Source organism: Symbiobacterium sp., assembly GCF_040797425.1.
In the GTDB taxonomy this organism is placed as follows: domain Bacteria; phylum Bacillota; class Sulfobacillia; order Symbiobacteriales; family Symbiobacteriaceae; genus Symbiobacterium.
Window position 1 is genome coordinate 1 of sequence record NZ_JBFNEH010000016.1, and the last position, 56,454, is coordinate 56,454.

General features: G+C 69.0%; 54 protein-coding genes and 1 tRNA gene (1 of these 55 only partly in view). 11 read left to right on the top strand and 44 right to left on the bottom strand.

Annotation, left to right across the window (positions count from 1 at the left end; all coding sequences use genetic code 11):
• Window positions 1-143 precede the first annotated feature (143 nt).
• A complete protein-coding gene (locus tag AB2385_RS06880; protein WP_367654215.1) occupies window positions 144-1,529 on the top strand; it encodes an MATE family efflux transporter in 1,386 nt (461 codons plus the stop codon).
• 62 nt (window positions 1,530-1,591) lie between these two features.
• On the opposite strand, the gene AB2385_RS06885 is transcribed toward AB2385_RS06880, so the two are convergent.
• The 3 genes from AB2385_RS06885 to AB2385_RS06895 all read right to left on the bottom strand — a co-directional run bounded on the left by AB2385_RS06885 (window position 1,592) and on the right by AB2385_RS06895 (window position 3,964).
• Complete coding sequence (locus AB2385_RS06885) at window positions 1,592-2,350, bottom strand: hypothetical protein (RefSeq protein ID WP_367654216.1); 759 nt, start codon at window positions 2,348-2,350, stop codon at window positions 1,592-1,594.
• 99 nt (window positions 2,351-2,449) lie between these two features.
• The gene (locus tag AB2385_RS06890; RefSeq protein WP_367654217.1) at window positions 2,450-3,280 is read right to left on the bottom strand and encodes a divergent polysaccharide deacetylase family protein; all 831 of its coding nucleotides are present in this window, start codon (window positions 3,278-3,280) and stop codon (window positions 2,450-2,452) included.
• 204 nt (window positions 3,281-3,484) lie between these two features.
• Entirely contained in the window at window positions 3,485-3,964 is a 480-nt protein-coding gene (locus AB2385_RS06895) for a flavin reductase family protein (RefSeq protein ID WP_367654218.1), read from the bottom strand.
• Between the two features lie 201 nt (window positions 3,965-4,165).
• On the opposite strand from AB2385_RS06895, the gene AB2385_RS06900 reads away from it, so the two are divergent.
• On the top strand, window positions 4,166-4,912 hold the full coding sequence (locus AB2385_RS06900) for a Dps family protein (RefSeq protein ID WP_367654219.1): 747 nt from the start codon (window positions 4,166-4,168) through the stop codon (window positions 4,910-4,912).
• A 261-nt stretch (window positions 4,913-5,173) separates the two neighbouring features.
• Here the strand turns inward: AB2385_RS06900 and gerQ are convergent, their stop codons facing one another.
• From gerQ to AB2385_RS06920, 4 genes are all read right to left on the bottom strand, one after another.
• On the bottom strand, window positions 5,174-5,539 hold the full coding sequence (gerQ, locus tag AB2385_RS06905; protein WP_367654220.1) for a spore coat protein GerQ: 366 nt from the start codon (window positions 5,537-5,539) through the stop codon (window positions 5,174-5,176).
• A 51-nt stretch (window positions 5,540-5,590) separates the two neighbouring features.
• Window positions 5,591-5,995, bottom strand: a complete 405-nt coding sequence (locus AB2385_RS06910; protein ID WP_367654221.1) for a cell wall hydrolase — start codon at window positions 5,993-5,995, stop codon at window positions 5,591-5,593.
• 124 nt (window positions 5,996-6,119) lie between these two features.
• Window positions 6,120-6,518 carry a class I SAM-dependent methyltransferase gene (locus AB2385_RS06915; protein WP_367654222.1) on the bottom strand — a complete coding sequence of 133 codons (399 nt, stop codon included), beginning with the start codon at window positions 6,516-6,518 and terminating at the stop codon, window positions 6,120-6,122.
• Complete coding sequence (locus AB2385_RS06920; RefSeq protein WP_367654223.1) at window positions 6,519-6,956, bottom strand: class I SAM-dependent methyltransferase; 438 nt, start codon at window positions 6,954-6,956, stop codon at window positions 6,519-6,521.
• A gap of 327 nt (window positions 6,957-7,283) precedes the next feature.
• Here AB2385_RS06920 and AB2385_RS06925 point away from each other — a divergent pair, with 327 nt between their 5' ends.
• Window positions 7,284-9,293, top strand: coding sequence for a thioredoxin domain-containing protein (locus tag AB2385_RS06925; RefSeq protein WP_367654270.1), 2,010 nt, complete (start codon window positions 7,284-7,286; stop codon window positions 9,291-9,293).
• A gap of 266 nt (window positions 9,294-9,559) precedes the next feature.
• Here the strand turns inward: AB2385_RS06925 and AB2385_RS06930 are convergent, their stop codons facing one another.
• From AB2385_RS06930 to AB2385_RS06990, 13 genes are all read right to left on the bottom strand, one after another.
• Window positions 9,560-10,489: an FtsX-like permease family protein gene (locus AB2385_RS06930; RefSeq protein ID WP_367654224.1), complete on the bottom strand. Its 930-nt coding sequence runs from the start codon at window positions 10,487-10,489 to the stop codon at window positions 9,560-9,562.
• Window positions 10,479-11,147 carry an ABC transporter ATP-binding protein gene (locus AB2385_RS06935; RefSeq protein ID WP_367654225.1) on the bottom strand — a complete coding sequence of 223 codons (669 nt, stop codon included), beginning with the start codon at window positions 11,145-11,147 and terminating at the stop codon, window positions 10,479-10,481. The genes AB2385_RS06930 and AB2385_RS06935 overlap by 11 nt, the downstream gene beginning before the upstream one ends.
• Window positions 11,148-11,161: 14 nt before the next feature.
• Window positions 11,162-12,373, bottom strand: a complete 1,212-nt coding sequence (locus AB2385_RS06940) for an FtsX-like permease family protein (RefSeq protein ID WP_367654226.1) — start codon at window positions 12,371-12,373, stop codon at window positions 11,162-11,164.
• Window positions 12,363-12,812 (bottom strand): DUF4418 family protein, encoded by a 450-nt coding sequence (locus AB2385_RS06945; protein ID WP_367654227.1) that lies wholly within the window; start codon window positions 12,810-12,812, stop codon window positions 12,363-12,365. The genes AB2385_RS06940 and AB2385_RS06945 overlap by 11 nt, the downstream gene beginning before the upstream one ends.
• 324 nt (window positions 12,813-13,136) lie before the next feature.
• On the bottom strand, window positions 13,137-13,343 hold the full coding sequence (locus tag AB2385_RS06950; RefSeq protein ID WP_367654228.1) for a hypothetical protein: 207 nt from the start codon (window positions 13,341-13,343) through the stop codon (window positions 13,137-13,139).
• On the bottom strand, window positions 13,324-13,929 hold the full coding sequence (locus AB2385_RS06955) for a lytic transglycosylase domain-containing protein (protein ID WP_367654229.1): 606 nt from the start codon (window positions 13,927-13,929) through the stop codon (window positions 13,324-13,326). The genes AB2385_RS06950 and AB2385_RS06955 overlap by 20 nt, the downstream gene beginning before the upstream one ends.
• Before the next feature lie 5 nt (window positions 13,930-13,934).
• Complete coding sequence (gene coaE / locus AB2385_RS06960; RefSeq protein ID WP_367654230.1) at window positions 13,935-14,579, bottom strand: dephospho-CoA kinase; 645 nt, start codon at window positions 14,577-14,579, stop codon at window positions 13,935-13,937.
• Between the two features lies 1 nt (window position 14,580).
• Window positions 14,581-14,733 (bottom strand): hypothetical protein, encoded by a 153-nt coding sequence (locus AB2385_RS06965; RefSeq protein ID WP_367654231.1) that lies wholly within the window; start codon window positions 14,731-14,733, stop codon window positions 14,581-14,583.
• Window positions 14,734-14,861: 128 nt separating this feature from the next.
• Complete coding sequence (gene mutM, locus AB2385_RS06970; protein WP_367654232.1) at window positions 14,862-15,779, bottom strand: bifunctional DNA-formamidopyrimidine glycosylase/DNA-(apurinic or apyrimidinic site) lyase; 918 nt, start codon at window positions 15,777-15,779, stop codon at window positions 14,862-14,864.
• A gap of 1 nt (window position 15,780) precedes the next feature.
• Window positions 15,781-18,390, bottom strand: a complete 2,610-nt coding sequence (gene polA, locus AB2385_RS06975) for a DNA polymerase I (RefSeq protein ID WP_367654233.1) — start codon at window positions 18,388-18,390, stop codon at window positions 15,781-15,783.
• Window positions 18,391-18,512: 122 nt separating this feature from the next.
• Window positions 18,513-19,208, bottom strand: coding sequence for an SIMPL domain-containing protein (locus tag AB2385_RS06980; RefSeq protein ID WP_367654234.1), 696 nt, complete (start codon window positions 19,206-19,208; stop codon window positions 18,513-18,515).
• Between the two features lie 16 nt (window positions 19,209-19,224).
• Window positions 19,225-20,415 carry a zf-HC2 domain-containing protein gene (locus AB2385_RS06985; RefSeq protein WP_367654235.1) on the bottom strand — a complete coding sequence of 397 codons (1,191 nt, stop codon included), beginning with the start codon at window positions 20,413-20,415 and terminating at the stop codon, window positions 19,225-19,227.
• The gene (locus AB2385_RS06990) at window positions 20,405-21,031 is read right to left on the bottom strand and encodes an RNA polymerase sigma factor (protein ID WP_367654236.1); all 627 of its coding nucleotides are present in this window, start codon (window positions 21,029-21,031) and stop codon (window positions 20,405-20,407) included. Before AB2385_RS06990 ends, AB2385_RS06985 begins: the two co-directional genes overlap by 11 nt.
• 224 nt (window positions 21,032-21,255) lie before the next feature.
• Here AB2385_RS06990 and AB2385_RS06995 point away from each other — a divergent pair.
• The 4 genes from AB2385_RS06995 to AB2385_RS07010 all read left to right on the top strand — a co-directional run bounded on the left by AB2385_RS06995 (window position 21,256) and on the right by AB2385_RS07010 (window position 24,806).
• Window positions 21,256-21,342 (top strand) — tRNA-Leu (locus tag AB2385_RS06995).
• A 220-nt stretch (window positions 21,343-21,562) separates the two neighbouring features.
• Window positions 21,563-21,925: a response regulator gene (locus AB2385_RS07000; RefSeq protein WP_367654237.1), complete on the top strand. Its 363-nt coding sequence runs from the start codon at window positions 21,563-21,565 to the stop codon at window positions 21,923-21,925.
• Window positions 21,922-24,441 carry an ATP-binding protein gene (locus AB2385_RS07005; protein WP_367654238.1) on the top strand — a complete coding sequence of 840 codons (2,520 nt, stop codon included), beginning with the start codon at window positions 21,922-21,924 and terminating at the stop codon, window positions 24,439-24,441. The genes AB2385_RS07000 and AB2385_RS07005 overlap by 4 nt, the downstream gene beginning before the upstream one ends.
• 14 nt (window positions 24,442-24,455) lie before the next feature.
• Complete coding sequence (locus tag AB2385_RS07010; RefSeq protein ID WP_367654239.1) at window positions 24,456-24,806, top strand: hypothetical protein; 351 nt, start codon at window positions 24,456-24,458, stop codon at window positions 24,804-24,806.
• 92 nt (window positions 24,807-24,898) lie between these two features.
• Here AB2385_RS07010 and AB2385_RS07015 read toward each other — a convergent pair whose 3' ends face one another.
• The 4 genes from AB2385_RS07015 to pfkA all read right to left on the bottom strand — a co-directional run bounded on the left by AB2385_RS07015 (window position 24,899) and on the right by pfkA (window position 29,425).
• On the bottom strand, window positions 24,899-26,011 hold the full coding sequence (locus AB2385_RS07015; protein WP_367654240.1) for an Mrp/NBP35 family ATP-binding protein: 1,113 nt from the start codon (window positions 26,009-26,011) through the stop codon (window positions 24,899-24,901).
• Window positions 26,012-26,161: 150 nt separating this feature from the next.
• Window positions 26,162-26,581: an acyl-CoA thioesterase gene (locus AB2385_RS07020; RefSeq protein WP_367654241.1), complete on the bottom strand. Its 420-nt coding sequence runs from the start codon at window positions 26,579-26,581 to the stop codon at window positions 26,162-26,164.
• 106 nt (window positions 26,582-26,687) lie between these two features.
• Complete coding sequence (gene pyk / locus AB2385_RS07025) at window positions 26,688-28,442, bottom strand: pyruvate kinase (protein WP_367654242.1); 1,755 nt, start codon at window positions 28,440-28,442, stop codon at window positions 26,688-26,690.
• Window positions 28,443-28,465: 23 nt separating this feature from the next.
• Complete coding sequence (pfkA, locus tag AB2385_RS07030; protein WP_367654271.1) at window positions 28,466-29,425, bottom strand: 6-phosphofructokinase; 960 nt, start codon at window positions 29,423-29,425, stop codon at window positions 28,466-28,468.
• Window positions 29,426-29,746: 321 nt separating this feature from the next.
• Here pfkA and AB2385_RS07035 point away from each other — a divergent pair, with 321 nt between their 5' ends.
• Complete coding sequence (locus AB2385_RS07035; protein ID WP_367654243.1) at window positions 29,747-30,571, top strand: purine-nucleoside phosphorylase; 825 nt, start codon at window positions 29,747-29,749, stop codon at window positions 30,569-30,571.
• Here the strand turns inward: AB2385_RS07035 and AB2385_RS07040 are convergent.
• Window positions 30,564-30,998, bottom strand: coding sequence for a hypothetical protein (locus AB2385_RS07040; RefSeq protein WP_367654244.1), 435 nt, complete (start codon window positions 30,996-30,998; stop codon window positions 30,564-30,566). The two genes, AB2385_RS07035 and AB2385_RS07040, sit on opposite strands and share 8 nt — an antisense overlap.
• A gap of 85 nt (window positions 30,999-31,083) precedes the next feature.
• On the opposite strand from AB2385_RS07040, the gene AB2385_RS07045 reads away from it, so the two are divergent.
• Window positions 31,084-32,553 carry an RsmB/NOP family class I SAM-dependent RNA methyltransferase gene (locus AB2385_RS07045; RefSeq protein ID WP_367654272.1) on the top strand — a complete coding sequence of 490 codons (1,470 nt, stop codon included), beginning with the start codon at window positions 31,084-31,086 and terminating at the stop codon, window positions 32,551-32,553.
• Window positions 32,554-32,595: 42 nt separating this feature from the next.
• Here the strand turns inward: AB2385_RS07045 and aspA are convergent, their stop codons facing one another.
• From aspA to AB2385_RS07060, 3 genes are all read right to left on the bottom strand, one after another.
• Window positions 32,596-34,011, bottom strand: a complete 1,416-nt coding sequence (gene aspA, locus AB2385_RS07050; protein ID WP_367654245.1) for an aspartate ammonia-lyase — start codon at window positions 34,009-34,011, stop codon at window positions 32,596-32,598.
• A 254-nt stretch (window positions 34,012-34,265) separates the two neighbouring features.
• A complete protein-coding gene (locus AB2385_RS07055) occupies window positions 34,266-34,958 on the bottom strand; it encodes an HD-GYP domain-containing protein (protein ID WP_367654246.1) in 693 nt (230 codons plus the stop codon).
• 35 nt (window positions 34,959-34,993) lie between these two features.
• The gene (locus AB2385_RS07060; RefSeq protein WP_367654247.1) at window positions 34,994-35,134 is read right to left on the bottom strand and encodes a hypothetical protein; all 141 of its coding nucleotides are present in this window, start codon (window positions 35,132-35,134) and stop codon (window positions 34,994-34,996) included.
• Window positions 35,135-35,244: 110 nt separating this feature from the next.
• Between AB2385_RS07060 and AB2385_RS07065 the strand changes: the two genes are divergently transcribed.
• Entirely contained in the window at window positions 35,245-38,613 is a 3,369-nt protein-coding gene (locus tag AB2385_RS07065; RefSeq protein WP_367654248.1) for a BTAD domain-containing putative transcriptional regulator, read from the top strand.
• A gap of 172 nt (window positions 38,614-38,785) precedes the next feature.
• Here the strand turns inward: AB2385_RS07065 and AB2385_RS07070 are convergent, their stop codons facing one another.
• From AB2385_RS07070 to AB2385_RS07080, 3 genes are all read right to left on the bottom strand, one after another.
• Window positions 38,786-38,965 (bottom strand): FmdB family zinc ribbon protein, encoded by a 180-nt coding sequence (locus AB2385_RS07070; RefSeq protein ID WP_367654249.1) that lies wholly within the window; start codon window positions 38,963-38,965, stop codon window positions 38,786-38,788.
• A 346-nt stretch (window positions 38,966-39,311) separates the two neighbouring features.
• Window positions 39,312-39,509 (bottom strand): heavy-metal-associated domain-containing protein, encoded by a 198-nt coding sequence (locus AB2385_RS07075; protein WP_367654250.1) that lies wholly within the window; start codon window positions 39,507-39,509, stop codon window positions 39,312-39,314.
• 227 nt (window positions 39,510-39,736) lie between these two features.
• On the bottom strand, window positions 39,737-40,861 hold the full coding sequence (locus AB2385_RS07080) for a M24 family metallopeptidase (RefSeq protein ID WP_367654251.1): 1,125 nt from the start codon (window positions 40,859-40,861) through the stop codon (window positions 39,737-39,739).
• A gap of 157 nt (window positions 40,862-41,018) precedes the next feature.
• On the opposite strand from AB2385_RS07080, the gene AB2385_RS07085 reads away from it, so the two are divergent.
• Complete coding sequence (locus tag AB2385_RS07085; protein ID WP_367654252.1) at window positions 41,019-41,831, top strand: Cof-type HAD-IIB family hydrolase; 813 nt, start codon at window positions 41,019-41,021, stop codon at window positions 41,829-41,831.
• Between the two features lie 44 nt (window positions 41,832-41,875).
• Here the strand turns inward: AB2385_RS07085 and AB2385_RS07090 are convergent, their stop codons facing one another.
• The 13 genes from AB2385_RS07090 to mqnE form a co-directional block, all read right to left on the bottom strand.
• Window positions 41,876-44,185, bottom strand: coding sequence for a methyl-accepting chemotaxis protein (locus AB2385_RS07090; protein ID WP_367654253.1), 2,310 nt, complete (start codon window positions 44,183-44,185; stop codon window positions 41,876-41,878).
• A gap of 116 nt (window positions 44,186-44,301) precedes the next feature.
• Entirely contained in the window at window positions 44,302-45,396 is a 1,095-nt protein-coding gene (locus AB2385_RS07095) for a DUF871 domain-containing protein (protein ID WP_367654254.1), read from the bottom strand.
• 37 nt (window positions 45,397-45,433) lie between these two features.
• Window positions 45,434-46,795, bottom strand: a complete 1,362-nt coding sequence (locus tag AB2385_RS07100) for a PTS transporter subunit EIIC (protein WP_367654255.1) — start codon at window positions 46,793-46,795, stop codon at window positions 45,434-45,436.
• A gap of 286 nt (window positions 46,796-47,081) precedes the next feature.
• A complete protein-coding gene (locus AB2385_RS07105; protein WP_367654256.1) occupies window positions 47,082-47,801 on the bottom strand; it encodes an ABC transporter ATP-binding protein in 720 nt (239 codons plus the stop codon).
• Window positions 47,798-48,568 carry an ABC transporter ATP-binding protein gene (locus AB2385_RS07110; RefSeq protein ID WP_367654257.1) on the bottom strand — a complete coding sequence of 257 codons (771 nt, stop codon included), beginning with the start codon at window positions 48,566-48,568 and terminating at the stop codon, window positions 47,798-47,800. The genes AB2385_RS07105 and AB2385_RS07110 overlap by 4 nt, the downstream gene beginning before the upstream one ends.
• Window positions 48,555-49,592 carry a branched-chain amino acid ABC transporter permease gene (locus AB2385_RS07115; RefSeq protein WP_367654258.1) on the bottom strand — a complete coding sequence of 346 codons (1,038 nt, stop codon included), beginning with the start codon at window positions 49,590-49,592 and terminating at the stop codon, window positions 48,555-48,557. Before AB2385_RS07115 ends, AB2385_RS07110 begins: the two co-directional genes overlap by 14 nt.
• A 14-nt stretch (window positions 49,593-49,606) precedes the next feature.
• Entirely contained in the window at window positions 49,607-50,494 is an 888-nt protein-coding gene (locus AB2385_RS07120; RefSeq protein ID WP_367654259.1) for a branched-chain amino acid ABC transporter permease, read from the bottom strand.
• Window positions 50,495-50,574: 80 nt separating this feature from the next.
• Complete coding sequence (locus AB2385_RS07125; RefSeq protein ID WP_367654260.1) at window positions 50,575-51,792, bottom strand: ABC transporter substrate-binding protein; 1,218 nt, start codon at window positions 51,790-51,792, stop codon at window positions 50,575-50,577.
• A 179-nt stretch (window positions 51,793-51,971) separates the two neighbouring features.
• Window positions 51,972-52,583, bottom strand: a complete 612-nt coding sequence (locus tag AB2385_RS07130) for a hypothetical protein (RefSeq protein ID WP_367654261.1) — start codon at window positions 52,581-52,583, stop codon at window positions 51,972-51,974.
• Window positions 52,535-54,073: an ATP-binding protein gene (locus tag AB2385_RS07135; RefSeq protein WP_367654262.1), complete on the bottom strand. Its 1,539-nt coding sequence runs from the start codon at window positions 54,071-54,073 to the stop codon at window positions 52,535-52,537. Before AB2385_RS07135 ends, AB2385_RS07130 begins: the two co-directional genes overlap by 49 nt.
• 96 nt (window positions 54,074-54,169) lie before the next feature.
• Window positions 54,170-55,144 (bottom strand): menaquinone biosynthetic enzyme MqnA/MqnD family protein, encoded by a 975-nt coding sequence (locus AB2385_RS07140; RefSeq protein WP_367654263.1) that lies wholly within the window; start codon window positions 55,142-55,144, stop codon window positions 54,170-54,172.
• Between the two features lie 15 nt (window positions 55,145-55,159).
• A complete protein-coding gene (mqnC, locus tag AB2385_RS07145) occupies window positions 55,160-56,344 on the bottom strand; it encodes a cyclic dehypoxanthinyl futalosine synthase (RefSeq protein ID WP_367654273.1) in 1,185 nt (394 codons plus the stop codon).
• 12 nt (window positions 56,345-56,356) lie between these two features.
• Window positions 56,357-56,454, bottom strand: the end of a protein-coding gene (mqnE, locus tag AB2385_RS07150) for an aminofutalosine synthase MqnE (RefSeq protein ID WP_367654264.1). Its footprint extends 1,282 nt past the window's final position; the window shows 98 of its 1,380 coding nt (coding positions 1,283-1,380); the start codon falls outside the window, past its right edge; the stop codon is at window positions 56,357-56,359.

Consider the following 56,454-nt stretch of genomic DNA (forward strand, 5'->3'; position numbering starts at 1 on the left):
CCCGGGCGGCAGCCGCTCAACCCTGAAGGCACAGATTCGGGAACAGAACCGGATCGGTTCGGGCGCTTTCTGCGTCACAAAAGATGGTCGCTCCGCACGGACCGAGTTCGGACACCCTATTTCCGGGGCAAAGGAGGCAACGCATGCGTCCGGGTTCACAGCGCGATTTCACGCGGGGCTCGATCCCGGGGCACATCCTGATGTTCTCGCTCCCGCTGTTCGCGGGCAACCTGCTGCAGATGCTCTACAACGTGGTTGACTCGGTCTGGGTCGGCCAGGTAATCGGCAAGCACGCGCTGGGCGCCGTCACGGTCTCCCAGCCGCTCATTTTCGCCCTGATCTCGCTGGTGGTCGGCCTGACGATGGCCACCACCACCCTCGTGGGCCAGTACCGCGGGGCCGGGCAGGAGGACCTGGTGCGGCGGACCATCGGCACCTCCCTTACCCTCCTCGCCGTGTTGGGGGCCGTCATGGGTCTGGTGGGCGTCGTGTTCCGCTACCCGCTGCTCCGGCTTATCGCCACCCCCGAGGAGATCATCCACGATTCGGCCGCCTACCTGGGCATCTTCATGGGCGGCATCCTGGTCCTCTTTCTTTACAACACCCTCGGGGCGATCCTGAGGGGTCTCGGCGACGCCAACACCCCGCTCATCGCCCTGGCGGTGGCCACGGGGCTCAACATCCTGCTGGACGGCGTCTTCATCCTCGGCCTGGGGCCGGTGCCCCAAATGGGCGTTCCGGGCGTCGCCATCGCTACGGTGATCGCCCAGGGTGTGAGCGCCGTCTGGCTCCTGCGCTGGATGCTCCGAAAGAGCGACCTGATCGCGCTGAGCCGCGACTACTTCCGGGTTGACTGGAACCTGGCCGGCCGGATCTTCCGCATCGGCCTGCCCGCCGGGCTGCAGCAGGCGGTGGTCTCCTTCGGCATGGTCACGGTGACCGCCCTGATCAACAGCTTCGGACCGGACGTGGTGGCCGCCTTCGGCGCGGCGCAGCGGCTGGACCAGGTTGCCTTCCTCCCCTCGATGTCGATGGGCCTCGCCGTCACCTCGGTAGTGGCGCAGAATCTGGGTGCGGGAAAGCTGGACCGGGTCTCTTCCGCGGTCAAATGGTGCGCCGGCCTGGGCGTGCTGATCACCAGCCTCGTCACCGTGGTCGCGGTGGTAAAGCCGACGCTCCTGATCGCCCTGTTCAACCGCGAGCCGGACGTGCTGGCCGCCGGCAGCCTCTACCTGCGCATCAACGGCTGGAGCTACATCTTCTTCGCCCTGATCTTCGTGCTGGGCGGCGTGATGCGGGGCGCCGGCGACACGATGGCCACCCTGGTGATGACCATCATCGGCCTGTGGGTGGTGCGGGTGCCCGCCGCCTACCTGCTGGCGGCACGCATGGGCCCGGCCGGCATCTGGATGGGCATCCTCATCTCGGCGGTGGCCAGTTTCCTGCTCCACCTGGGCTACTACGCCACGGGCCGCTGGAAGCGCAAGGTGGCGCTGCCGCAGTCGGCCCCCGCGGGCGGGGAGACATAAGCAAGGGCCATCGAGCCCCGGGAGCACGGCCCCCGGGGCTCGATGGCCTCCTTGTTTCCGCATCACAGCCGCGGCCGGACCTCCGTCTCGAACCGTTCGCTGAGGAAGTAGTACAGCAGCGGCTGGCCGAGGATGACGACCGCGAGCCAGCCCAGCACGGGAATCCAGCCGATCAGGCCGAAGGCGATGAGGAAGAGTACGAAGATCCCGGCGCCCAGCAGCGCCTCACCGATGTGCGAGCGGATGATCCGGAATCCCGTGCCGATGGCCAGACCCACGGAGTAGTCATCCTGAATGGTCAGGTAGGCGGGGTACAGCATGAGGGTCACCGCGGCGGTGGGCATCCAGACGACCCAGACGAGCCACCCGAGCACCGGAATGAACAAGAGGATAGAGCTCAACGGTATGATGATGACATCGAAAATCAGGCCAATGAGAATCATCCGGCCAAAATACCGGGTGGCATACGACCAGAAGGTGCTCAGGTTCACCCCTTCGCCCCGACGGTAGGCCACGACCGAACCGACCAGTCCGGCGTTGGTCAACCCGTGGACGACGAGTCCAACGATGGCAATCGCCGCGATGAACCCAAACGCCCCGGTCACGGCTGCGGTTTTCGGGAAGACATAGCCGACGGGGTTCAAGCGCATGGGACTCATGGACTCGCGAATCAGATTCGAGATGCTCGGCCCGAGCCCCACCAGCGCCAGAACCATCCCGACGGCGGCACCCACCAGCTGGATGAGCAGCGCCCCGAATCCGGCCCAGGCAAACTGTTGCCAATCACGGAAGAACCGCTGAAATGTCCGTCCCAGGTCCACCTCGTCGCCTCCTCATGCCAGAATCTGAGGATGGGTCACATCCGCCGAAAGCCATTACCCTGAAAAGTTACCCTTTAATGTTTTGTTCGTCCTGGCGTGCTATTCTTCCTGCTGCAACGCCAGAAGTTCCGAGAGCGTGACCAGCCGGATTCCCCGCTCCTCCAGCTCCGGCAGAACCTCCCGCAAGGCTGCTGCCGTGCCCTCTCGCCCGATGCCCACGTGGCCGATGCCAATGGCGGCCCCGTGCTCCTCGGCCCAGTCGGCCAGCTTGCGCAGCTGGGCGATGGCGGCTTCCTTGCCCGCTTCGTGGTCGAGGAAGAGCGACCGCTGCATGCACGGCACGCCCATCGCCACCGCCGTGCGGGGCACGACGGTGTTCTCTGTCGTCATGCTATCCAACACGTATTTGCCGTGACGCTTGGCCACCTCCAGCACCGCCCGCACCACCCGCTCGTCCTGGGTCGCCACGGTGCCCATGTGGTTGTTCATTCCGCGCGCCTCCGGCACGGCCGCCAGCCACTCGGTCACCAGGCGCTGAATCTCCTCGTCGGTCTGGCGTGCTGAAATGGGCCGCCCCGCGTACCAGTCGGGGTTGACCTGCCCGGCGTCCATGGGCAGGTGCAGGATTACCTCGTGCCCGAGCGCGCTCACCCGCCGCGCAAGGGCGCCGGCGTCCGGCCGGTCCGGGAAGACGGCGAACGTCAGCGGCCGGCCCAGGGCCAGCAGGTCATCCAGCCCCGGTGCGCCGGTGGTCAGGTCGTCGATGACGATGGCCAGCAGGGGCGGCTGCCCCGGAACCCGGGCGGCGTTGCAGAAGACCGACCCGTAGCTGTGGGAGGAGCCCATGGCCTCGATGGCAGCCGGCGCGGACCGCAGCGCCAGGGCGGCCATGAACATGAAGAAGATCCAGGCAATCTGGGCCTTGTGCAAGTCCTCCCCCTCCTTCCAAGGGAAGGCTTATGCACGGACGGGCCCTCTATGACAGGCGGGAGGCCCGCCCGATGCGGGCCTCCGCCCCTGCTGCAACGCCGGGGGAGTCCCCCGTGGGAGTATCGCCCCATGCATACAAGAGGGCTGTCCCGACGCAGATCGTCCTGCCGGGACAGCCCGTAGAACCTGGCCGGCCGCAGCCGGTCAACCCCCGTAGAACCAGCCGGTGTCCCACATCTCCAGCACCTTGGCATCCGGATCGTTCAGGTGCACCGCCACGACCTCGAGGACGAAGACCGTGTGGTCACCGCCGGGAACCGACTGCACGACCTTCGCCTCGAACGCCGCCGGCACCCCCTCCAGAAGCGGAGCCCCGGTCTCGCCGGGCTTGAAGGGCACACCGTTCAGCGTGTTCCCTTCCAGCTTGGTCGGCCGGAAGAACGTCTCCGCCAGCCCCTTCTGATCGGCGCCGAGGATGTTCACCGCAACGGTCGCCCCCTGGCTGAGCAGGGCGTGCAGCCCGCTGTCGGCCTTCACGGCCATCATGACCAGCGGGGGCTGGAAGGAGGCCTGGGAGAGCCAGTTGACCGTCGCAGCGGCAGCCTCAGTGTCCTTCAGGGCGGTGGCCACATAGAGACCGTAGGTCAGCTTCCGCAATACCTGCTTCTTCACCTGGGGATCCATATCGAACCAACCTCCCATGATTCCGTGCTCTCTTTAACATAGTCGTTCCCTAACTTAAGCGAGGTACGGAACGACCGTGCCCCCTGTCAACCCGCCCGGGAGATGAGAAGGAAGGCAGCCGCAGGCCGGGTCAGGCACATACCCGCAGACTGAATCACCCAGACTAGCCGTGGAACCCATCACGCCGTAGGAGGATGCACTGTGCCAGAGAAACTGCAGCTTCCCCACACCCCGGCCGGGCAACTCACCGCGACCATGACCAACCTGGCCAACTTCCAGGGGCAGTTCAACATGGACAAGTCCGGCTACAACCCCAACATGCCCGGCCACGGCACGAACCACGACATGGTCACCCGCCAGCAGCCCCGCACCGTCAAGAAGGTGGGTGCCGGCATCGGGCTCCCCTATGAGGTCCGGCTCGAGATGGCCCTGCAGCTCGACGACCACCAGTGCGCGTTGAACGTGGCGCTGCACCAGTACCGCAAGCACCACTGGCTCACCGAGGGCGCCGAGGCCTTCCACAGCCTGCACCACCTGCTGGACGAGCACATTGAGAAGACCTCGAAGCACATCGACGAGATCGGCGAGCGCGTGGCCCGGCTCGGCGGCGTGCCCACGGCCCACCCGGTGACCCAGCACGAGCTCTCGTACATCAAGCACGAGGTCGAGGGCAGGCACTCGATACGCGACTTCCTGCGCAACGACCTGGAACACGAGCTGAAGATCCAGGAGATGCTGCGCAAGACGATCCGCCGCGCACACGAGCTGGGTGACTTCGGCACGGTGGAGGTGCTGGAGGACATCCTGGTCGAGCGGGAGGACCTGGGCTACCATCTCTACAGCGTGCTGGAGGACGACACCCTGGTGCGCGGCATGACCCACCTGCTGGACGGGCAGGGTGACATGGCCGGCGACCGGCCGATGCCCCCCGACAGCAAGCTGCAGTGACCCGCTCTGCACGGGCGACATGACCCGCAGGCCGGCGGCGCCCCATCGTTTCGAGGGGGCCGCCGGCCTTGCGCTGGCGATGTCCGCGTTCAGGGTTGACCATCCGGCCGAATCGTAGTATGATGACCTCAGAATCGTTATGTCCAACCGAGCATAACGAACAGCGAGCGAGCACCCCCTGCCACCCCCGGGGGTGCTCACTCGTTGTTTCCATTTCGCTCGCCAGCGGCCTCTTCCTGGCCCCGCGTGGCTGCGGCGGCGCTACCGGCCGTAGATGTCCGGCGTGTAGCGCAGCGGCTCGTCGAACGTAAGGAAGTCGATGTTCACCATCAGGATCACGTAGCGCTGCCCCGTCTCGGGGTCGCTGAGCACTACGTGATCCCGGGCGGCATTTTCCACCTCGCCCCGGAACACCTTGGCGGCCCATTCCGGGTTGTTGTCGTTGGTGGTGTAAATCGTGGCCATCTTGCCGCGGTTGAGCCGCAGGATGTTCTCGAGGTAGCTCTGCTCCTCCGGAACCGCCACCTGTCCGCCGTAGACCGGGCCCATCAGTGGCTGCGCCGGACCCATCATAAAGGGCATCCCGGGCCAGCCCCACTTGCCATAGGGCGTCGGCATCTGGCCCATCTGCCCCATCCCGCCCATCGGCATCATCCCGCTCAGGGCAATCCACCTCGCCTAGGAAAAGACTCGTGGGCACTGTTGTGCATCCGCCAGGTAGAAGCAGTGGTTCTTGTACTGACCGGCCAGGGGCCTCCCCCACCAGCTGGAAGGGCACTGCTGGCCGGGTGGCCGGTGGAACCAGAGGGCGAAGGTCGCCGGGTGCTGCCGTTCGCCCCGGGCGTTCCGCTCGGCCAGACGGATGTCGCGCTCACGGGCACCCTGCCAGAAGTAGGGCTTGCACACCGCCTCAAAACCGGTTCGGCACTGCGTCGCCAGGTCGCGGTTGATGATGTCCTGGACGGAGCGGAGATCCCGGAACTCCCCACAGTTGGCGTAGACGCGGTTGGTGATCACGTTGCCCACCATGAGCATGCCGAGGTCGCCCTCGCCCTCGGCCTCCGCCCGCATCAGGCGCGCCATCAGTTCCAGGTCCGCCCGATTGGTTCTGATGCGGCCTATGGTGTACCCCTCCTCTGCCTGGGCGTGTGTGTTTTATGGTATGCGGGCAGCGCTGTGCGGGGTGAGTGGCACGGGGCTACGGGACCTATCGAGGCCCACCGTGGCCAGGTGTGGCGACCGGCTTGCGGAACTCCAGACAGTACAGACGCCCCCCGGCCGGATAGGTGACCCTCACCTCCGTCATCCCGGGCGGTATGCAGTCGACTGGAGCATCGATCGGTCCCCGGCGGCCCTTGAAGAACCTCTGCGCGAACGGGAGCTGTTCCCCCAGTGCGGCTACCCGCTCCGTCTCATCGATGACCACGATCTTCGTGCCGGGTTTCGCCACGCGGGCCATCTCCGCCATGGCCTTCGCCTTGTCGTTGAAGAAGTTGATCCCGCCAACGTGAAACACCACATCGAAGGATGCGTCCCTGAATGGCAGGTGTTCCGCCTCGCCCTGGACCAGCCTCACCCTGAACCCGTAGCGCGCCTGATTGGCCACTCACTGCTGCAGCTGCCCCCAGGAGATGTCGAGGCCATAGTATTCGGCATCGCTCCTGAGGAAGCGCAGGTTGCCGCCGGTCCCCACGGAGACTTCGAGTACAGCATCACCCGGGCGAACCAGGATGTTCCTCAGGTATTCGGTTCTGCACCTGGCTTCGCCGCCAAAGAACCAGTACACGAGTCGCTGCACAGGATCATAGAACGGCGCGAATGAGTCATACAGGCGCTGGTATCTCCGATTTGGCCCCTGCACCTGGTTCTCCTGAAGGAAGACGGGAATCCCATTTCGAATGACAAAGCGACTCCCATCACCGCTGCAAAGGAACGGAGTGTTGTCCTCCCCGACCTGGACGGTGAGGGGCGCATGCGTGAACGGATCGCACAGTTTCTCCAGGAACCTGGGGTCTATGCCCTGCGTCCTCGGTGTCGGCTCCATGATCGGCCTCCCTTCGCATGCGAATCTGTCGAAAATTATACTTTGATCGGGAGAGGCGTCATCGTCCCGCAGTGTCTGCCGGACATCGTACCGGGGTACGACCGCCCCCCGCGTCTGCCGCTTCCCATCGCGCCCCGGACCTCATTCCCACGGCACGGGCCACGAATGCCGAAGGCGTGCTCCGGGACCGCAACGCGGGTGACGGATCGATAGCTCGCACGGCGGCACACAATAGAAAGATAACGAGGAGCTGTTCCGCACTCACGGCGGTGCAGCTCAGGCATCGAAAGGAGGTCGATCCCCCTGCCCCCAAAGCCCAACCGCCTCATCCGCGAGGCCTCGCCGTACCTGCAGCAGCATGCCTACAACCCCGTCGACTGGTACCCCTGGGGCGAGGAGGCCCTGCAGAAAGCCAGGGCCGAGGACAAGCCGATCTTCCTCTCCATCGGGTATTCGAGCTGCCACTGGTGCCACGTGATGGAGCGGGAGTCGTTCCGTGACCCGGATATCGCCGCCATCCTGAACGAGCACTTCGTCTGCATCAAGGTCGACCGGGAGGAAAGGCCCGACCTGGACGACATCTACCAGACCATCTGCCAGCTGGTTACCCGTTCCGGCGGTTGGCCCCTTTCCGTCTGGCTCACCCCTGACCGGAAGCCCTTTTACGTGGGCACCTACTTCCCGCCCGCCGAGCGGTACGGCCGGCCGGGTTTCCGGCAGGTGCTGCTGGCCCTGGCGCGCGCATGGCGGGAGAAGCGGGACGAGGTCGAGCAAGTGGCCGCCAACTGGGCAGAGGGGATCGTCCGGAGCGACGCGCTGGAGCCCCCCGCCGGCGACCTCCCGGACCGTCAGCTCATCGCCAGCGCGGTCTGGGCGCTGGCGGCCAGCGTTGACCGGCAGAACGGCGGCTTCCGCGGGGCGCCCAAGTTCCCCAATCCCTGCACCCTCGACCTGATGCTGCGCTACTGGAAGGACACGGGCGAGGCGCTCTGCCTGGACCTCGTCACCCTCACCCTGCGCAGGATGGCCGAGGGCGGCATTTACGACCAGCTGGGCGGCGGCTTCCACCGCTACTCCGTGGACGCGCGCTGGGCGGTTCCGCACTTCGAGAAGATGCTCTACGACAACGCCCTGCTGCCCCCGGTTTACCTCGCCGCGTGGCAGGCCACCGGCGAGCCGCTCTTCCGGCGCGTGGTGGAGGAGACCCTCGACTACGTGCTCCGGGAGATGACCCATCCCGAGGGCGGCTTCTTCGCCACCATCGATGCCGACTCGGAGGGCGAGGAGGGCAAGTTCTACGTGTGGGATCGCGAGGAGATCCTCGCCGTGCTGGGCCCCGACCTGGGCGAGCTGCTCTGCCGGCACTTCGGCGTGACCGCGGAGGGCAACTTCGAACAGACCGGCAAGACGGTTCTCCACATCGCCGAGCCGGCGGAGGCGCTGGCTGCGGCCGTCGGCCTGCCGCCGGAGGAGGTCGGGGCCCGGATCCGCGCGGGGAAGCGCCGACTGCTGGAGGCCCGGCAGCGGCGGGTGCCGCCCTTCCGGGACGAGAAAATCCTCACCGGCTGGAACGGGCTCATGCTCTCCGCCCTGGCGCGGGCCGGGCGTGCCCTGCGCCGCCCGGAGTATACTGAAGCCGCCCGGCGGGCGGCGGACTTCCTCCTCGCGCACCTGTCGGACGGCAGTGGCGGCCTGCTGCGCCGGTTCAAGGACGGAGAGGCCGGCATCCCCGGTTACCTCGAAGACTACGCCTTCCTTACGGCCGGGCTGATCGACCTGTACGAGGCCACCTTTGCCGAGCGCTACCTGAACGAGGCCATGCGGCTAGCGGACGAGACCCTCAGCCGCTTCCACGACGGCGGCTCTTTCTACCTCACGGCGTCCGGCGCCGACCTCATCCACCGGCCCAGGGCCCTCCTGGACGCCTCGGTACCCTCCGGCGCCGCCGTCGCCGTCATGAACCTTCTGCGCCTTCAGCCCTACCGGTCGGACGACCGGTTCCGGTCCGTGGCGGAGGCGGTCTTCCGCGCCCACCGTCACCTCATGAAGCGGTCCCCCGGCGGCATGGCGGCGATGCTGCAGGCCCTGGCCTTCTACCTCAGCGGCCCCACGGAAGTCACGCTGGTGGGCAACGCCCCGGAGGCGTGGCTGGAGGCGCTGGGGCGCCGGTACGAGCCGAACCTGGTGCTCACCCGCATCGACGGGCCGCGGGACGGCGCGCCGATCTGGACGGGGAAGGCCCCCGTGGGCGGGCTTCCTACCGCCTACGTCTGCCGCAACTTCACCTGCTCTCCACCTGCAACCGCGTGGGAGGAAATCGAGCCGCACCTCCGCTGAGATGCGGCTCTCCCGTTCTCGCCTCTCCCGAAGGGCAACGCGTGCCGCCCCGCCCCAGCCGAGGGGCGGCAGCTTATGTCACCCCCGAATCCACGCCGGCATACACTGCCGGTGTGGGGCCGGCGGTCCCACGGGGAGGTGACCCAGCTTGTTCTACGGCTTCGGCTACCCTGCAACCAAGTCGTCTGCCTACTTCAAGGCCGTTCCCGCACTCTGGTCCAAGGTCTTCCCCTGGTGGGGCAAGAGCTGGGGCATCTAGCACAGCCTCAGCGGTGCCGCCGCACGGCGTCCAGCGGGTCGAGCCACGCCGCCTGCAGCGCCGGTGGCAGCGCCGCCAGGGCCCCGGCCGCGGTCGTAGCGGCGCAGGCCAGGGCCAGGAGACCCAGGAGGGGCCCGGCGCCCAGGTGGCGCACCAGCGCCGCCGTGGCGGGCAGCAGGCGGAGAACGACCGTAGCCAGTAGCCCGCCCGCCAGGCCGCCCGGCAGTGCCACCGCCACGGACTCCCCCACCGTGAGGACCAGCAGGTAGCTGCGCGTTGCCCCCATCGCGCGCAGCATCCCCAGTTCGGCGCGCCGCTCCCCCACCCGGATCGCGGCCAGGAGGCCGCTCAAGAGTGCGGCCCCCAGTGCGGCGACGGCCGCGGCGCGCCCCAGGTGGCGCACCAGCGGCTGCAGGTCGGTGAGCACGTGGCGGGTCGCCTGCTCGCCCACCACGGCCACGGCCTCCGGGAGCACCTGCGCCAGCGTCGCGCGGATCATCGGCGCCGACGCCCAGAACTCCAGCCGCATCACCAGCACCGAGGCCCTCTCCCCCGCCGGCTCCCCGGCGCCGCCCCGGGAGAGGTCCACTGCTTCCACGGCCTTCACCCCGAGCAGTTCGGCGCCGGCGATCGCCCGCTGCCACTCCGCCGCGTCGATGGCCGCCGGGACGGGGGCGGCATCGCCCGTGGCCAGCCACCGCATCACCTGCTGCTCGTGCCCGGGCAGGGTGAGCACCATGTCCGCACCCAGGGTCGTCAGCCCCCGCTCCAGCGTCCGACCCATGGCGAGCAGCAGCCCCAGCGCACCCACCAGTGCGGCCGCGGCGAGAGCCGCCGCCAGCAGGCCGGCAGCGGCATGCCCGGGAGAGCGGCGCAGCTGCGCCCAGAGGACGCGGCCCAGTCCCGGAGGACCGGGGGGGCTGGCATCAGCGCGCATGGCTGACCCGCCCCCCGCTCAGCACCAGGTGACGGTGGGCCAGCGGGACCAGTTCGGTGCTGTGGGTCACCATCACCACGGTGGTGCCGGCCCGATTCTCCTCCTGGAAGAGCGACACCACCTCCCGCTCGGTCTCCTCGTCCAGGTCGGCGGTGGGCTCGTCCAAGAGCAGCACCTCGGGCCGGTTGAGCAAGGCCCGCGCCACCGCCACCCGCTTCTGCTGGCCTCCCGAAAGCTGCCAGGGATAGCGGTGGATATGCTCCGCCAGGCCGACCCGCTCCAGGAGCTCCATCGCCCGCTGCCGGTCGCCCCCTTCACCCGGCGGCAGGAAGGAGGCCGGCAGCAGGAGGTTCTCCAGAACGGTGAGCGTGGGGATGAGGCTGGTGAACTGAAAAACAAAGCCAATGTGGCGGGCCCGGAAACGGGCCCGCTCCGCGTCGGAGAGTGACCAGAGGTCCTGCCCCATCACCGACACCGTGCCCTCGTCGGGCCGGGTGAGACCGCCCATCAGCGCGAGCAGGGTCGACTTGCCGGCGCCCGACCGGCCCGTCACCATCACGAACTCCCCGGGCTCGACCCGGCCGCTGAGCGGCGCCAGGGCCACCACCGACTGGCCCCGCGTTCGGTAGGTCTTGCTGACTTCGTAGAGCTGGATCACCGGGTGCTCCTCTCCTAACGTGCGTGGATCGCCTCGTGCGGTTCCAGTCGGGTGAGTCGCAGGGCCGGCCACGCGGCCACCAGTGCACCGCCGGCGGCTGCGAGCACCACCACGGCGGCGGCCAGCAGCGCCTGCTCCCCGGCGGGCGGGTAGAGGAACGGCAGGGTGTAGGAGACCATGATCGCCTCTTTGAACAGGCCGTACACGGCCCCGCCGCCGGTCACGCCGGCGAGGCCCCCGAGCCCGCCCAGCAGGGTGGCCTCCAGCACCAGGGCGCGCACCGACTGCCCGGCCGTCGCCCCCATTGCCCGCAGGAGTCCAATCTCCCGCCGCCGCTCCCGGGCGATGGCGAAGAACAGGACGACGAAGAGCAGGAGGGCGATCAGGAGCACCGACAGGGTCACCGGCACGAGGCCGGACATCAGGAGGGCCAGGTCCTCTGCGACGCTGAGGGCCACGTCGCCCGCCGTAATCACCGCCACGCCGCCCACCCGCCGGCCGATCTCGGCGGCCACCGCGGCCGCGTCGGCGCCTTCATCCAGGGCCACCAGGATGGCCGACACGTGGCCCTGCGGGACTTCCAGCGGCTGCTCTGCCAGTTCGTGCGAGCGCTCGGCCATCTTCCAGACGGCCTCCTGGGGCAGGAAGACGGTCTCGTCCATGCCCATGCCCGTCGGGTCGAGCCGTGCGCCGAGCCGGAAGGTCGTGCCGTAGAAGGTGAGGGGGTCGCCCGTCACGCCGAGGATGTGGTTCCCCACCAGTACCTCGTCGGGGGCGAGCTCGCGGCCGAGTTCCCGCCGGAGCCAGGGGGTGACGGTGAAGTCGGTGGACGGGTCGTAGCCCACCAGCATGAGGTGCCCGGTGCAACAGGCCGACGAGGCCAGCGTCGCCACGAAGATCTGGGGCGAGGCCGCCTTCACGCCCTCGATGGAGCGGATCTCGGCCAGGGCCCGCTCACCCTCCATGTAGAAGGCCGTGGGCAGGCCCATCACCAGGGCCGTGTGCAGCTCCCCGGCGGCCCCTGCGGGCACGACCATCAGGTCGGCACCGAGCCGGTCCAGCCCGCGGGCCACCGCATGGTCCACGCCGCGGCCGATCAGGCCGCCGGCGAAGGCGGTGCCGGCGACCACCATCACGCCCACCAGAACGGCCAGCGTCCGGCCGGGGTTGCGGAGAAGGTTCCGGAGCGCCAGCCCCAGGAGCCCGAGGACCGGGTTACCCCACACGGCGCTCCACCCCCGCCGCATCCAGCCGACGCAGCTGCAGCACCCCCACGAGGCCCGCCATTACGGTGATGCCGCCGGCAAGCAACGCCCCGGGCTTGAAGCTGAGGTTACAGGGCATGCCGGCCATGGCACAGGTGGGCACCAGCCACAGCGGGATGAGGATCATGAGGAGGCCGGCGCCCGTGACGGCGAGGGAGACGCCGCGCCCCGAGTCAGGAAAGAGGAAGGCCGCCAGGCCGGCGAACGCCACCAGCGCGGCGACGCCCTGGAAGGCGCGCTCGGACCAGTAACAGCGCATGGGCATCACACCGCCGCTGGCCGTCTCGACCATGTGGCCGTGGTCGATGCAGGTGTGCAGCAGAAAATGAGATGCCGCCAGTGCCCCGATGCCAAGCAGAACGAACAGCAGCGGACGCCAGTCGCGACTCCGGGTACGCACAGCACAACCAACCTCCCACCATATAGCTGACAATTCGGGCTACTATGACGGTATCCCTAGCACCGAATAAGCGCAATACGCTGTCAGCCGTACACCTGCGGGAGCCCTTCTAGGGTAAGGACTCTATCCTCGCCGCCCGGGCGGAAACCCGAGCCAGAAGGCGGGCCCGGGCGCGGGTACGCTGCTCCGGAACGCGGCGGGACAGCCCCGGCGGGCCTGACCGGGTCGGGCGCCCGCGCAGCCCGGGTCGCGAAGGTGTCCGGGGCGGCGCCCAATATAACACCCCCGGCCGCACGGACCGGGGGTGGCGCATGTCGTGACCATCTACCGGAAGAGCAGGCGGAACAGGAGATAGACCAGCAGCATCACGCCGATCATGGCCAGGACGACGGGCAGGAGCACCTGGTAGGCCGCGATGATCATCGCCAGCGTGTCGGCCCAGGTGAACCGCGGCTCGCCCTTCTCGCCCGCCTCCCGGGCGGTGCGGGCCGCGCGGCGCCTGGCCAGTTCGTCATGTTCCGGGTTCCGCATGTCCGTCCCCTCCCTCTGCCTTCCAGCGCCATTCTCCGTACAGGAAGCGGTACCGCTGCTGATCGCGCAGCACCGCAGCCACGTAGTGCCGCGTCTCCGCAAAGGGAACCTGCGTGAGCGTGTGGCGCTCGCCCGTCCACCGCTCCTGCTCCAGCCAGTCCTTCACGTTGCCGAGCCCGCCATTGTACGCCGCCAGGGCCAGCACCGGGTCGCCCGCGAACTCCTGCAGAAGCGCCGCCAGGTACCAGCAGCCCACCCGGATGTTGTACGCAGGCTCGTAGAGGCTGTCCGGGCTGAACGGCAGCCCCATCTGCTCCGCAACCCAGCGGCCGGTCTCGGGCATGATCTGCATCAGCCCCCGGGCCCCCTGCGGGGAGGTCGCTGCGGGGCGGAAACGGGACTCCGCGCGGATGAGGGCGACCACCAGGTAGGGATCGAGGCCGTGCTCTGCCGCGCACCGGCTGATCTCGGCGTGATAGGCGAGCGGATACAGCCGCCCCAGCGCCAGCCGTGCGGCCAGCACGAGGGCAAACACCAGGATCGCAAGGGCCAGCCACCGCCGGCGTCGTCTCCTGCGCCGCGCCACCGGGGCTACCCGCCTTCCCCGGAGTGCGCCTCGTCCGACGGGCGGGCTCCTTCGGCCCCGCCCGCCACGGCCTGCCAGGCGGCCAGCACCTGGGCCCGGGTTCGAGCCAGGTCGCCCCGGTTGTCGATCACCCGGTCGGCGCGCCGCATCTTCTCCTCCAGGCTCATCTGCGCTGCGATGCGGGCCTCCGCCTCCGCCGGGGAAAGGCCGTCGCGACCCATGAGGCGGGCCCGCTGCGTGGTCTCGTCCACGTAGACCACCCACACCTCGTCCACCCGCTTGTCCCACCCGGTCTCGAAGAGCAGCGGGATGTCCAGCACGACGGCGGCGCGGCCCTCCCGGCGCAGGGCCTCGACTTGCCGTTCGATCTCGGCGCGCACCGCCGGGTGGACGATCGCCTCGAGGGCGCGGCGGCGCGCAGGGTCAGAGAAGACGATGCGCCCCAGGGCGGCCCGGTCCAGCGACCCGTCGGGTCGCAGCACCGCCGGCCCGAACTCGCGGGCAATGGCTTCCGTCACGGGCGTTCCCGGCCGCTGCAGATCGTGGACGATGGCGTCCGCGTCGATCACGGGCGCGCCGAGCTCCCGCAGGATGGCGGAGACCGTGGACTTACCGCTGGCGATGGAGCCCGTCAGGCCGACGATCCGCATGCTAGTCGCCCTCGATGCGGTACTCGGCGAACTTCTGCAGGGTCGACTCCCGCAGGTCCTTCTCGGCGTGGATCTCGACCCGCCACTTGCCGCCGGCGAGGGGGCGGATGGACATCTCCCCGGAGACGTTGTGGTGGTCCCACAGCTTCTTCACGGTCTCACGCATCTCTTTCTCGGAAGGGAATTCAAATACGAGATACTGCACAAAGCTCACCTTCCATATGCATTCAATACAGGCGGAACCCGCCGGCCGGAATGCGCCGGCGGCGGCTCTGGAAAGCTTCAGGCGTACGGCTCGGGCGGCTCGGCGGCGACCCGGACGCTCAGGCCCCGGCGCCCGGGCCGCGCCCGGCGGGGCTTCAGGGCCACGCCCTCGGGCACCGGCTGGCAGCGGGGGCAGAAGTGGGTGCCGCGCTGCGCCACGGTCACCTTCTCGATGGGGGTGCCGCACACCGGACAGGGCTGGCCCGCCCGGTCAAAGACCTGCAGCTCGTCGTACATGTCGCCCTCGTTTCCCTCGCCGTCCCGGTAGAGCGAGAAGGTCGTCCCCCGCTTTGCCACCGCCCGCTCCAGAACCCGGCGGATACAGCCGTGCAGCCGCTCCACCTCGGCGGCGGTGAGGGAGCCGGCCGGCCGCGCGGGGTGGATGCGGGCGCAGAAGAGCGCCTCGTCGGCGTAGATGTTCCCCAGGCCCGCCACCAGTTCCTGGTTGAGGAGGGCGGCCTTCACGGGTGTGCGCCTCCCGGAGAGTGCGGCAGCCAGCCGCTCCACGGTGAACTCGTCCGACAGCGGCTCCGGCCCCAGGTGCATGAGCCCGGGCGGCAGGCCCCGCCCGTCCGGCCCCACCAGGTGGAAGCCGCCGAACTTGCGCTGGTCGGCGTAGCGAAGCTCGCTGCCGTCGTCCAGGTGGAAGACCACGTGCAGGTGCTTCTCCCGGGGCCGCTCCGGAGCCGAGATATACAGGTGGCCGCTCATGCGCAGGTGGGCCACCAGCAGCGCGGGCCCCAGGCGGAACAACAGGTACTTGCCCCGCCGCTCGATGTCGGTGAAGCGGGCCCCTTCCAGTTCGGCCTTGAAGGTGTCCGGGTCCGGGTAGTAGATCTGGCGGGGCGTGAGGATCTCCACCCGCCGGATCTCACGCCCGACCACGTGGGGATACAGGGTGCGGCGGACCGTCTCGACTTCTGGCAGTTCCGGCATGCTACCGGACCTCGTAGGGCCTGACCGAGTACCAGTCGGGCCCGGCCTTGATCTCGACCTTCAGGGGCACGTCGAGCTTCATCGCACCCTCCATCTCCCGCTTCACCAGCCGGGCCAGGCGGTCCAGCTCGCCCTCGGGGCATTCGAAGACCAGTTCGTCGTGCACCTGCAGGATCATCCGGGCGGAGAGCCCCTCCTCCCGCATGGCGCGCCGCACGGCGATCATCGCCCGCTTCATCAGGTCCGCCGCGGTGCCCTGGATGGGCGTGTTGATGGCCATGCGCTCGGCGTTCTGCCGGATGCTGAAGACGCGGTGGTGGATCTCGGGGAGCGGCCGGCGCCGGCCGTCGAGGGTGGTGACGTAGCCCTTCTCCCGCGCCTCGGCCTTCTTCTCCTCCATGTATCGCTTCACGCCTGCGAACTTGGCAAAGTAAGTTTCGATGAAGGCCCTGGCCTCCGCCCGGCTGATGCCCACCGACCGTGCGAGGCCGAAGTCCGTCTGGCCATAGATCAGGCCGAAGTTGACCGCCTTCGCCTGCCGCCGCATCTCGGGCGTCACCTGCTCCATCGGCACGCCGAAGACCTCGGCGGCGGTGCGGGCGTGGATGTCCTGGTCGTGCAGGAACGCCTCCCGCAGGGCCGGGTCGCCGGAGAAGTGGGCGACGACCCTGAGCTCGATCTGCGAGTAGTCGGCCGAGAGCAACACGTGACCGGGCCGGGCGATGAAGGCCTTGCGGATGCGCCGCCCCTCCTCGATGCGGATGGGAATGTTCTGCAGGTTGGGATCCTTGCTGGAGAGGCGGCCCGTCTCGGCCACGGTCTGGGTGAAGGTGGTGTGAATCCGTCCGTCCCGGGCGACGAGCTGGCCCAGGGCGTCGACGTAGGTGCCCTTCAGCTTGGTGAGCGTGCGGTAGTCGAGGACGAGCTGGGCGATGGGGTAGAGCGGCGCCAGCTCCTCCAGCACCTCGGCGTCGGTGGAGTAACCCCCCGTGCGGGTCTTCTTGCCGTGGGGCAGGCCGAGCTTGCCGAACAGCACGTCGCCCAGCTGCTTGGGCGAGGAGATGTTGAACTGCATCCCCGCCAGCTCGTAGATCTCCTGGCTCAGGTGCAGGATGCGCCGCTCCAGCTCGCCGGACATCTCGTGGAGTGCGGCCGGGTCGATGCCGACGCCGGTGGCCTCCATCTCGGCCAGGATCGGCATGAGCGGCAGCTCCACCTCCCAGTAGAGGCGCGCCATGCCCTGCTGATCGAGCTCAGCCTCCATGCGCCGGCGCAGCTCGGGGAGGAGCCCGGCCCGGGTGGCCCAGGCGTCCGGATGGTCGTCCGGCGGCAGCTCGCCCAGGCCGTGCTGGCGGCAGAGGTCAGCGAGGTCGTACGTGCTGCGCCCGGGGTCCAGCAGATAGGCGGCCAGGGCCGTGTCGAACGCCGGCTCGGGCGGGGTGACGCCCCGGCCGTAGAACCAGTTGTAGAGCGGCTTGAGGTCGTGGCCGACGAGCCGCGCACCGGGCTCCGCCAGCCCGGCCGGGTCGGCCAGCGCCTCGCCCTCCAGCCACGCCGGGGGCTCGGCCAGGGCGAGACCCACGGGCCGCGGGCGGCCGGGGTTGCCCGGGTCCACCGTCATCCGCGCCAACACCCCCGCCTCGCCGGAGAGGCGCAGGACGCCGGGCTCGCTCACGCGCCGGGCGGTGACGACCTCCACCGCTCCGGCCTGCCCGGCCATCGCCTCCGCGGCATCGCCGGCCTCGGGCGGGGTGACGCGGGAGAGGAGCGACCGGAACTCCAGCCGCCGGAAGAGGGCGTAGGCCTCCGGGTAGTTGGGCTCCCGCACGCGCAGTTCCTCCAGGTTCAGCTCTACGGGGGCCTTCACGTTGATGGTGGCCAGGGTGCGGGAAAGCTCCGCCTTGTCCCGGTTCTCCCGGAGCTTCGTCTGCAGCGCCCCCTTGATCTCGTCCAGGTGGGCGTAAACGCCCTCCACCGTGCCGTACTCGGCGAGGAGCTTGAGGGCGGTCTTCTCGCCGACTCCCGGCACGCCGGGGATGTTGTCGGAGGCGTCGCCCATCAGCGCCTTCAGCTCGATGATCTGCGCCGGGGTGAGGCCGTACTCCGCCTTCAGGGTGGCGGGGTCGTACCGCACGACGTCGGTGATGCCCTTTCGGGTCATCATCACGGTGACCTTGTCGCTCACCAGCTGCAGCGCGTCCCGGTCGCCGGTGACGATCAGCGTCTGCAGCCCCTGCTCCGTCGCCTGGCGGGCCAGGGTGCCCAGCAGGTCGTCCGCCTCGTAGTTCTCCACCCGGAACCAGGGGATGTTCAGGGCGGTGAGCACCTCCCGCAGGAGGTCCAGCTGCGGCCGGAACTCCTCCGGAGGCGCCTTGCGGGTGCCCTTGTACTCCGCATACATGGCGGTGCGGAAGGTCTGCCGCCCCATGTCGAAGGCGACCGCCACGTAGTCGGGCTTCTCCTCGTCGAGAAGCTTGAAGAGCATGGTGAGGAAGCCGTACACGGCGTTGGTGTAGACGCCGTCGCTGGTGGAGAAGAGCTTCAGGGCGTAGAAGGCCCGGTTGGCCAGGCTGTTCCCGTCGAGCAGGAGCAGTTTCGCTGCGTTCGGCATGAGGGTCACCTCTCTGCTGCACCCTTGTAGCTTCACCGGGCGCGTCTCCCCTTATTTCAAGGCGGGGTGGGCTCAGTCCTGCAAACCAAAAGGGCCGCCCGCGGCGGCCCCGTGCGACCCGCTCAGTAGGTGAACGTCGCCCGCACCTGCGCTCTGTAGACGAGGGCGGTGGGCGAGCTGCGCGACGTTTCGGTGGGGGCCTCCTCGGCCACCACCTCCACGGAGACCAGGTCACCCAGCGTACGGCCCTGGCTCTGCGCCAGCGCCGCGGCCCGGGCCCGGGCGTCGGTCACGGCGGCCTGCAGGGCGCGCTGCCGCACGTCGGCGGAATTGCGGAGGCCGTACTCGGTCCCCGCCATCTCCGTGGCGCCCGCAGCCAGGGCGGCGTCCACCAACGCATCTGCGCGCTGCAGGTTGCCCAGCGTTACCGCCACTCCGGCGCTGGCCTCGTAACCCATCGGGCCGGCTTTCCCGCCGGCGTCCTGTGCGGTCAGGGGGCGCACCTCCGGAGCGTGCACGTCCACGGCCGATGCGTCGGCGCCCGCATTCACGAGCGCCTCCCGCAACCGGGCGACAGACGCGGCAATAAGGGCCTCCGCTTCGGCAGCGGAAGCCCCCTCTGTCCAGGCGGTTACGGTGAAGAAGAGGGTAACCTGATCGGGCTTGGCGCGGACCTCTCCCTGCCCCAGGGCCGTGATCGTGCGGACCGCGGGCGCCGCAGCCGGGCTATCGCCCGGGTCGGCATGACCCGGCAGCAGCAGGAGGACGGCCAGGAGCCCAAGGCCGATCACCAGCGCTGCGAACGACTGAGGCTTCACAGGTACCGGTCATCTCCTACTGCAAGGGCTGCGCCTTGAGGACGATCTGGATCTCGGCGTTCTCCAGCGCGGTCAGCAGGTTCTGCCGCGTGGCCTGCAGCTCCTCGATTTCCTTCACCAGGGTCGCCAGCGCCTTCGGATCGGCCTCGCCTTGCGGGCGCTGCTCCAGACTCGCCCGCTGATTCTCAAGGGCGACGAGCCGCTCCCGCACCGACTCCAGCTGTGCGCTCAGATCCACCGAATCCCGCACAACGCTGGCGTTCTGCCCCCGGAACTGTGTCTCCACCTGCGCCACGGCCTCCTCGAAATCAGCCGCAGCCACGGTCACCTGCAGTTCCACAGCGGAGACCCGCCGTTCCATGCGAATCGCACGCGCTAGGCTGAGCCGCTCCTGCAGTTCCCGGGCAGCCTGCTCCGGATCTGCCACCGCCACCTCCAGCGAGGCCCGCAGGTGCTGCTGCGGCGGCAGCGCCGCCATTGTGCCGGGCTCGTTCCCTTGCGTGGCGGTGCTCACGCCGCCTCCCGGGTTCGTCGGGCCCAGGGGCGAACCTTTCGGGCCGGAGTCAGCCTCACCGGGCTCGCTCTCCGGAACGTTGGCCTCACCGGGAAGGCCGCTCTGAGATGGCGACTCCGCGGGTTGCGCCACGGGTTCGGTGATGTCGTTCGAATCCACAGGTCCCTCGGCGCCAGACGGCGTCTCATCTCCTGGCACGTTCACCGAACCAGGCTCACCCACGCCGCCCTGCGAAACAGGCGGTTCGACGGTGCCTGTGGAGCCGGGCTGCGGCTCCTGCCCGGTCGGCAACAGCACGACGTTCTCCTGCTGCTGCGGTGGCTGGGCCGCCGGCCCGGGCAGCACCAGACGGTTCAGGCCTGACACGCCGATGACCAGCGCCGCGGCTGCGGCAGCCGGAATCGCCCACCGCCCGAGCGCAGCGCGCCGGGTCAGACGGCGGTTCGCCTTCCGGGCCGCCACCAGGGGCGGGTCGGCGGCCAGCAGGCGCTGATGAAGCTCGGCATGGAACGTGTCGGGAGGTTCTACCTCATCCAGGGATGTGACGAGTGCAATAGTCTGGCGGAGGGCGTCCACTTCGGCCGCGCACCAATGGCAGCGCCGGAGGTGCTGCTGAACCCGCAGCAACTCGCCGCCTGAAAGCTCGCCATCGATGTACGCGGACAGGAGCGGACGAACTCCGTCACAGTTCATGGGCTTTTCCCCTCCTAGGGCTACAGACGACTCTCGGCGACAAAAGTTCCAGGCTCGCAAACTTTTCTTTGAGTGCGTGGCGGGCCCGGTTCAGCCGGGACTTCACTGTGCCGAGGTTGAGCCCCAACGCCTCTGCGATCTCGTTGTAAGAGTACCCCTGGAGTTCGCGCATCACGAGCACGACCCGGTACTCCTCGTCCAGCTGGCAGATACTCTCCTGCACGGCCCGCCGGATCTCCACCCGCTCCAGGGCCTGCTCGGGACCATCCGAGGGGTCGGCGATCTGGCGGGACACTTCGCCGTCCTCCATTTCGACGCTCTGGTCGAGGTAGGTGACGCGCTGCCGCTTGCGCTTACGCAGTTCATCCAGGCAGGCGTTGTTCACAATGCGGTACAACCAGGTCGCGAAGGAGGAGTCACCGCGGAAATCCGCCAACGAACTGTAAGCACGGATGAATGCTTCCTGGGCCACGTCTGAGGCGTCCTCGTGGTTGCCGGTCAGCCGGTAGGCGATGTTGTAGACCGTCTTCTCGTGCTCGCCGATCAGCTGCTCGAACGCCTCGACGTCTCCTTGCTTTGCCCTCTCCACGAGGAGTTCGTCGAGCGATTTGGACACCAACTTCACTCCTCCCACGGTGCGGGGCAATGTTCCTGACGGAATCGAGAGGCACATTGTTCCGGAAATCGGTTCCGGGAATCAGCCGCACGGCCCCACGGTTCCTAGGATACTTCGGTAGACGGGGCTGGTTTCCCTGCGGCGAGCGGCGGTGGAACGACTGGGTACGGGCCGCGGCGCCTTGTCAGCGCCAGGAGCTTGTGCTATCATAACTAAGCGATCAAGCCGAAGTGGTGGAATGGCAGACGCGCTCGACTCAAAATCGAGTGGGGTAACCCCCCGTGCGGGTTCGAGTCCCGCCTTCGGCACCAGGTGGCAGGTGGGCTGCAGGGTTAGACTCCTGCAGCCTGTTTCGCGTTTCACCGGCGATTGGGCCGAGCAGATCAATCAAACCCTATCCTGACAGGCCGATCGGGTCCGTACAGTAGGGCAAAACCTATCCTTACAACCACGTCTAATACTGCTACACTAAAGGAGTAGCACGAACACCGCACAGGGACCAAGGGGTCAACCAGATGGAGGGATTCCGGCATGCCGCATATCCTGGTCGCCGATGACGACCTTGACATCGCACGACTCGTCGCCTTCCAGCTGCAGTACACCGGGTACGAGGTGACGCTGGCCCACGACGGCCCCACCGCGCTGGCCCGCGCCCGCGACTCGGCGCCGGACCTGATTCTGCTGGACTGGATGATGCCCGGGCTCGACGGCCTGCAGTGCCTGACCGCCCTCAAGGCTGATCCGTCCCTGCGCCACATCCCCGTCGTCCTGATGACCGCGCGCGCCCAGCAGGCTGACGTGCAGGCCGGTATCGCCGCCGGAGCGGCCGCGTACCTGGTGAAGCCCTTCGAGCTGAGTCAGCTGATCGCCACGGTGAAGGAGGCGGTCGGATGACCCACGTGCCGTACCGCTGGGACACCGGCCTGCGGGTGCGGGTCTTCGGCCTCCTCCTCTTCCTGCTGTCGCTGCTGGTGGGCCTGGGGTTCATTCTCACCTTCACCTTTAACCAGATGAACTCCATGCGCGAGCGCGCCGAGTTCAGCCAGCAGAACATCCTGCGCATGGAGCAGGTCGCCACCCTGTACGCCGAACTGACGGCGGCCGTAAACGGGTACCTGCTGACCGGGGACGAGGCGATGCTCGCCTCCTACGAGCCCGACATGGCCCGCCTGAAGGAACTGCTGGAGCAGCTGGAGCGGGACGTGACCGACTCCCCGGAACAGGTGGACCGGGTGCGGCGGGTGTGGAGCCTGATCGAGACCTGGCGCACCGAGGTGGCCGAACCGGCGATCGCCTTCGCGCAGCAGGGCTCGCCGGAGGCCGGCAGCCTGCTGCTCCGCCAGGGCCTGGGTCACGCCGCACAGATCAGCGAGTACCGCGACGCCTTCCGCACGGAGGAGTCCAAGCGACTCGGCCAGGACCTGAGCAGCGCCAACCTGGCATCTGACCACGTGGTGCGCATCACCTGGCTGGCCATCTCCCTGGCCGCGGTGCTGGCCCTGGGCGGCTTCCTGGTCTTCGCCCGGGGGGTCACCCGCTCCACCGAGGCTCTGGCCGAGGCGGCCAACCGCATCGCCCGCGGCGAGCGCGGCGTGGTGCTGGACACGCCGCTCGACGGCGAGTTGCAGGTGGTGGCCAACGCCTTCGCCGCCATGTCGGTGACCCTGGCCGAGCAGGAGAAGAAGCTGCAGGCGCAGCAGGAGCAGCTGATCGCCCAGAACGAGGAGCTGGTCGCCCAGCAGGAGTCGGTGAAGCAGCACGCGGCCGAGCTGGAGCGCCAGGAGCGCCATCTCAAGCGGCTCCACAGCCTCTCCAGCAAGATGGTCGGCTCCATCGAAATCGACCAGCTCTCCACCCTGATCCTGGACGAGTATCTGGACCTTTACGGCGGGGTCGCCGGCGCCCTGCTGATCGCAGACGAGTACAGCGACAAGCTGCGGGTGCTGGCCGAGCGCTGGCTCTCGCCCGACCTGAAGGGGCAGTCCATCCCCCGCTCGGGGCCGCTCGCCCGGTGCGTCGAGCTGCGGGAGGTCGTGGTGGCCCGCTACCCCGAGACGAAGACCCGCTTCTCCGTCTGGGCCCACGAGGTGCCGGTGACGCAGGAGGTCTACGTGCCTCTGGTCCACACCGGCCGGGCCATCGGCGTGGTGGTCATCGCCTTCACCGAGCCGACCGAGATCAACGACGAGGCGCGGGCGCTCTGGCATGCGGTGGCGGGACAGGCCTCCGTGGCGCTGGCCGCCGCCCAGAACCACCTGGAAGTGAAGCGGGCGCTCGCCGTGCAGGAGCAGGCGGCGCAGATCCAGATGCTGAATGCCCAGCTGGAGGAAGAGCGTGACCGCACCTCGGCCCAGCTGGACATCTACCTCTCCATCGTCTCCACCATGCCGGCGGGCGCCTGGCTGTGCGACACCGGCGGCAACCTGCTGGTCTCCAACTCCATGTTCCAGGAGTTTTTCGGCGAGACGGAGCCCGACGAGCCCCTGGAGCAGGTGCTGGCGCAAATCGCGGCAGTGCTGCCCCAGGACGATCCGTTCCCGGAGACGGTGCGCCGGCTGGTCCACGACCCCGCCGAAGTCGCCGGCGGCCGGCTGCGCCTCACCACCGGCTACACCCTGCAGTGGTCCTCCGCACCCGTGGGTTCCGGGTCCAGCCGGGTGGGCCGCCTCTTCACCTTCCAGGACGTCACCGAGCTGGCCGAACTGGACCGGCTGAAGTCGGAGTTCGTCAACATCGTGTCGCACGAGCTGCGCACGCCCCTCACTTCCATCATGGGCTATCTCGGGCTCGTGCTGGCCGGCACGGCGGGCCCGCTGCAGGACCAGCAGCGGGAGTTCCTGCAGGTGGTCTCCCGCAACACCACCCGGCTGGCGAACCTGATCAACGACCTGCTGGACATCCAGCGCATCGAGTCAGGCCGCATGCCCCTCACCCTCAAGCCCACCTCGCTCCCCCAGGTGGTCACCCAGGTGGCCGAGACCTTCCGGGTGCAGGCCGAGCAGAAGGGGCTCTCCTTCACGGTGAACGTGCCGGAGGAGGGCGTGCCGGCGATCCAGGCCGACCCGGACCGGCTGACGCAGGTGGTCTCCAACCTGGTCTCCAACGCGGTGAAGTACACCAAGGAGGGCGGGGTGACCATCACGGTCTCCGCCCGGGAGGGCCGCGTGGAGCTGGCGGTGGCCGACACGGGCATCGGCATCTCGCCCTCGGATCAGAAGCGGATCTTCGAGAAGTTCTACCGCGCCGAGCACCCGTACGTCCGGGAGGTGGGCGGCACAGGCCTCGGCCTGCCCATCGTGCGCACAATCGTCGAGGAGCACGGCGGCGATCTGCGGGTGGAGAGCGAGCTGGGCAAGGGCTCGTGCTTTACGGTCAGCTTCCCGGCCCTGCCCGCCGAGAAGGCTGAATAGAGGGGGTTCCGCCCATGGCGGAGGAACTGGAGGCGCTCCTGCTGCACGCCTTCATCGACATCATCGAGGAGCGGAAGGCGGCGGGCCGCCCCGGTCTGCTGGCCACGCACGAGACCATCGCCCGGTGGCTCTCCGACCGCACCGGCCTGAACGTCACGCCGCGCCACGTGCAGTACCTGACGCTCGCCCTGCGCGACGGGCAGATCATCGACGTGGGGGGCGGCGGCATCGGGCGGCCCAACCTGTACGACACGCGCGAGGCGGCCATGGGCACCGACGCCTTCTGGAACCAGGTGGAGGCATTCCTGGCGGTGTGGCGCATGCCGAACCGGGAGTCGCTGCGGAAGGGCGATCATCGTGGATGACGAAGATTCGTCACGCGTAAGCACCGCCTCCCCATGGCGGTGCCGGTGCACGAAACGAGGGGGGCGACTGCCCCCCTCCGGTTTTTCCTGCTTTACAGCACTCGCAGTTCCTCGCTCCACACCTTCGGCGGCGCCATCTCGGCGATCTTGCGGGCCGCCTGCAGGTAGGCCTGCGCCGCCGGGTGATCCTCCTTGTCGGCCACGATCGGGTCGCCCACGTCGGAGCCCAGGCGCACGTCGGGCGTGAGCGGAATCTCGGCGATCACCTCGCAGCCCAGGTTGGCGGCGAGCGCCTGCGCACCGCCCTTGCCGAAGATGAAGTGCTTCTTCCCGCACTCGTCGCAGAGGAAGTAGGCCATGTTCTCGATGACGCCGATGATGCGCTGGTTCACGCGGGCGGCCATCGAACCCACCCGGGAGGCCACCTGCGCCGCCGCCGCCTGCGGGGTGGTCACCAGCACCAGGTCGGTGCCCGGGAGCATCTGGGCCACGGAGAGCGCCACGTCGCCAGTGCCCGGCGGCAGGTCGATCAGCAGGTAGTCCAGCTTGCCCCACTGCACGTTGAGCAGGAACTGCTCCAGCATCTTGCCCAGCATCGGGCCGCGCCAGATGATGGCCTGATCTTCGTTTACGAGGCTGCCGGCCGAGATGAACGGGATGTCGTGCGCCCAGACAGGCAGCAGCGTCTGGTCATCCAGGGCCTCCGGCCGGGACATATTGCCCATCATACGGGGAATCGAGAAACCGTAGATGTCGGCGTCGATGATGCCCACGCTGTAGCCCAGCTTCTTCAGGGCAACAGCCAGGTTGACGGTGGTGGTGGACTTGCCCACGCCGCCCTTGCCCGAGGCCACCCCGATGATGGTGGTGCGGGTCGCCAGGGCCATGGTGGACTGCCTCACGTCGCCGTGGGGCTCCCGACCCCGCACCTTGGCGGCAACGGCCGCGCGCTCGGCGTCGTTCATCGCGCCGAACCGCACAGCCACCTGCTCGACGCCGGGCACCTTCCCCAGGGCCTCGGCGACGTCCTTCTCGAACCGGTGCTTCAGGGGGCAGCCCGGCACCGTCAGGTTCACCGTCACCGTGACCTTCCCGCCCTCGATCTGGATATCCTTCACCATGTCGAGTTCGACAATGGACCTGTGCAACTCAGGATCATACACGCCCTTCAGGGCGTCCAGGATCTGCTCGCGCGTGATGGCCATTCTCGTCTGATCTCCTCCCGGGCCCGCGCGGGGCCATTCGTCGACGCACTACCTGACAGCATGATAACCGGAATCATCCGCTCGGAGGGTGACGCCGGTCACATTCCGCCGCAACCTTTTGACGTGCCTGCGCCCGGTGCGAGTACGGACCTATTCCTTCTCGCCCGTGCGCTCCCGAAAGAGCGCCCAGAGCTCGGGGGCCAGCTTGGGCAGGGCGCCCGGCCGGCCGCCGGGGCCCAGGAAGGCGTGTGTCGTCGTCCCCTCGCAGCAGAGGCGCCCGTCCTCCGCCCGGCTGATGCGATAGCCGAAGGTGATGCGGGCGGGCGTGAGCCGCTCCACCCGGGTCTCCACCTCCAGCAGGTCATCGTACCGGGCGGGATGGAGCCAGCGCACCCGGGCCTCGGTCACCGGCACCAGGATGCCCCGGCGCTCGAAATCGACATACGGGGCGCCCCAGGCCCGCATGAGCTCGTTCCGCCCCACCTCGAACCAGACGAGGTAGTGGGCGTGGTACACGACGCCCATCGCGTCGGTCTCCGCGTAACGTACCCGCACCTGCGTCCTGACCATTCGCTCTCCCCTCCGACAGGGTCACGTCCACGCCAACAGTCTTACCTGTTTTTCTCCAAATGGTCAAGGACTTGAAGAGGGAGGGGATTCGCCCCTCCCTCTCTGGCTATCGCACCGTGGCCTCGCCACGCAGGATGAGGCCGTGCGCCACGTCCAGCGTGACGAGCGACCCGTCGGGGATGCGTCTGGTCGCCCCGGCAGCGCCCACGATCACCGGCTTGCCCAGCGAGATGCCGGCCACCGCGGCGTGAGACGTGAGGCCGCCCTCCTCCGTGACGATGCCGGCCGCCCGCTCCATCGCCGGGATGTAAGCAGCGTCGGTGAGGCGGGTGACGAGGATGTCGCCCTCCTCCACCTGGTCGAGGTCCGCCTCCGAAAGCACCACGCGGGCCCGCCCCGTGACCGGGCGGCGGCCGACGCCGGTTCCCTGGGCCAACACGTCGGCCACGGTGTGCACCTTGATCAGGTTGGTGGTGCCCCGCACGCCGAGGGGAACGCCGGCCGTGATGACGATCAGGTCGCCGTTCTTGACCAGGCCGGTGGTGAGCGCCGCATCCACGACCTCGCGGGTCAGGTCGTCCGTCGTCATCGCCTCCGACCGCACCACCGGGAAGACGCCCCAGACCAGCCGGAGCTGGCGCGCCACGTGCGCGTAGGGCGTGACGGCGATGACGGGGCAGGACGGGCGGTACTTGGAGACCATGCGCGCCGTGAAGCCCGAAGTGGTGGCCGAGATGATGGCCGCGGCGCCCAGCTCGTGGGCGGTGGTCACCGTCGCGTGGGAGATGGCCTCGGTCACGCTGTCCATCCGGCCGAACCGGCCCCGCCGCTTCAGGATGTCGGAGTGGTCCAGAGCCGCCTCGGTGCGCCGGGCGATGGAGGCCATCACCCGCACGGCCTCCACCGGGTACTGGCCGGCGGCCGACTCGGCCGACAGCATGACCGCGTCGGTGCCGTCCATGATGGCGTTGGCCACGTCGGAGGCCTCGGCCCGGGTCGGACGCGGCTTGGTGACCATCGACTCCAGCATCTGCGTAGCCGTGATCACCGGCTTGCCCATGGCGTTGGCCCGCTCGATCATGCGCTTCTGCATGAGCGGGACCTCCTCCGTGGGCACCTCCACGCCCAGGTCTCCCCGCGCCACCATCAGCCCGTCAGAGACCTGCAGGATGTCCTCCAGGTTGTCGAAGCCCTCCTGGGACTCCACCTTGGAGATGATCTGCTGGTGGCCGCCTGCCTCCTCGATGACCCGCCGGATCTCCAGCACGTCCTGCGCCTTGCGGATGAAGGAGCCGGCGACGAAGTCGACGCCCATCTCCACGCCGAAGCGGATGTCGGCCACGTCCTTCTCGGACAGTGCGGGCAGCGAGACCTTCGTGCCCGGCAGGTTGATCTTCTTGCGGTCGGAGAGCACACCGCCGACGATGACGCGGCAGCGGATCTCCTTGGGCCGTACCTCCACCGCCTGGATGGTAATGTTGCCGTCGTCCAGCAGCAGGTACCCGCCCTCGGGGACGTCGTTGACGATCCCGTCGTACTGCACCCAGACCCGCTCCTGGTTGCCCACCACCGGCTCGGTGGTCAGGGTGAAGTCGTCCCCCTCGCGCAGGAGTACCTTGCCGTTCTCGAAGGTGCCGATGCGAATCTCCGGCCCCTTGAGGTCGATCATGATGCCCACGTCTTTGCCCACGCGGCGCCCCGCCTCGCGGATGTTCTCAATCCGCCGGCGATGCTCCTCCTGGGTGCCGTGGCTGAAGTTGAGCCGGCAGACGTCGACGCCGGCATCGAGGAGCCGGACCAGCACGTCCAGCTGCTCGCTGGCAGGCCCGATCGTGGCCACGATCTTCGTCTTCCGCAGCATCCCCAAACTCTCACCTCATCGGATTAGGTCGCCAGGATCTCCGCCAGGTCCAGTAACTCGGCCGGGATCCCCTTGCGCTTGCCGAGTACGTTCTCCAGGGGCTGTGCGACCAGCTCGTTGTTCACCTCGCCCACGAAGAGGCCGCCCTTCCCTTCCAGCAGGAGTTCAGCCGCCTTCGCCCCCATGCGGGAGGCCAGCATCGCATCGGCAGCAGTGGGCGCACCGCCCCGCTGGATGTGGCCGAGCACGGTCACGCGGGTATCATAGCCGGTCCGCTTCTGGATCTCGCGGCCCACGTCAAACCCCGACCCGACGCCCTCGGCCACGATGATGAGCGAGTGGCGCTTGCCCCGCTCCATGCCCCGCTTCACCCGCAGGGCCACCTCCTCGATGGTGAGCGGGCGCTCGGGCAGCATGATCGACTCCGCCCCGCCGGCAAGGCCGGCGGCGAGGGCGATCCAGCCCGAACTGCGGCCCATGACCTCGAGCACGAACACCCGATCGTGTGACGAGGCGGTGTCGCGGATCTTGCGGATGGCGTCGAGGCAAGTGTTGACCGCCGTGTCGAACCCGATGGTGCGGTCGGTGCCCCAGATGTCGTTGTCGATGGTGCCGGGCACACCGATGCACGGCAGCCCCAGTTCGGTCAGGCGGATGGCCCCGCGGAACGAGCCGTCGCCGCCGATGACCACCAGCCCGTCGAGGCCGGCGGCCCGGGCCTTTTCGAAGCCCTCCCGCTGCCCCTCCGGGGTCTTGAACCGCTCGCTGCGTGCGGACTGCAGGAAGGTGCCACCGCGCTGGATAATGTCGCCGACGGAAGCCGTTTCCAGAGGAACGAAGTCACCAGCGATGAGGCCAGCGTATCCGTGGCGCACCCCCAGGACCTCGGCGCCCAGCGTGATTCCCCGCCGGACCACCGCGCGGATGGCCGCGTTCATCCCAGGGGCGTCGCCACCGCTGGTCAGGACGCCAATCTTGCGGATCTTGGGCAATTTGTTCACCGTCCCTGCGCCTGCCTGCGCGTTTTCATGCGAACCTGCTCCACATCCGAACCGGCCGCCCTCCGTGCGCCACGCCGCCCGCGAACAGGTGGCCATAGTATGCCCGACGGCCCGCCGCACTGCGGCCTTTCGCCACTGGCGGGTCCGCATGTACTTGCAGGTATTCGGCAGGTCGGTGCGGAATTTCCTTCATCGTCGCGGCATCTTTGTTAGGTTGGGCTACAAAGTTTGCCGCCGTTTGGCGCGCGGCCGTATCGGCGGCATCGTTGTCAGTTATGCTACAGACGAGAGAGGTGCATGCCCATGTCAGACCTGCTGAAGCGCATGGAAGAAGCCCGGGCAGCCGTGGCCGCGCGGGGCGGCGTGACCCCGAAGATCGGCCTCATCCTCGGCTCCGGGCTGGGCGACCTGGCCGACCAGGTGGAAGACGCCGTGCGGATTCCCTACAAGGAGATTCCCCACTTCCCGATCTCCACGGTGCCCGGTCATGCCGGTCAGCTGGTGATCGGCCGCCTGGAGGGGCAGCCGGTGGTGGCCATGCAGGGCCGGGTTCATTTCTACGAAGGATACACGATGGAACAGGTCACCTTCCCCGTGCGGGTGATGCACGCCCTCGGGGTCGAGACGCTGATCGTCACCTGCGCCGCCGGCGGGCTCAACCCCTCCTTCTCGGCCGGCGACCTCATGCTGATCGTCGACCACATCAACATGATGGGTCAGGACCCGCTCAGGGGGCCCAACGCTGACGAGCTCGGCCCGCGGTTCCCGGCCATGGTCGACGCCTACACGCCCGAACTCCGGCAGGTGGCGCTCGCGGTGGCCGCGGAGATGGGCATCAGCCTCAGGCAGGGCGTCTACTCACCCATCTCCGGGCCCTGCTACAACACCAGTGCGGAGCTGCGCATGCTCCAGCGGCTCGGCAGCGACGCGGTGGGCATGTCCACTGTTCCGGAAGTCGTGGTGGCCCGGCACATGGGCATGCGGGTCCTGGGAATCGCCTGCATCACCGACATGGCCCTGCCGGACCAGCCCGTCCACCTCACCCACGAGCAGGTGATGGAGGTGGCCAACCGCACCAAGCCGCTGTTCCAGAACCTGGTGCGGGGCGTCCTGCGCCGCCTCAGCTAGGGTCGGCCAGGAGGTGCAGCACCCACTGGCTGCCCCTGATCACGTGCTGCGCTTCCTCGTACTCGGCCTCCAGCTGCCGGAGCTGCCCGTGCACTTCCGCGAGCCACCGGAGCAGCTCGGCGTAGTGGACCGAGTCGGTGGCGGTTGATGTAAGCCGTTGAGACAGGTCAGCCGCCCGGGCGCGGGCACTGGCCAGCCGGGGCTCCAGCTCCTTCACCCGGGCGATCGCCTGGATGCGCTGGGCAATCAGCTCGGCGGTGGAGCCGAACCCCGTCAGGGCCGGTGCCCTGCTCGTCTGCCCGTTCTCGGTCGGCCGGGCAAGCGCCTGGGCCTGAACCTGCAGGTTCGCCGCCTCGTTGTCGCGCAAGGCGCGGCGCGCCCGCTCCGCCACACTCTCGAGCGCCTCGTGAGCCTGTGCCATCTCCATCTGCCTCTCCTTCCCTCCTGTTCCCTGTGCTGCTATTATATGGTTATTTGAATCTCCTGACAAGGGGGCGAGTGGTCTGGCGCCGATCCGGCTCCCCGCAGAGTTTACCGACCGCATGCACCGGCTCCTGGGCGAGGAGTACAACGCCTTCGCCGCGTCGTATGAGGAGCCGCGCACTTTCGGACTCCGGGTCAACCGGCTGAAGACCGACCCGCAGGTGATCGCAGCCCGCCTGGGCATCCCGTATGAGCCCGTGCCATGGAACCCCGACGGCCTGTACTACCCCGCATCGGTGCGCCCGGGGCTCCACCCCTACTACCACGCGGGGGTCTACTACATCCAGGAACCCAGCGCCATGGCGCCCGCGCCGGTGCTCGCACCCCGGCCCGGCGACCGGGTGCTGGATCTCGCCGCCGCGCCCGGCGGCAAGACCACGAACCTGGGCGCGCTCATGGAGAACCGGGGGCTCCTGGTGGCGAACGACATCCGCGTGGACCGGGCCGGCACGCTGGTGGAGAACCTGGAGCGGAACGGCGTCACCTGCGCGGTGGTGCTCGCCGAGAAGCCGGAGCGTCTTGCGGAGCGGTTCCCCTCGTTCTTCGACCGCATCCTGGTCGACGCGCCCTGCTCCGGCGAGGGCATGTTCCGCAAGATGCCGGAAATGTGCAAGGTGTGGCGGCCCGGTATGCCCGACACCTGCGCCCGGGTGCAGGTGCGCCTGCTGGAGTGCGCCGTCACCATGCTCCGCCCCGGCGGCCGGCTGCTCTACTCCACCTGCACCTTCGCGCCCCAGGAAAACGAGGAGGTGCTGCTCCAGCTGCTCATCCGCAACCCGTCCATGCGCCTGGTCCCCATCACCGCGCTGCCGGGCGCGCAGCCGGCGCGGCCCGACTGGACCAGCGAGCCCGACCGGGCCGCCAGCTTGGGAATCGACCGGGCCGTGCGCCTCTGGCCCCACCGCCTGCGGGGCGAGGGGCATTTTGTGGCGCTCCTGGAAAAGGAGGAAGGCGCCGCGGAAGACGCCCCTCCCGCCGGGCCGGGCCCCGGCCGGCGGCGGGCAGGCGGGCCGAAACCGCAGGGCTGGGCTCCTGCCGACCGGGACTCGCTGAAGGCCATGGCCGAGTTCTGCCGCACCTACCTCACGGGCGAGGCGGCAGACCGGCTGCTCTCCGGCGAGACGGCCCAGTACGGCGAGTGGCTCTACCGGCCCCCGGAGGGCAGCGGGACGCTGGCGGGACTGCGGGTCCTCCGGTCCGGGCTGCAGCTGGGCCGGGCGCGGAAGGCACGTTTCGAGCCGGCGCACGCCCTGGCCCTCGCACTGCGGCGGGAGGACGTGCGGCAGGTGCGCGACCTGCGCTCGGATTCGCCCGAGGTACTCAGCTACCTGCAGGGCGAGCCCCTGCCCGCGGCGGGCGAGCAGGGCTGGACGCTCATCGCAGTCGACGGCTTCCCGCTGGGGTGGGCCAAGGCGGCCGGCGGCGTGCTCAAGAACCATTACCCTCGGGGCCTGCTCTGGCGCGGGGCCACCCCGCCGACGCTGGGGGAGGAAAACTGAAGACCGCCAGAGCCGCGTGGCTCTGGCGGTCTTCTGCCTCTCTTACTTGGTCTTGGAGAGTCGCTTGGCGATGCCCATCGAGGTGAGCTGCTTGGGCGAGAGGATGTGGTCGATCTCCTCCTTGGTGAGGAGCCCCTTCTCGAGGACGATCTCCCGCACCGGGCGCCCGGTAAGCGTGGCCTCGCGGGCCACCATGGAGGCGTTCTTGTAGCCGACGATGGGGTTGATGGCGGTGACGATGCCGACGGAGTTGTTCACCATCTCCTCGCACCGCTCCTTGTTGGCCGTGATGCCCCGCACGCAGCGCTCGGTGAAGAGGCCCACGGCGTTGGCCAGCGAGTCGATGCTGGTGAAGAGGGCATGGCCGAGCACCGGCTCCATCACGTTCAGCTCCAGCTGGCCCGCCTCGGCCGCGAGCGTGACGGTGAGATCAAGGCCGATCACCAGGAAGCAGGTCTGGTTGAGCACCTCGGCCATCACCGGATTCACCTTGCCCGGCATGATGGAGGAGCCCGGCTGCATCTCGGGCAGGTTGATCTCCTTCAGGCCGCAGCGGGGGCCGGAGGCCATCAGTCTGAGGTCGTTGGCGATCTTGCAGAGCGCCACCGCCAGCGCCTTCAGGCTGCCGCTCACAGCGACGAAGGGGTCGAGGCTGTGGGTCGCGTCCACCAGGTTCTCCGGCTGCCGCAGGTTGCGGCCGGTGTTCTCGTTCAGGAACTTGATCACCAGCGGCGGGTAGGCCGGGTCGGCGTTCAGGCCGGTGCCGACCGCCGTGGCGCCCATGTTGACCTCGTGGAGCCCCTCGACGGACTGCATCAGCCGGCGGCGGCAGCGCTCCACGGCCGTGGCGTAGGCCTTGAACTCCTGGCCCAGCCGGATGGGCACCGCGTCCTGCAGGTGGGTGCGGCCCATCTTGACGACGTCGTCGAACTCCTCGGCCTTCGCGTTGAACGCCTCAACCAGCGCGGTCAGGCGCTCGTTCAGCACATCGGCCCGCTCCATCACGGCGAGGCGCAGCGCGGTGGGGAAGGCGTCGTTGGTGGACTGGGCGAAGTTCACGTGGTCGTTGGGGGAGACGATCGTGTAGTCACCCTTCTGGCCGCCCAGGATCTCAATCGCGCGGTTGGCGATGACCTCGTTCGCGTTCATGTTGGCCGATGTACCGGCGCCGCCCTGAACCGGGTCGACCAGGAACTGGTCCATGAGTCGGCCGGCGAGGATCTCATCGCAGGCCTCGACGATGGCGTCGGCGATCTCCTTCGGCAGGTAACCCAGCTGGTGGTTGGCCTGAGCGGCCGCCTTCTTGACCTGAGCCAGGCCCTTCACCAGCGCGGGGTGGATGCGCAGGCCGGTGATGCGGAAGTTCTCGAGGGCGCGGGCCGTCTGCACGCCGTAATACACGTCGGCAGGAACTTGCTTTTCTCCCAGCAGGTCTCGTTCGGTACGGGTGCTCGGCATGAGGCTACTTCTCCTTCCTGGAAGATCTTTCTGTGAACGTTGTTGCGTGTAAGCTTGTTCCATCGTTCACTTGGATATTACATCGTGCAAACGCGTCTGACAACCGCAATTCGCCCCAAGGTGCGCGTAGTACCTTTGGACCGACTTCAGAGGCACCCTACGCCCACTCTTGCCGAAAACCTCCAGAGAGACAGGAGAAGAGCAACGGTTCGTTGCTCTTCCTAGTACATTATAAATAGGGTACACTTTTAACCTCACGTACGCCCCCGCGCCCGAACCGCCAGCGGCCGGGGGCGCTGTTCCGGGTCCGTCCACTCCGTAGGATACCGCGGATGGACGACCAGTACGCGGCGGTGGCGCTCCAGAAACTGCCGGGCGAGTTCGGGGTCGAACTGGGTCCCGGTCCCGCGCCGGATCTCGTCCAGCGCCTGCTCCACAGAGAGCGGCGGCGCGTAAGGGCGCGGGGTCGTCATACAGTCGAAGGCGTCACAGATGGCGATCAACCGGGAAAGCCAGGGGATCTCTTCCCCCTTGAGGCCATCCGGGTACCCGCGTCCGTCGAACCACTCGTGGTGGTGACGCACGACCACGGCCAGATGGGCCAGGGCCGGGTACCGCGCCAGGATCGCCGCCCCGCGGGCGGGGTGCTCGCAGACGAGTTCGACCTCCTCGGGCGTGAGCGGCCCCGCCTTGGTCAGGACGGCGCCGGGAATCTCCAGCTTGCCAATATCGTGCAGCAGCGCGGAGAGCGACACCATCCTGACCTCACGCCGGGACAGCCTGAGATCGGTCGCAAAGGCTTCCGCAATCCGCGAAACCCTGCCCTGATGCTGGTAGGTGGGCGCATGCCTGGCGGCCATCCGCGCCAGCAGGGGCCTCGCCACCACCGGATACCTGGAAATCGGGTCGCTCCGGCCCCCGCCGCTGGATGACGGTTGTGCCGCCATAGACGCCCTCCTCAAAGTTGTTTAGTGTTAAGATGTTAACGGAGTTCGACGTCCGTCACCGACCAGGTGCCGTAACAGCCGATGATGCACGGGAACGTGGTGTTCGCGAGGGCAGACGAGGCCAGGGTCGCAACCAGGGCGGCCGTTACCACGAAGATACTGAGGATCCTGCGCATCTTCTGGTCCCTCCTATGCATGATCGGCCCCTCCTCCGGGGCATGTAGCGCCTTCATAGTAGAATGCTTGACGTTACAGCATCGTTACCAACGAAGGGACGGGCCTGCACATGGAGAGGGAAGTTCCACTGACTGCGAAAATCCTCCGGCCCAGCAACGCACGGTTCTACCTCCCGCGCCCGCACCTGGCAGAACTGCTCCGGGAAGGCCTGACGCGCCGGCTGACGGTGCTCCTGGCCAGCGCCGGCTACGGCAAAACCGCGACGCTCGCCAGCTTCGCCGCCGAGGCCGGCGTGCCGGTGCTCTGGATTCAGCTGGACCCCGGCGACAGCCAGCTCTATACCTTCCTCCGCTGCCTGGCGCGGGGGATTCAGCGGGAACTGGGCGGCGGCAGCGAGCTCCTGCGAGCCCTCGAGGGCGGCGCTGCACTGACCGATCCCCTGCCGCTCATCCTCGGCGACCTTGCGGCCTGCCCCGGACACCACATGATCGTCTTGGACGACTTCCACCTGATCGACCGGGAGTCGCCGGTGGTGGGGCTGGTGCACCGGCTGGTTCAGTACGCGGGTGAGCAGACGCACCTGTACATCTGTTCCCGCACCGCGCTGCCGTTTCCCACCGCGCGCCTGAAGGTGATCCAGGAAGCCGCGGAGGTCACCGAAGACGACCTCCGCTTCTCCCGGGAGGAGACCGCGTCCTTCCTCACGGGGATAACCGGTGAGACCCCGTCCCCGGAGGAGCTGGAGCAGGTACAGAACCTCACCGAGGGCTGGTCGGCGGCGCTGGTACTGCTGACCTCGGCCGCCCGGCGGCGCGGCGGGCTGGGCCCCCTGCTCTCCGGCGGCCTGCCCGGCGACCTCTTCGCCTACCTGGCCGATGAGGTGCTGAGCGGACTCGGGCCCCACCTGCAGGCCTTCATGGAGCAAAGCTCCATCCTCGATGTGCTCAGTCCCACCGTCTGCGACGAGGTGCTGGAGCGGCAGGACTCCGCCGCCCTGCTCTGCGAGCTCTCCGCTTCGAGCCTGCTGGTGATCCAGGTGGGGCCGGACACCTACCGCTACCACCACCTGCTGCAGCGGTTCCTGCAGGACCGGCTGCGGGCGAGAAGTTCAGGCGACTTCGCCCGGCTCTGCAAGCAGGCCGGCGACTGGTACCTCCAGCGAGACGAGCCGGAGGAGGCGGTGAAGCACTACCTGCGGGGCGGGTGGCTCCAGGAGGCGGCCGGCCTGGCCGAGAGCCTGGCCCCCGAGTGGCTCCGCACCCACAAGCTGGAGCGGCTGCGCACCCTGCTGTCCGAGCTGCCGCAGACCATTAAGGAGCAGTACCCGTGGATCACGCTCTGCGAGGCCCGCTACCTGATGCACACGGGCCGGAGCGACCACGCCGTGGGCATGGCGCGCCTGGCGCTCCGGGCGTTCAGCGAGTACGGCGACCGCCGCGGCGTGGTGCAGGCCCACATCCTCCTCGGCGACTGCTACGCCATCCGCCAGGAACTGGCGGCCAGCGAGGCCGAGTTCGCCCGGGCCGCGGAGGCGCTGGAGCCCGAGTTCCGCCAGGAGGAGGCCTTCCTCCTGCTCCGGCGGGCCGGTCTGGCTTACATGACCGGCAAGTGCCCCTCCGAGGTGGAGGCGGACCTGCGCCGGGCGCTGTCGCTCTACGTGGAGCTGGGCGACCTGCCCGGCGAGGGCGCCGTTTCCGACCTCCTGGGCGTCGTGCGGGCGCAGCAGAGCGACTACGCCAGCGCCATTCAGCTCCTGGAGCGAGCCGTGGCCATCGCCCGCTCCATGGGGGAGCCTGCGCATGAGGTGGGCATCAACCTGGCGTGGGTCTACCTGGAGGTGGGCCGCTTCCAGGACGTGGTGACGCTGTGTGAACCTGTGGCGACGGCTTCCACCAACCAGATGCGCCGGCTCTACGCCGGCATCTACCTGATCAGCGCCTACACGCACCTGGGCGAGTACGCGAAGGCCACCGCCCTGGCGCCGGCGGTGAACGCGCTGGTGGAAGAGGTCGGCACCCTGGAGGTAAAAATGGCCCTGATTGCCACCCTGGCCTGCCTGTACCGGCTGGCCGGTCACAGCCAGGCCTCCGTCCCCTTCGCCAACGAGGCGCTGCAGCTGGCCCGGGCAGGCGATCTCTCGCACCTCAGTGTTCCGGCCCGGATGCAGGCCGTCATGTTGCACCTGTTCTACACGGGGAACGCCGGCAAGGCCGCCCAGATCGCGGAGCGCACCCTTGCCCGCATGGACAAGAAGACCACCGTGCTTCACCGCGTGATGTTCACCCTGGCCCTGGCCGTGGCTCGGTTCCGGCTCACCCGTACCGAATCGCGGCCGGCGGCAGTGCGGGTGTTGGAAGAGGGCCTCGCCGAGTGCCAGCGATGGGGGGCCGAGTTCTTCGTGCTGCACGAGTGGCAGCTGGGCCTGGCCGCGGTGATCTACGGCCTGGCCTATGACGTGCAGGCGAACTTCTGCCTGCGGCTGGTCCGCACTATGGCGGAGAAGCTGCCCCAGACGGTGCGGGAGCCAGGCATCCCCCTGGCCGAGCCCGAGTCCCGGATGCTGCCGGCGGCCTGGCAGGCCCTCCCCGACGAGGACAGCCGCTCGACCTTCGCCTCGCTGCTCACCGCCGCCGACCGCAGGCGGGTGGTCACCCTGGCCAGGGGGCCCTCGCCGCTCACGATTCAGGTCCTGGGGCCGCTGGTCGTCACCGTGGGCGAGACCCCCGTGGACGTGCGGGCGCTGAAACGGCGGAAGAGCGGCCAGCTGCTCACCCTGCTCGTGGCCAGCGAGGGGCCGCTGCCCCGGGAGCAGGTGGTCGAACGGCTCTGGCCCGACCTGGACCCCAGCGCCGCGGACACCTCGCTCAGGGTGTCGCTCCACCACCTCCGCCGCCTGCTGGAGCCGCACCTGGGGGGCAAGGCCAGGTCGCGCTACATCCACGCGGAGGCCGGACTGGTCTGGTTCAGCCGCCACCCCGAGGTGCAGGTGGACCTGGACCGCTTCCGGGAGGAACTGCGTCGGGCGGAGGAGGCCCGGGACTCCGGCCATCTGCGGGAGGCCGCCGGCCTGCTGGAGCAGGCCTGCCGCCTCTACCGCGGCGACCTGCTGGCCGACGATCCCTACGAGCTGGGCGACCTGCGGGAGCAGTGGCGCGCCCGCTACGCAGCGGCCCTGGACTGGCTGGGCGAGTACTACTGGCACGAACTGGGGAGCCCCAACCGGGCCATCGTGGCCTTCCAGCGGCGCCTCGCCCTCGACGAAAGCCACGAACCCACCCACCAGTCCCTGATTCGCATCTACCTGGAAACGGGCCAGGTTGACCGGGCCCGGCGGCAGTACCTGGCCTGCCGCGAGGCGCTGGCGAGCCAGCTGGGTGTGGAGCCGTCGCCGGCCACCGAGTCGCTCTACCAGCTCATCGTGCAGATGGAAAGCGAGGCACAGTCGACTTTGGAGCCGCCGCTTCCGCCCCGCCGGTAAGCCTCCCCCCGATTGGAGCCACGGCCCGCATCCGCCGTGGCTCATTTCGTTGCCGGTTGATGGCCGGGTCATGCGGCGGCGGCACAAACGAAAAGGTGGCTGTGCCCGCACATGCGGGACAGCCACGTTCCTCAGTTCGACCGGGGCGCACGGCCCCTTACTCACAACCTGCTCAGGTGAAGCGTGCGGCCGGTGCGGCGGTGCCGCCGTTCACCTGCGCCGCGCAGGGCGAGACCAGAACCCGGGTGCTGCCCTTGCACTTCGGGCAGGTCACCTCGTCGCGCCGGCTGTAGGCCACCAGCTCCTCGAAGCGGTGGCCGCATTCCTTGCACTCGAAGCGATAGAACGGCACTCCTCCTCACCTCCGCTGACTACCGCTGCAGGATCGCCTGGATCAGCCACAGGGCCCCTACCAGGAGCCACACGAGCACCCCGGGTCAGACCGGAGGCAGGCCACGCCTGCCCTTCCGGGGGGCACCTCAGGTGCCACGGCTGCAGGTCTCCCCAGGCCTTGTCACCGCTGCATCCACCCCTTCGCTCCACTTATACCCCGTACGGTATTAGCGTAGCGGCTCTGCAGCGCCGTGTCAAGTTCCCGGGCCCAGGGCTCCCCCGCCGCTTCGGACGCGCCGGCGCAGCCGGGTGCAGAAACGGCCCGGCGGGTTGCCGCCGGGCCATATGCCGGATTGCTCCGGGCTCTACCGCGTCACCTCGACGACCTCGTACCCCTCTTCCTCGATGGCCGCCTTGACCGCGTCCAGGTTCACGTCGCCCTCGAACTTGGCCTCGCCGATCTTCACCTCGAGGTTCCGGATGCCCGGGACGGCCTCGAGGGCCTTCCGCACCGCCATGGCGCAGTGGTTGCAGCTCATGCCCGCAATCTTCACCGTCGTCATCGTTCACACGCTCCCCTCAAGCCTCTCTATAGTGCCCTTGCGCCACGCTCATCAACCCCGCGTGGGAGCTGACGGGACCAAGGGGGAAACCCCGGCCCCCGCAGGGCGCACCCGTGCCCTCCTTTGGAAACCCGGGCTGCAGGCACACCTTCGGATCGGCCGGATTACCCTAGTACCCCTACGGGGTATCGGTTCTGCGACCATCGTATACCCGGAAAACTCCGGCGTCAAGAGCCGCTTACCGAGAGCCTCTCCTTCGTCCAGCTGGTGAGCACCCGGCAGCCCGTCTCCGTGACCACCACGTCGTCCTCGATGCGCACCCCGCCGATTCCGGGCAGGTAGACGCCGGGTTCGATGGTCACGACATGGCCCGGCCGCAGGAGCTTCGGGTTCCCCGCCACCACGTAGGGCTCCTCGTGGATCTCGAGCCCCAGACCGTGGCCGGTGCGGTGGATGAAGTACTGGCCGTAGCCGGCCTCCTCGATCACCCGGCGGGCGGCGCGGTCGACCTCGCCCAGCGCCACCCCGGGCCGCACGGCCGCGATGGCGGCCTCGTTGGCGGCCCGCACCACGTCGTAGACCCGGGCCAGCTCCGCCGGCCACTCGCCGCAGCAGACGGTGCGGGTGATATCAGAGCGGTAGCCCCGGTAGAGCGCGCCGAAGTCCATGAGCACCACCTGCCCCGGCTCCAGCGCCCGGGCGCCGGTGGCGCCGTGGGGCAGCGCGGATGCGGGGCCGAAGAGCACATGCGTCTCGAAGGCCACCCCCTCGGCGCCGGCGGCGGCCATGGCGTCCTCCAGCACACGGGCGATCTCGCGCTCGGTCGCGCCGGGGCGGATGGCCTCCAGCGCCGCATCGAGGGCGGGGTTCAGCATGTCCGCCGCCCGCTGCAGCCGCGCGACTTCGGCCTCGTCCTTGCACTCGCGCAGGTCCGAGATTACGGGGCTCAGGTCCGGCATCCCGGGCAGCAGCGCCCCCGGCTCGACTGCGAGCGCACGGGCCAGCTGCGCCAGCTGCACCAGCGAGAACGTCTCGTGCTCCACTGCGAGGGCCCGCTCTGCGCCGGTCTGCCGCAGGAGCGCACCCAGGCGGGCATAGGGATCCTCGCCGTCAGCCCAGGTCACCAGCCGCACCCCGGTCGCCGCCCGGGCCCCTTCCGCCTCCAGCGCCGGCAGGAGCAGCACCGGCTCGCCCTCCACCGGGACGAGGAGCCCTGCAAACCGCTTGCTCGGGTTGGACCAGCCCGTCAGGTAGCGCAGGCTTGTGGGGGCCGTTACCAGCCCGACCGCGGCGCCCTGCTGCCGCAGGGCGGCCCGCACCGCTTCGAATCGCCGCGCGTCGCCACCGTTCACGATGATTGCCCTCCTTCGCACACATTCGCCCTGAGGGTTCTCCCCCGGCCGGCGCAGTTCCTCTCCGCCGAATGCGGCCCCGGCGCCGGAACCCGTTCCGGTTGACCACGGGTGGCAAACGTGGTTAGACTGAGGGGACGAGGGGGAGACAAAGCCCATGCGAAATTGTCGTATTCGTTTGCTGGCTCTGGATATGGACGGTACACTGCTGCGGTCGGATGGGTCGGTCTCACCGCGCAACCAGGCGGCCGTCGCAGCCTGCCTGGAACGGGACATCGTGGTGGTGCTCGCCTCAGGGCGGTTCTACCCGGCCATCGTCCCGTTTCTGGCCTACTGGCCCGGCCAGCCCCTCTGGGTGGCCGCCTGCAACGGTGCGCTGGTCTACGCACCCGGGCAGGCCTCCCCGTTCCTCGCCAGAACCGTAGACCTGGAAGTTGCGCGCGAGGTGGTCACCTGGGCGAGCGCGGAGGGCGTCTACGTAAAGACGTTCGTCGACGACGTGGCCCTGGTGAACTGGGAGACGGACGAGACCCGCGTTTTCCGGCAGCGCTTCCCCGGCCGCATCCGGGTTGAGCCCGACCTGGCCGCGGCAATCACCAACGGACCCGCAAAGATTATCCTGTTCGACGATCCGGCGGCCATACCGGCCCTGGAGCGGGAGGTGCACGCCCGGTGGGGCGGCCGGCTCGAGGTCACCGGCTCGGAGCCCGAGCTGCTGGAACTGACGGCGCCCGGCGCCACGAAGGGCGACGCGGTCCGGGAACTGGCGGCCCGGCTGGGCATTGACCGGAGCCAGGTGGCGGCCATCGGCAACGAGCGCAACGACCTGTCGATGATCACATGGGCGGGCCTCGGGGCCACGGTCGCCAGCGCCAATCCGGCGGTGTTGTCGGTGGTGCGCCGGGTAGTCGCCCACCACAATGCCGACGGCGTGGCCGAGTTCATCGAGAGCTTCCTCGCCTCTGCGTGAGGCCGAAAATCCAGCGGCGCAGCCGTTCTGGCTGCGCCGCATCGCTATTGCCCGCTCCGTCCGATGGACGATATGGCCTCGGCCAGGCTCGCCGAGACCTGCCCCAGGCGCGCGGCCATCTGCCGCAAGGCGTTCTCCGCGGTGACCACCTGTTCCATCTGGTCCCGGATGGAGGCGGACATCGCCGACACCTCGTGGATGCCGCGCGAGATCGACTCCACCGAGGCAAGGGCCCGCTCTGTGGAGGCCGCCATCTCCTCCGCGGCCGCTGTGTTCTCCTCCACCACGGCGGCCACCTGCTGCATGGCGCCGGCGATGCTGCTCACCCGCTCGACGTTGGCCTCGATGGCCTCGCGCACGATGCGGTCCACCGCGTCCGCCGCGGCCTGGCTGCTGGCCAGGATCTCGTCCAGGCTCTCCCGGGCCCGGCTTCCCGACGTTGCCCCTTCCTGCGCCAGTGCGCGGGTCTCGCGCATGGCCGCCACCGTCTGGTCGATGAGGCTGAGGGTGGTGCCGATGAGCTGCCCGATCTCCTGCGTGGAGTGCGCAGAGCGCTCCGCCAGGCGCCGCACCTCCTCGGCCACCACGGCGAACCCGCGGCCCCGGTCGCCGGCCCGGGCCGCCTCGATGGCGGCGTTCAGGGCCAGCAGATTCGTCTGGGCCGCGATCTCGCCGATGGTGGACGAGATCTCGCTGATCGACCGGGAGTGCTGGCCCAGCCGCTCCACCAGGACCACGGTGCGCTCCGCGTTCTCGGCGATCCGCTGGACGCCGTCCAGCGTGGCCCGCAGGGCCTCATCCCCCTCGCGCACCAGGCGGAACGTGCGCTCCGCCGCCTCCCGCGCCACCTCTCCCTGGCGCAGGCTCTCGGACTGGCTGCGGTTGATCTCGTCGGCCATCGTCGTCACGCGTCCGACGTGGTGGGACTGCTCTTCCGCGCCCTTGGCGATCTCCTCCGCCGCCTGGCTCAGGTCCGCCATGCCCTGCGCCACCTGGGTGGATTCGGCCTGGAGGTCAGAGGCCACGGCGGCGCTCTTCTCCGTGGTGGCGGCCACCTGCGCCGCGAGCTGCCCGGTCTCCTCCGCCGAGACCAGGAGCGCCGCACTCAGCTGAGCCACCTCCCGGGCCGCATCCACCACCTGCGCCGTGGCCTGCCGCACCCGTCCGAGCAACCCGTTCAGGCTCTCGGCCATGCGGCCCACCTCGTCGCGCACGGGCGCGGCGAAGGTGGTGGTGAGGTCGCCCGCGTCCAGCATGGCGGCGAAGTGCAGGAGCGGCCGGCTGATCGTGCGCCGGGCCAGCCCCCACGGCAGCAACGCGCCCAGGGGCAGCGCGGCAATCCCCAGGGAAATGCCGATGGCGGTCGTCCGCCGGAAGACCCCCGCCACCTGCGCGAAGTGCGCCTCGGGGATGCCCACGTACGGGGCGGCGATCACCTGCCCGCGGTAGTCGGTGAGGGGCGTGTAGATGGTCTTCTGCCACTCGTTCACCACCTGCGCCCGGCCCTCGTACGCCTCACCGCGGCGGATGTGCGCCATGACCGCGTCGGAGTAGATGGTGCCCACCGCCCGCTCTTCCGAGCCGGGGAGGCGGACGTTGGTGGTGACGCGGATGCCATCCAGCGCGATGGTGGCGGTGAGCGGCGTGCCGTCCGGCGAGCGCGCCTGCACCTCGTCCACGATGGCGGGATCATTGTTCAGAATGTCGGCCAGCAGCACGACCCCCACGACGCGGCCGTCCGGCGCGTGGATCGGTGCTGCGGCCGCCAGGGCGAGCGCGTCTGCAAGCTCGGTGCCCGCCAGGTCATGGGTGGCTCCCTGCGTCTCCAGGACGGCGATCGCCACCTGCTGCCGCACCTCGTCCCGCTCCCGGGCGAGGTCCCGGGCGTCCACCCGTACGGCCGAGGCCCGGGCGGCGCCGTCCCCGAGCACCGCCTCCACCAGCCCGCCGTACGACACCCGGTCGCCGGCGGAGGCGCCGAAGCGGTACCGGGTCTGCCCGCTCTCGTCCACGACCAGGATGACGTCCGCCTGTCCCTGCATCGACCGGCCGAGCTGCTCCAGGGTACCGGCCGCGGCGCTCGCTCCGGAGGCGACGTCCGCAACGTCTCCGCTTGCGGCCAGCGCCAGCGCCGCCGCCCGGAGGGCCTGAAGGCGGGACTCGATCACGGCGTGGTGGACCTCGATCGCAAGCTGCAGTGTGGTGCGCGCCTGGCGCTCGATGTCGCGCGTCACGGCTTCCCGAAGGTACGTGCTGGTGACCAGAAGACCGGCCGCCGGCAGGGCCACCGCCAGCAGGGTGCTCAAGACCACCCGGCGGGTAAGGGAGGCATGGCCAACGCGTTTCGCCTTCATGACGCACGTCAGTCCTTTCCCGCACAGCGTTTAAGTATTGGTCTTTATCTTACGACGACCTCATACATCACTCCTCTATAATCCTGTAATAGTAACATTCGTACTTCGATTGGGAGCTAGACCGACGTGCGAAACACAAACGACTGGCCCGGGCCGATGAGGGGCAGCAGGGGAATGTCCTCGGGGACGACGTGGGCCACCACGTTGACCCTGGGGTCGGCGGGCAGGTCCACCAGCGCCACCTGCAGTTCGCCGGAGTAGCGCAGGTAGCCCTGGTTGTCGATGGTGACGGCCCCGACGGGGCGGGCGACCGTGTTGAAAGGGGCGATGGCCGGACCCTGCGCCGCGTAGGCGCGGGAGGCGGTGGAGCGCAGGACCGCCGCGGCGGCGTCCGGCCGGTTCTGATGGGGCCGGTCCAGCAGGATCGAACGCTGGAAGTCGTCAAGCCCCGGGACCAGCCGTACCCGCAGCAGCCGGCCCTCGGCCGCCACCACCTCGCCGACGCGCGCCAGCTCCTCCGGCGTCGCCCAGGGGTCGCCGAAGAGCACGGCGTCGACCACTCCCGTGCCCAGCAGTTCGGCAGCGGCGCGCCCCGGCTCGGCATATCGGTGCTCCTCCAGCGTGGGCAGCCCGGCGCCGATCGGGCCGCGCTTCGCGCGGGTCCCCGCAATGAAGGCGGCCACCCGCAGCCCGTACTGCTTGAAGTAGCGAGAGGAGCGGAGCAGCGACTCCCGGGAGAGGCCGGTCTCGGGGCGGGGGTAGTAGTTGTGACAGGCCTCCAGCCGCTCGGGGTTGGCCCCGGCGGCCATTACCCGCGCCAGGAACTCGGGGTCGGCCGTCGAGGCGTTGAGCACGATCCGCAGCCCCTCCGGGTTCCGGGTGAACGCCGCGATGGTCTCGGGCTCGAAGCCGTAGTCCAGCCGGAGGCCGGCCAGCCCCAGCCGCCTGAGGGGGGAGAGATCCTCCGGCCTGGCACCCAGCTCCGCCAGGGCACGGGGGGCGATGTCGGCCACCACCGCCAGCCCCCGCCGCCCGGCCTCCGCCGTCAGGTCGCCCAGCTGGGCCGCGGCCTCCCTCAGCGGCACCTCGGGGATGTGCAGCGACGTGAACACCTCCCGGGCGCCGCGGGCCGCCGCCTCGTCCAGGTAGCCGGGAAGGCGCGCCGGAACGTCCGGTCCGCCCAGGTAGACGGAAACACCCCAGTCAGCCATAGGACCGCTCCTCTCACTGAACCTCGCCGGGGGCGGGTCAGTCCCCGAAGTTGAACGCCTCGGCCTCCGACATGCGCGACTCGTCGAACCCCAGCAGCCACGTGGCGATGAAGCCGGCGATGTACGAGACGATGATGCCGAGGAAGTACATGCCCACCTTGTCCACCAGCAGCGCCAGCAGCACGCCCGAGACGCCCATCGCCAGCGCACCCACGCCCGCCGTGGCGATCACGGCACCGCCGAACGCCGCCCCGATGCAGGCACCGATGAAGGGGCGGAAGAGCGGCAGGGTAACGCCGTAGATCAGCGGCTCGCCGATGCCCAGGATGCCCACGGGCAAGGCGGCGAGGATGACCCGCTTCAGGTCGGCATCCCGAGTTTTGAAATACACCGCCAGTGCGGCGCCCACCTGCCCCGCACCGGCCATGGCCAGGATCGGCAGGAGCGGAGTCTTGCCGAGGCTCTCGATCAGCTGCACGTGGATCGGGGTGAGCCCCTGGTGGATGCCCAGCATCACCAGCGGCAGGAACGTGCCGGCCAGCAGGAAGCCGGCCACCGGTCCGCCCACGTTGATGAGCCAGGTGGCGGCGTTGGTAATCCAGGTGGAGAGCGCGCCGCCCACGGGCTGGAGGACGAAGACGACGATCAGGCCGCCGACGAGCAGCGTGAGGAAGGGCGTGACGATGATATTGATGGTCTCGGGCATCACCCGCTGGATCTGCCGGTAGAGCCAGCCCAGGAAGGCGCCGGCAATCAGGGCGCCGATCAGGCCGCCTCGGCCGGGCACCATGTTCAGGGCCGTCAGGGCTGCGCCGCTGCCGCCACCCAGGAGGATGGCCCCGCCCACGGCACCGATGACCGGCGGGCCGCCCCACTCGCGGGCGGCGTTCTGCCCCACCAGGATGGACAGGAGCCCGAGGAAGGTGCCGCCCAGCAAGTTGAGGATCGCGATGACGCTGTAGCCTGCGATGGTGGTCTCGGCCGTAATGATGTTGGCCTTCTGGAGCACGTTGTTCAGCGCGGTCATCATGCCTACGGCGATGATGCCGGGAATCAGGGGCACGAACACGTTGGCGATCTTGCGCAGCAAGTCCTTGGAGCCCATGCGCGCCGACTCGACCGGCACGGGAGGGGCGGCGCGCACCGCCATGCCGGTGGCTCCGGCGGCGGCCTCGGCCACCTTCTGGGCGAGCCCGGGCCCCAGGATGATCTGGATCTGGCCGCCGGTCTGCACCACGCCCTTCACCCCCTCCACCTTCTTCAAGGCCTTCTGATCGGCCTTGGAGAGGTCGCGGGGATCGACCCGCAGGCGGGTCATGCAGCACTCCATGGCGGCGATGTTCTCCCGGCCGCCCAGCTTCTCCACCAGTTCCCTCGCGATTTTCTCTTCGCGGCTCACAGTTTCTCCTCCTGTGCAGGAAATGAGAACGGGACGAGCCAGTGGCTCGTCCCGCTAGTTTCTCCAATCTGCGGCCAGACCTGACATCTTCTTGGCCGGGGCAGGGCGGCTCGCCGCCGCTGGCGCAGACCGGCGGTATGCTCCTCGTCGGCCGGGCGTGCTCGCTCCGCTGCGCTCGCCCCGGCCTTCTGCGGACGCGCCTTCCTCTCCGCTGCCCCGGGCCGCTCACCGATAGCGTCGGCGCCCCGTCCAGCCGGAATCGGAACTCCTGGTGCACCAGCGGTGTTCAGCCGGCCTGGACCGAGCCGCCCAAGTAGGCCTCCCGCACGGCCGGATGCGACTGCAATTCCGCCGCCGGCCCGGAGAGGACGACACGCCCCGTCTCCAGCACGTAGGCCCGGTGGGCGATGGAGAGCGCCATTGCGGCGTTCTGCTCCACCAGCAGGATGGTCGTGCCCCGCTGGTTCAACTCCGCGATGATGCGGAAGATCTCCTGCACCAGCCGCGGCGCCAGTCCCATGGAGGGTTCGTCCAGGAGCAGCAGCTTCGGCCGCAGCATGAGCGCCCGGCCCAGGGCCAGCATCTGCTGCTCGCCGCCCGAGAGGGTCGACGCCCGCTGGTTCTCCCGCTCTTTCAGGCGGGGGAACCGCTCGTAGACCTCGGCCAGACTCTTCCGGAAGTCGGCGGGGCTCACCAGGTAAGCCCCCAGCTCCAGGTTCTCCCGGACCGACATGTCGGCGAAGACCCGCCGCCCTTCCGGCACGTGACCGATGCCCATGGCGACGATCTTGTGAGCGGGGGTCCGGGTGATGTCGGTGCCCTGAAAGCGGATGGTGCCGCTCCGGGGACGCACGAGCCCCGAGATCGCCCGCAGCGTGGTCGACTTGCCGGCGCCGTTGGCGCCGATCAGGGTGACGATCTCGCCCTCGTTCACCTCGAGGGAGACGCCGTGCAGGGCCTGAATATTGCCGTAGGAGACCTGAAGATCCTCCACCTGCAGGATCATGCGCCCACCGCCTTTCCGAGGTAGGCCTCCAGCACCCGGGGGTTGCGCTGGATCTCCGCCGGCGTCCCCGTGGCGATGATCTGGCCGAAGTCGAGCACCACCAGCCGCTCGCAGAGGTTCATCACGAGGCCCATCTGGTGCTCGATGAGCAGCACCGTGAGGTCGAAATCCTGCTTCACCGAGCGGATCAGTTCCACCAGCTGGCCCACTTCGGAGGGGTTCATGCCCGCGGCGGGCTCGTCCAGAAGAAGCAGCTTCGGCCGGGTGGCCAGCGCCCGGGCGATCTCCAGCCGGCGCTGGGCACCGTAGGGCAGCGAGCCTGCCTTCTCGTTGCGCCGGTCGGCGAGGTTCATCCGCTCTAGCAGCCCCTCGGCCTCCTCCTGCATGGCCCGCTCCTGCCGCACAAACCGGGGCGTGCGAAGGAACGCATCCAGCAGGCCGTAGCCACAGCGGGGATGCATCACCGCCATGACGTTCTCGAGCACGGTCATTTCCTTGAAGAGCCGGATGTTCTGGAAGGTGCGGGCGATGCCCATCTGCGTGATCTGGTAGGGCTTGTACGCGTTCAGCACGCGCCCCTCCAGCACCACGTCGCCGTGGGTGGGCGGGAAGACGCCGGTGATCACGTTGAACACGGTGGTCTTTCCGGCGCCGTTGGGGCCGATCAGCCCCACCAGCTCGCCCTTCTCCAGGGTCAGGTCGAAGTCCACCAGGGCCCGGAGGCCGCCGAAGTGGCGGGAGACGTTACGACATTCAAGCAGCGCCACGGGCGCTCCCTCCTTTCGGACGGCGCTGGAGGAGCCGGTCAATGCTGAACTCCCAGCCGCCCATCAGCCCCTGCGGGCGCAAGATCATGAGTACGATGAGGGCGAGAGCGTAAACCACGCCGCGCCACTCCAGGAACTGCTGGCCCAGCACGCCCCGCAGCGCCTCCTGCAGGAAGACCACGCCGATGCCGGCCACCACCGTGCCCGTCAGGCTGCCGAGGCCGCCCAGCACCACGATGAGCAGCACGTCAAACGACTTAAGGAACTCGAAGCTGCTGGGATGGAGGAAGGTGTAGAGGTGGGCGTAGAGGCCGCCCCCCAGCCCCGCCATGCCGCAGCCCAGGGTGAACGCCAGCATCTTGTACCGGGTGGTGTCGATGCCCATGATGTCTGCGGCGATCTCGTCCTCCCGCACGGTAATGCAGGCCCGCCCGTGGCTGGAGTTCACCAGGTTCCGGGCGATGAGGAGCACCGCGACCGCGAGCCAGAAGACCCAGGCGAAGGTGGTGAGCCGGGGGATGCCCAGCATGCCCATGGAGCCGCCCAGCGTCTTGGAAAGCTTGTCGCTGTTGTCCAGCAGCACCTTCACGATCACGCCGAAGCCCAGCGTCGCGATGCCCAGGTAGTCTGACCGCAGGCGGAGGATGGGCAGGCCCACCAGGAAGCCGATCACCGCGGCCGCCAGGGCGCCGGCGGCCAGCCCGAGGGCGAAGTTGACCGTGGTGGCGCCGTAGGTCTTGGTGATGAAGGCGGCCACGTAGGCGCCGATGCCGTAGAACGCGGCGTGGCCCAGCGAGAACTGGCCGGCGAAGCCGTAGATCAGGCTGAGGCCGGTGGCGGAGATCGTGGTGATCAGGGCCAGGTCCATGATGAGGCCCCAGTAGGGCGTGATCACACCCTGCTGCCTGAGCAGGGAGAGCACCACGTAGAGGCCGACGATCACGAGGGCGGAGATGACGGCATTCCGTGGAATGGTGACGGTGAACTTCTTCTCCGGAACGGTGACGGTGTACTTCTTCTCCACGGGCTCCACCCCCCCTACACCTTCTCCGGACCGGCCTTGCCCAACAGGCCGGCCGGACGCACCAGCAGCACGAGGATCAGCAAGGCGAAGGCGACGGCGTCCTTGAAGTCGGTGGTGAGGTAGGCCGCAGTCAGCACCTCAGCCTGTCCCATCAGCACCGCCCCGAGCAGGGCACCGGGGATGGAACCGATGCCCCCGAGCACCGCCGCGGTAAAGGCCTTCAGACCCGGCATGATGCCCATGTAAGGCCAGATCTGCGGGTAGGCCGCCGCCAGCAGGGCGCCGGCTGCAGCCGCCAGGGCCGAGCCGACGGCGAAGGTGAAGGCGATCACCTGGTTCACGTTGATTCCCATCAGCCGTGCGGCATCCATGTCCAGCGACACGGCCCGCATCGCCTTGCCGATCTTCGTGCGGTAGACCACCAGCTGCAGGATCGCCACCAGCAGGAGCGTGCTCACGATGATCAGCACCTGGATGCTGGTGACGGTCACCCCGGCCAGTTTCCACTGGATGTGCGGGATCACCTCCGGGAACTGGCGATGGTCCGGGCCGAATGCGATGTGCAGGCTGGCGAAGTTCTCGAGAAACAAGGAGACGCCGATCGCGGTGATGAGGGCCGCGATGCGGGGCGCCCCCTTCTCGCGCAGGGGCCGGTAGGCCAGCCGCTCGATGATCACGCCCAGCACCGCACAGGCGACCATAGCGGCCAGGATGGCGACGGGCCAGGGGATGCCCCGGACCAGCCCGAAGAAGGTGACAAAGGCGCCCACCATGATGACGTCTCCGTGGGCGAAGTTGATCAACTTGATGATGCCGTAGACCATGGTGTAGCCCACTGCGATCAGGGCGTAGACAAAGCCGAGTTGGAGGCCATTGACCACCTGCTCAAGTAACTGGCCCATCAGGCCCGCCTCCTTATGAATGCGGATGAGCCAGGGCCAGGCCGACCACGGCCAGGCCCTGGCGCCATATCGTTTACCTACTACGGGTTGACGATCGTAACGAACTCGTAGGTCCCGTCGGCCCGGACCTTCAGGATCGTCGCAGGCTTGATCGGGTTGCCGTTCTCGTCGAAGGAGAGCGAGCCGCCGACCGCCTGGAAGTCCTTGATGTCCTGAATGGCCTGCCGGATCTGGTCGGTGTCGTCGGTGTTGGCCACGCGGATGGCCTCGAGGAGGATGTTGGTGGCGTCGTAGGTCAGCGCGGCGAAGGAGTCAGGCCTGTGGCCGAACTTGGCCTCGAACTCCTGCACGAACTTCTGCACCGCCGGGCTGGGATCGTCAGAGGAGTAGTGGGCGGTGAAGTAGTTGCCCTCCAGCGTGGCGAAGTCCAGTTCCGTGGAGTCCCAGCCGTCGCCGCCGAGCATCGGCACGTTCAGGCCCTTCTCCTTGGCGGCACGGGCCAGCAGGGAGACCTTGTTGTAGTAGTCGGGCAGGTAGAGCATCTCGGGCTGCTGCGCCGCAACGTTGGTCATGACGGCCGAGAAGTCCGTGTCGCCCTCGGCGTATGCCTGCTCGGCGACGATCTGGCCGCCGCCGGCCTGAAACTCGGCCTTGAACGCCTCGGTGAGGCCCACGGTGTACGGATTGCCCCGGTCATAGAAGACCGCCGCCGTCTTCACGCCCAGGTTCTCCAGGGCGAACCGGGCCGCGACCTTCCCCTGGAACGGGTCGATGAAGCAGGCCCGGAAGATGAAGGGCTTCCGCGTGCCGTCGTCGTTCACGGTGACACCTGCGGCCGTCGCCGTGCCGGTGATCATCGGGATCTTGTTGTCATTGGCCACCTGGCTCACGGGGATGGTGACGTTCGAGGTGACGGAGCCGATGATGGCCTTCACGCCGTCCTGGGTGACCATGCGGGTGGCGATGTTGATGCCCTCGGTGGCGTCGCCTTTGTCATCGCCCGAGACGTACTCGATCCGGTAGTCCCCGGCCTTGTAGCCGGCCTGCTCCAGGGCGAGTTCGAAGCCCTTCTGGCTCGATTCGCCGAAGGTCTTCACGTCGCCGGTCAGCGGGGCGATCAGGCCAATCTTGATGACCTTCTCACCCGAACCGCCGCCGGAACCGGGGTCGGAACCGGCGCTGGAGTTCGGGGCCGGGCTGGTGCTCGGACCGGTGTTGGTGTTCTGCGTACTCGTCCCACCACACGCGGCGAGCACGAACACGGAAGCTGCCAGGAGCCCTGCCAATACGCGCTTCATGTTGACCCCCCTCATGTTCCTGAATACCCCTTTGTCTGGTATGTTCGGGGTATCCCCGATATTGGGTAGTGTATATTCTCTGAGAGATCAAAAAGTCCTCTTGGCGCGCCCAAGGGATTTTTTGGTTAGCAGCGAGTTGCTGCATGAACGCGCTAGAGCGGTGCAGGGTGTGGCGCTCCTCAGTCAGGTGCCGCCCGCAACAGCTCCTGCGCCAGCCGGTGGACCGCCAGGCGCAGGTGGCGGTAATACGTCGGAACGGAGAGGTGCAGTTGCTCCGCCGTCCGCTCGTGGCTGCCCCGCTTCTCCAGGAAGGCGAGGCGCAGGATCTGCCCGTCGCGGCGTTCCGCCTCGCTGCCGGCCTCCAGGCGCTCCACCACCCGGCGGATCCGTTCCTGCACCTGCGCGGTGAGGGCGCCGGCCTCCTGCTCCCCTCCCTCCCCCACGAGGAAGCGGAGCGGCTCCACCAGATCGGGGCGGGCGTAGAGGCGGTCGAAGTGGCGCAGGGCCTTGCGGAGACTCCGGACCAGCGTCTCCGGCACCTGCCCTGGCCCCGGGCTCGCCCGCGGCTCCACCGGCCGTTCCGTCGCCGGCCCGGTGCCTCGGGACGGCGGCGACCCGGCCCCGCGCAGCAGGCGGAGGACCTTGGCGTGGAGGGGCTCCGTTTGCAGGTCCAGCACGTAGCCGCGGTAGACGGTCCCGTCTGCACACGGTGCGTCCAGCCAGGGCGCCCGCTCGAACCCGATCAGCCGGAAGAACCCGTCCCAGCGCGTCTCCTCCACCTGGCCCAGCACGAGGCCCCCCTGGGGAGCAGGCGCAGGAGGTCCCGGGCCATCAGGGACTCCAGCCCGCCGGCCGTGCGCGGGTCGTAGCCGGCCACCCCCAGGTAGTACTGCTCCTTCCCGGGTGCGTAGCACTGCGCCGCCCGTGCGGCGACCGGGTGGCAGGCCAGCACCGGCACCGTCCGGTCCGTCAGCGGAACCACCGCGCAGAAGGCCATGAGCCGGCCTCCCTTCCGCAGGGCGCCGAACGACTCCGGCGTCAGCGCCAGAAGGGGCCGGATCAGGCCGAGCATGCCCCCTCTGTCCGCCGGCCGGCCCGAGGCCCGGAGATACCGCCGGTACAGCTGCTCCACCGCGTCCGCATCCTGCGCCGAGAGGCTCTGCACCTCCAGGTCGTCCTCATGCCAGAACAGGAGGTCGTGCATGAAGTCGCTGCCCGAAAGGTAGAGCTGGTCGAAGAGCCACTCGGACTCCCGGCCGTACCCGCCGGAGCGGCGGCCGTCGACGGCCTTCATGGCGCGTTCCCTTAACCGCGCGTAGGTCCCGGGCCTGCGGGCCTTCACGTCCGCCAGCACCCACTGGCGCACCGAGTCGTGCAGCATCCAGTACTCGCCGCAGCCGGTGATGAACGGCAGGCCGCAGAGCGCCCGGAACCGGTCGGCCGGTACCGGCTCGCCCAGCGCCGCCTCCAGGAGCTCCTGGTCGAAGCGGCGCAGCACTGCCGCCGCCTCGATGCAGCGGTGCAGCAGCGGATCGGAGACGTCGGCGAGGACGGCGCCCAGGAGCTGCTGCACCAGCGCCCGCACCTGGCTCCGTGCGCCGTCCAGCCGCCCGTGGCGGAGGATGAGCGGCCCGGCGAGCGAGAGCGCCAGCGGGTGTCCCCCGGAAATGCGCCTGAGGTCGTCCAGGGCGCCGTCCGGGATGCCCAGGCGCCGGCCGTATTCGTCGACCTCGCACGGAGCGAGCGGCGGCAGCTCCAGGTGACGGACCAGCAGGTTCCACCCCCCGGCCTGCCACGGGCCCAGCAACCGCTGGCGCCCCGCGGTACAGACGCGCACCCGGTAGTCCAGGGCCGGGAGCCACTCGTCCCGGAGCCAGTCCTCCACGAAGTTCCACTTTTCAAAGGTATCGAGCGCCAGGAGGATGCCGCCCTGGGCCGCCGCGTAGGCGTTGAGCGCTGCGGTGACCTCCCTGGCCGAACTGCCCGTCCCGTCGGCGGCCATGGCCCCTCGGGCGACGAGTTCCTGCCGCACCCGCGCCAGCACGTCCTCCGGCCTGGCGAAGCCCCAGCTGCCGTCCACCAAGATCGCCCGTGCGCGGCCGATCCGCTCGGCCACCAGCCGCAACAGGGTGCTCTTGCCGATGCCGCCCGGGCCATGAACGTGCAGAAGGTGCCAGTTCTCCCCCGGGCGCCTGACGAGGTCCTGGAGCAGGTCCAGCTCCCGCGCCCGGCCGACGAACAGGCTGCGCTGACGCTCCAGTAGCAGCTCCTGAATGCGCATGGTTCTTTCCTCCGCGGCCCGGGCTACCCGTGGGATCGCGCACTGCCAGTTTGTCGCCAGTGTACCATCCTGACCGGCGAAATGGGAAGGGTTTACTTAATCCTCGCCCCAGACGCGCAGGGGCGGCACCTCCCCGAGTTCGCCGAGTCGGCGGGCGCGCTCATAGAAGGCCACCAGCCCGCGGCGGTAACGGGGCCCGAACTCGTGCCGGATCAGGTCAAAGTAGTCGTCCACCACCTCCGGCGGAAGCCCCCTGCGGGCCACCCCCTCCGCCACCATCTCCGGGCGGTGGTCCCAGGAGTACTCCTGAGAGGCATGGAACACCCGCGTGACCAGGCGCAGGGCGGCCGGATCGGCCTCCGCCAGCTCCCGCCTCGCCACCCAGAGTGCGTAGACCATGGGGTGGCCGGTGAAGGCCTTCCACTCCACTCCCAGGTCCACGTGCGGAATCTCCGGGTGGGTGTGCGCCGCCAGCAGGGCGTCGTCGCCGATCAGCAGGGCCGCGTCGTGTTCCGCCAGCATCGCCTCCAGGTCCGGCGGCACCACCCGGTAGACCGGCCGCACGCCGTAGCGCAGCTCCAGGATGATGCGGGTAAGCACCACCGAGGTGGCCGAGGCGGCGGTGAGCGCCACGGGACGGCCATCCAGCTCCTCCAGCGGCCGCCGGTGGAAGAGCAAAATGGACGCGACCCGGCCGTCGGCGCTGATGGCGAGGCCGGGGATGATCACGCACTCACCGGCGTGGCGGGCGTACTCGATGCTGGAGATGGGAGTCACGTCCAGCCGCCCGTGCAGAAACGCCCGGTTGAGCACGGCCGGCGGCCCCTTCTCCACCGTCACGTCCAGCCGGACCGCCCCCTGCTCGATGCCGAAGTAGACCGGCAGGCAGTTGAGGTAGTCGATGCAGCCGATCCGGATCGCCGGGGCCGGAGCGGCCACGGCGACGCCGGGGGCAGACGGGGCTGCGGGCACCGTGCGGGTAGCGCCGGTTGCAGAGGCGGCCCCGTCTCCGGGAGCCGTGGGGGTCCCGGGGCGCGCCGGGGTAACGGTCTTGCGGAACGGATCACCCATGCTGCTTCGCTCCCCTCAGTAGACCTCCAGGATCTCGTAGAACGTGTTCCGCTTGGCCGGGATCTTGCCGGCGTCGCGGATGAGCCGGATCGCGTCGGCGGGCGTGGCGTGGAAGACGGTGCCCGCCGCGGCCACCACGTTCTCCTCCATCATCGTGCCGCCGAAGTCGTTGCAGCCGCAGCTCAGGCTGATCTGGCCGATGCGCACGCCCTGGGTCACCCACGAGGCCTGGATGTTCGGGATGTTGTCCAGGAAGATCCGGGCCACCGCCAGCGTGCGCAGATATTCGTAGCTGGAGGTGGTCACCCCGCTGTGCAGCCCCTCCGCCACCAGGGGGGTGTTGCCGGGCTGGAAGGTCCAGCAGATGAAGGACCAGAACACACCCTGGCCGTGCCGCTCGGCGGTGCGGTCCTGGACCTCCCGGAGCCGGAGGAGGTGCTCCACCCGCTCCTCCAGGGTCTCCACGTGGCCGAACATCATGGTGGACGAGCCCCGCAGCCCCGCGTCGGCGATGATCTCGTAGGTGGCCAGCCAGTCGCGCGCCGAGTCTTTGAGGGGAGCGATGATGCGGCGGGGCCGGTCGGCCAGCACCTCGCCGCCGGCGCCGGGCACCGAGTCGAGCCCGGCCTCCTTCAGCCGCTCCACCACCTCCCGCACCGGCATCTTGTACGCCCGGGCAAAGTGGCGGATCTCGGAGACGGAGAAGGAGTGGATGGCGATCTGGGGGTAGTGCCGCTTGATCAGCCGGCACATCTCCGTGTAGTACGCAAAGGGCAGTTTCGGGTGGTGGCCGCCCTGGATCAGCACCTGCGTGCCGCCACTCGCGGCCAGCTCCCCCACCTTCTGCAAGATCTCCTCGTGGCTCAGCACCCAGGCGTCGGGATCCTTCTCGTGCCGGTAGAAGGCGCAGAACTTGCAGTCGGTGACGCAGACGTTGGTGTAGTTGATGTTCCGGTCCACCACGAAGGTCACGATGCCCTCGGGGTGGAGCCGCCTGGTGATCTCGCCGGCCACCAGGCCGAGGGAGCCCAGGTCGCCCTCCCGCATCAGCACGCAGCCCTCCTCGTAGCTGATCCGGTGGCCGTCCAGGGCCTTGTGCAGGATGCGCTCCACTGCCGGGGTGGGCTCGGGTCGCGCCAGGGCGGCGTGGATCTGTTCCACCTCGTCTTGCGCCCGCTCGGCCCGCGCCGACCGTTCCATCTGCTGCACGCTTCACGCCCTCCCTTCCGCCGCCGGTTCTCCGCCGGGGGCCACCGTCCGCTCAACCCCGCCGCACGCCCCGGCCGGGGCCCCCGACTCCCGGTGCGCGC

Bases quoted from the DNA above. Each gene is read 5' to 3' on its own strand.
- AB2385_RS06880 (WP_367654215.1), top strand. From the start codon at position 144: ATGCGTCCGGGTTCACAGCGCGATTTCACGCGGGGCTCGATCCCGGGG.
- AB2385_RS06895 (WP_367654218.1), bottom strand. From the start codon at position 3,964: ATGGATCCCCAGGTGAAGAAGCAGGTATTGCGGAAGCTGACCTACGGT.
- gerQ (WP_367654220.1), bottom strand. From the start codon at position 5,539: ATGGGCCAGATGCCGACGCCCTATGGCAAGTGGGGCTGGCCCGGGATG.
- AB2385_RS06910 (WP_367654221.1), bottom strand. From the start codon at position 5,995: ATGGCGCGCCTGATGCGGGCGGAGGCCGAGGGCGAGGGCGACCTCGGC.
- AB2385_RS06920 (WP_367654223.1), bottom strand. From the start codon at position 6,956: ATGGAGCCGACACCGAGGACGCAGGGCATAGACCCCAGGTTCCTGGAG.
- AB2385_RS06930 (WP_367654224.1), bottom strand. From the start codon at position 10,489: ATGCGCGCTGATGCCAGCCCCCCCGGTCCTCCGGGACTGGGCCGCGTC.
- AB2385_RS06950 (WP_367654228.1), bottom strand. From the start codon at position 13,343: ATGCGGAACCCGGAACATGACGAACTGGCCAGGCGCCGCGCGGCCCGC.
- coaE (WP_367654230.1), bottom strand. From the start codon at position 14,579: ATGCGGATCGTCGGCCTGACGGGCTCCATCGCCAGCGGTAAGTCCACG.
- mutM (WP_367654232.1), bottom strand. From the start codon at position 15,779: ATGCCGGAACTGCCAGAAGTCGAGACGGTCCGCCGCACCCTGTATCCC.
- polA (WP_367654233.1), bottom strand. From the start codon at position 18,390: ATGCCGAACGCAGCGAAACTGCTCCTGCTCGACGGGAACAGCCTGGCC.
- AB2385_RS06985 (WP_367654235.1), bottom strand. From the start codon at position 20,415: ATGAACTGTGACGGAGTTCGTCCGCTCCTGTCCGCGTACATCGATGGC.
- AB2385_RS07000 (WP_367654237.1), top strand. From the start codon at position 21,563: ATGCCGCATATCCTGGTCGCCGATGACGACCTTGACATCGCACGACTC.
- AB2385_RS07005 (WP_367654238.1), top strand. From the start codon at position 21,922: ATGACCCACGTGCCGTACCGCTGGGACACCGGCCTGCGGGTGCGGGTC.
- AB2385_RS07010 (WP_367654239.1), top strand. From the start codon at position 24,456: ATGGCGGAGGAACTGGAGGCGCTCCTGCTGCACGCCTTCATCGACATC.
- AB2385_RS07015 (WP_367654240.1), bottom strand. From the start codon at position 26,011: ATGGCCATCACGCGCGAGCAGATCCTGGACGCCCTGAAGGGCGTGTAT.
- AB2385_RS07020 (WP_367654241.1), bottom strand. From the start codon at position 26,581: ATGGTCAGGACGCAGGTGCGGGTACGTTACGCGGAGACCGACGCGATG.
- pyk (WP_367654242.1), bottom strand. From the start codon at position 28,442: ATGCTGCGGAAGACGAAGATCGTGGCCACGATCGGGCCTGCCAGCGAG.
- AB2385_RS07035 (WP_367654243.1), top strand. From the start codon at position 29,747: ATGTCAGACCTGCTGAAGCGCATGGAAGAAGCCCGGGCAGCCGTGGCC.
- AB2385_RS07040 (WP_367654244.1), bottom strand. From the start codon at position 30,998: ATGGAGATGGCACAGGCTCACGAGGCGCTCGAGAGTGTGGCGGAGCGG.
- aspA (WP_367654245.1), bottom strand. From the start codon at position 34,011: ATGCCGAGCACCCGTACCGAACGAGACCTGCTGGGAGAAAAGCAAGTT.
- AB2385_RS07055 (WP_367654246.1), bottom strand. From the start codon at position 34,958: ATGGCGGCACAACCGTCATCCAGCGGCGGGGGCCGGAGCGACCCGATT.
- AB2385_RS07060 (WP_367654247.1), bottom strand. From the start codon at position 35,134: ATGCGCAGGATCCTCAGTATCTTCGTGGTAACGGCCGCCCTGGTTGCG.
- AB2385_RS07065 (WP_367654248.1), top strand. From the start codon at position 35,245: ATGGAGAGGGAAGTTCCACTGACTGCGAAAATCCTCCGGCCCAGCAAC.
- AB2385_RS07075 (WP_367654250.1), bottom strand. From the start codon at position 39,509: ATGACGACGGTGAAGATTGCGGGCATGAGCTGCAACCACTGCGCCATG.
- AB2385_RS07085 (WP_367654252.1), top strand. From the start codon at position 41,019: ATGCGAAATTGTCGTATTCGTTTGCTGGCTCTGGATATGGACGGTACA.
- AB2385_RS07090 (WP_367654253.1), bottom strand. From the start codon at position 44,185: ATGAAGGCGAAACGCGTTGGCCATGCCTCCCTTACCCGCCGGGTGGTC.
- AB2385_RS07095 (WP_367654254.1), bottom strand. From the start codon at position 45,396: ATGGCTGACTGGGGTGTTTCCGTCTACCTGGGCGGACCGGACGTTCCG.
- AB2385_RS07105 (WP_367654256.1), bottom strand. From the start codon at position 47,801: ATGATCCTGCAGGTGGAGGATCTTCAGGTCTCCTACGGCAATATTCAG.
- AB2385_RS07120 (WP_367654259.1), bottom strand. From the start codon at position 50,494: ATGGGCCAGTTACTTGAGCAGGTGGTCAATGGCCTCCAACTCGGCTTT.
- AB2385_RS07125 (WP_367654260.1), bottom strand. From the start codon at position 51,792: ATGAAGCGCGTATTGGCAGGGCTCCTGGCAGCTTCCGTGTTCGTGCTC.
- AB2385_RS07135 (WP_367654262.1), bottom strand. From the start codon at position 54,073: ATGCGCATTCAGGAGCTGCTACTGGAGCGTCAGCGCAGCCTGTTCGTC.
- AB2385_RS07140 (WP_367654263.1), bottom strand. From the start codon at position 55,144: ATGGGTGATCCGTTCCGCAAGACCGTTACCCCGGCGCGCCCCGGGACC.
- mqnC (WP_367654273.1), bottom strand. From the start codon at position 56,344: ATGGAACGGTCGGCGCGGGCCGAGCGGGCGCAAGACGAGGTGGAACAG.